The 57671-nt window shown below is 28.7% G+C and carries 58 protein-coding genes, 1 tRNA gene and 1 other RNA gene (2 of these 60 only partly in view); 32 read left to right on the top strand and 28 right to left on the bottom strand.

Features of this window, described 5'->3' with window-relative positions:
- A protein-coding gene (gene pheT / locus O5636_RS01860; protein WP_269622929.1) for a phenylalanine--tRNA ligase subunit beta crosses the window boundary here: on the bottom strand, positions 1 to 625 show its start. Its footprint begins 1847 nt before the window's first position; the window shows 625 of its 2472 coding nt (coding positions 1–625); the start codon lies at positions 623 to 625; its stop codon lies beyond the left edge, outside the window.
- 344 nt (positions 626 to 969) lie between these two features.
- On the opposite strand from pheT, the gene rpsR reads away from it, so the two are divergent.
- The 4 genes from rpsR (at position 970) to lptC (ending at position 4759) form a co-directional block, all read left to right on the top strand.
- Positions 970 to 1191: a 30S ribosomal protein S18 gene (rpsR, locus tag O5636_RS01855; RefSeq protein WP_269622928.1), complete on the top strand. Its 222-nt coding sequence runs from the start codon at positions 970 to 972 to the stop codon at positions 1189 to 1191.
- Positions 1192 to 1245: 54 nt separating this feature from the next.
- Positions 1246 to 2529 carry a ribonuclease catalytic domain-containing protein gene (locus O5636_RS01850; RefSeq protein ID WP_269622927.1) on the top strand — a complete coding sequence of 428 codons (1284 nt, stop codon included), beginning with the start codon at positions 1246 to 1248 and terminating at the stop codon, positions 2527 to 2529.
- A gap of 65 nt (positions 2530 to 2594) precedes the next feature.
- The gene (gene metG, locus O5636_RS01845; RefSeq protein ID WP_269622926.1) at positions 2595 to 4121 is read left to right on the top strand and encodes a methionine--tRNA ligase; all 1527 of its coding nucleotides are present in this window, start codon (positions 2595 to 2597) and stop codon (positions 4119 to 4121) included.
- Entirely contained in the window at positions 4121 to 4759 is a 639-nt protein-coding gene (lptC, locus tag O5636_RS01840) for an LPS export ABC transporter periplasmic protein LptC (protein WP_269622925.1), read from the top strand. The genes metG and lptC overlap by 1 nt, the downstream gene beginning before the upstream one ends.
- Here lptC and O5636_RS01835 read toward each other — a convergent pair.
- Positions 4752 to 5387: a cofactor assembly of complex C subunit B gene (locus tag O5636_RS01835; protein ID WP_269622924.1), complete on the bottom strand. Its 636-nt coding sequence runs from the start codon at positions 5385 to 5387 to the stop codon at positions 4752 to 4754. The two genes, lptC and O5636_RS01835, sit on opposite strands and share 8 nt — an antisense overlap.
- A gap of 146 nt (positions 5388 to 5533) precedes the next feature.
- Between O5636_RS01835 and O5636_RS01830 the strand changes: the two genes are divergently transcribed.
- From O5636_RS01830 to O5636_RS01815, 4 genes are all read left to right on the top strand, one after another.
- Positions 5534 to 5848: a hypothetical protein gene (locus O5636_RS01830; RefSeq protein WP_269622923.1), complete on the top strand. Its 315-nt coding sequence runs from the start codon at positions 5534 to 5536 to the stop codon at positions 5846 to 5848.
- A gap of 16 nt (positions 5849 to 5864) precedes the next feature.
- Positions 5865 to 6413: a bifunctional adenosylcobinamide kinase/adenosylcobinamide-phosphate guanylyltransferase gene (locus O5636_RS01825; protein ID WP_269622922.1), complete on the top strand. Its 549-nt coding sequence runs from the start codon at positions 5865 to 5867 to the stop codon at positions 6411 to 6413.
- 2 nt (positions 6414 to 6415) lie between these two features.
- Entirely contained in the window at positions 6416 to 6895 is a 480-nt protein-coding gene (locus O5636_RS01820) for a tRNA (cytidine(34)-2'-O)-methyltransferase (protein WP_269622921.1), read from the top strand.
- A 173-nt stretch (positions 6896 to 7068) separates the two neighbouring features.
- Positions 7069 to 8682 (top strand): DNRLRE domain-containing protein, encoded by a 1614-nt coding sequence (locus tag O5636_RS01815; protein ID WP_269622920.1) that lies wholly within the window; start codon positions 7069 to 7071, stop codon positions 8680 to 8682.
- 28 nt (positions 8683 to 8710) lie between these two features.
- Here O5636_RS01815 and O5636_RS01810 read toward each other — a convergent pair whose 3' ends face one another.
- From O5636_RS01810 to O5636_RS01795, 4 genes are all read right to left on the bottom strand, one after another.
- On the bottom strand, positions 8711 to 9397 hold the full coding sequence (locus O5636_RS01810) for a VTC domain-containing protein (RefSeq protein ID WP_269622919.1): 687 nt from the start codon (positions 9395 to 9397) through the stop codon (positions 8711 to 8713).
- Positions 9384 to 12047, bottom strand: coding sequence for a right-handed parallel beta-helix repeat-containing protein (locus O5636_RS01805; RefSeq protein WP_269622918.1), 2664 nt, complete (start codon positions 12045 to 12047; stop codon positions 9384 to 9386). The genes O5636_RS01810 and O5636_RS01805 overlap by 14 nt, the downstream gene beginning before the upstream one ends.
- Positions 12048 to 12067: 20 nt before the next feature.
- Positions 12068 to 12748, bottom strand: coding sequence for a DUF4956 domain-containing protein (locus O5636_RS01800; protein WP_269622917.1), 681 nt, complete (start codon positions 12746 to 12748; stop codon positions 12068 to 12070).
- Between the two features lie 392 nt (positions 12749 to 13140).
- Positions 13141 to 13338, bottom strand: coding sequence for a hypothetical protein (locus O5636_RS01795; protein ID WP_269622916.1), 198 nt, complete (start codon positions 13336 to 13338; stop codon positions 13141 to 13143).
- A gap of 189 nt (positions 13339 to 13527) precedes the next feature.
- Here O5636_RS01795 and O5636_RS01790 point away from each other — a divergent pair.
- Both O5636_RS01790 and O5636_RS01785 read left to right on the top strand, forming a co-directional pair.
- Positions 13528 to 13601: transfer RNA gene (locus O5636_RS01790), tRNA-Met, on the top strand.
- Positions 13602 to 14010: 409 nt separating this feature from the next.
- A complete protein-coding gene (locus O5636_RS01785; RefSeq protein WP_269622915.1) occupies positions 14011 to 14604 on the top strand; it encodes a peroxiredoxin in 594 nt (197 codons plus the stop codon).
- A gap of 856 nt (positions 14605 to 15460) precedes the next feature.
- On the opposite strand, the gene O5636_RS01780 is transcribed toward O5636_RS01785, so the two are convergent.
- A complete protein-coding gene (locus tag O5636_RS01780) occupies positions 15461 to 17221 on the bottom strand; it encodes an ATP-dependent metallopeptidase FtsH/Yme1/Tma family protein (RefSeq protein ID WP_269622914.1) in 1761 nt (586 codons plus the stop codon).
- A 161-nt stretch (positions 17222 to 17382) separates the two neighbouring features.
- On the opposite strand from O5636_RS01780, the gene rpmF reads away from it, so the two are divergent.
- Positions 17383 to 17559: a 50S ribosomal protein L32 gene (gene rpmF, locus O5636_RS01775; protein WP_269622913.1), complete on the top strand. Its 177-nt coding sequence runs from the start codon at positions 17383 to 17385 to the stop codon at positions 17557 to 17559.
- Between the two features lie 13 nt (positions 17560 to 17572).
- On the opposite strand, the gene O5636_RS09735 is transcribed toward rpmF, so the two are convergent.
- Positions 17573 to 17758 (bottom strand): DUF565 domain-containing protein, encoded by a 186-nt coding sequence (locus O5636_RS09735; RefSeq protein WP_420063782.1) that lies wholly within the window; start codon positions 17756 to 17758, stop codon positions 17573 to 17575.
- A 146-nt stretch (positions 17759 to 17904) separates the two neighbouring features.
- The gene (locus O5636_RS01770; protein ID WP_269622912.1) at positions 17905 to 18660 is read right to left on the bottom strand and encodes an HAD-IA family hydrolase; all 756 of its coding nucleotides are present in this window, start codon (positions 18658 to 18660) and stop codon (positions 17905 to 17907) included.
- Between the two features lie 60 nt (positions 18661 to 18720).
- Between O5636_RS01770 and recJ the strand changes: the two genes are divergently transcribed.
- Positions 18721 to 20592, top strand: coding sequence for a single-stranded-DNA-specific exonuclease RecJ (recJ, locus tag O5636_RS01765; RefSeq protein ID WP_269622911.1), 1872 nt, complete (start codon positions 18721 to 18723; stop codon positions 20590 to 20592).
- Between the two features lie 67 nt (positions 20593 to 20659).
- Here the strand turns inward: recJ and psb30 are convergent, their stop codons facing one another.
- Positions 20660 to 20791, bottom strand: coding sequence for a photosystem II reaction center protein Ycf12/Psb30 (gene psb30 / locus O5636_RS01760; protein WP_269622910.1), 132 nt, complete (start codon positions 20789 to 20791; stop codon positions 20660 to 20662).
- Positions 20792 to 20842: 51 nt separating this feature from the next.
- Here psb30 and O5636_RS01755 point away from each other — a divergent pair, with 51 nt between their 5' ends.
- From O5636_RS01755 to acsF, 8 genes are all read left to right on the top strand, one after another.
- Positions 20843 to 21199, top strand: a complete 357-nt coding sequence (locus tag O5636_RS01755) for a YkgJ family cysteine cluster protein (protein WP_269622909.1) — start codon at positions 20843 to 20845, stop codon at positions 21197 to 21199.
- 3 nt (positions 21200 to 21202) lie between these two features.
- Positions 21203 to 21556, top strand: a complete 354-nt coding sequence (locus tag O5636_RS01750; RefSeq protein WP_269622908.1) for a TMEM165/GDT1 family protein — start codon at positions 21203 to 21205, stop codon at positions 21554 to 21556.
- A gap of 2 nt (positions 21557 to 21558) precedes the next feature.
- Positions 21559 to 21861 carry a TMEM165/GDT1 family protein gene (locus O5636_RS01745; protein ID WP_269622907.1) on the top strand — a complete coding sequence of 101 codons (303 nt, stop codon included), beginning with the start codon at positions 21559 to 21561 and terminating at the stop codon, positions 21859 to 21861.
- Between the two features lie 185 nt (positions 21862 to 22046).
- Complete coding sequence (locus tag O5636_RS01740; protein ID WP_269622906.1) at positions 22047 to 24269, top strand: RNB domain-containing ribonuclease; 2223 nt, start codon at positions 22047 to 22049, stop codon at positions 24267 to 24269.
- Positions 24270 to 24284: 15 nt separating this feature from the next.
- Entirely contained in the window at positions 24285 to 24890 is a 606-nt protein-coding gene (locus tag O5636_RS01735; protein ID WP_269622905.1) for a flavin prenyltransferase UbiX, read from the top strand.
- The gene (locus tag O5636_RS01730) at positions 24887 to 25396 is read left to right on the top strand and encodes a hypothetical protein (protein ID WP_269622904.1); all 510 of its coding nucleotides are present in this window, start codon (positions 24887 to 24889) and stop codon (positions 25394 to 25396) included. Before O5636_RS01735 ends, O5636_RS01730 begins: the two co-directional genes overlap by 4 nt.
- Positions 25397 to 25463: 67 nt before the next feature.
- The gene (locus O5636_RS01725; protein ID WP_269622903.1) at positions 25464 to 25916 is read left to right on the top strand and encodes a DUF2996 domain-containing protein; all 453 of its coding nucleotides are present in this window, start codon (positions 25464 to 25466) and stop codon (positions 25914 to 25916) included.
- A 132-nt stretch (positions 25917 to 26048) separates the two neighbouring features.
- Positions 26049 to 27092 carry a magnesium-protoporphyrin IX monomethyl ester (oxidative) cyclase gene (gene acsF, locus O5636_RS01720; RefSeq protein WP_269622902.1) on the top strand — a complete coding sequence of 348 codons (1044 nt, stop codon included), beginning with the start codon at positions 26049 to 26051 and terminating at the stop codon, positions 27090 to 27092.
- 5 nt (positions 27093 to 27097) lie between these two features.
- On the opposite strand, the gene O5636_RS01715 is transcribed toward acsF, so the two are convergent.
- Together O5636_RS01715 and O5636_RS01710 are read right to left on the bottom strand one after the other, a co-directional pair.
- On the bottom strand, positions 27098 to 27469 hold the full coding sequence (locus tag O5636_RS01715) for a 2Fe-2S iron-sulfur cluster-binding protein (RefSeq protein WP_269622901.1): 372 nt from the start codon (positions 27467 to 27469) through the stop codon (positions 27098 to 27100).
- A gap of 2 nt (positions 27470 to 27471) precedes the next feature.
- Positions 27472 to 27804 carry a hypothetical protein gene (locus tag O5636_RS01710; protein ID WP_269622900.1) on the bottom strand — a complete coding sequence of 111 codons (333 nt, stop codon included), beginning with the start codon at positions 27802 to 27804 and terminating at the stop codon, positions 27472 to 27474.
- Positions 27805 to 27925: 121 nt separating this feature from the next.
- Between O5636_RS01710 and O5636_RS01705 the strand changes: the two genes are divergently transcribed.
- Genes O5636_RS01705 through fmt form a run of 3 tightly spaced genes read left to right on the top strand, consistent with a single transcriptional unit; the run spans position 27926 to position 31766 of the window.
- Positions 27926 to 29377, top strand: a complete 1452-nt coding sequence (locus O5636_RS01705) for a TldD/PmbA family protein (protein WP_269622899.1) — start codon at positions 27926 to 27928, stop codon at positions 29375 to 29377.
- Positions 29377 to 30750, top strand: a complete 1374-nt coding sequence (locus O5636_RS01700) for a TldD/PmbA family protein (RefSeq protein WP_269622898.1) — start codon at positions 29377 to 29379, stop codon at positions 30748 to 30750. The genes O5636_RS01705 and O5636_RS01700 overlap by 1 nt, the downstream gene beginning before the upstream one ends.
- The gene (fmt, locus tag O5636_RS01695; RefSeq protein ID WP_269622897.1) at positions 30747 to 31766 is read left to right on the top strand and encodes a methionyl-tRNA formyltransferase; all 1020 of its coding nucleotides are present in this window, start codon (positions 30747 to 30749) and stop codon (positions 31764 to 31766) included. The genes O5636_RS01700 and fmt overlap by 4 nt, the downstream gene beginning before the upstream one ends.
- Before the next feature lie 3 nt (positions 31767 to 31769).
- Here fmt and O5636_RS01690 read toward each other — a convergent pair whose 3' ends face one another.
- Positions 31770 to 32474, bottom strand: coding sequence for a TerC family protein (locus O5636_RS01690; protein ID WP_269622896.1), 705 nt, complete (start codon positions 32472 to 32474; stop codon positions 31770 to 31772).
- A gap of 91 nt (positions 32475 to 32565) precedes the next feature.
- Here O5636_RS01690 and O5636_RS01685 point away from each other — a divergent pair, with 91 nt between their 5' ends.
- The gene (locus O5636_RS01685) at positions 32566 to 33270 is read left to right on the top strand and encodes a hypothetical protein (RefSeq protein ID WP_269622895.1); all 705 of its coding nucleotides are present in this window, start codon (positions 32566 to 32568) and stop codon (positions 33268 to 33270) included.
- 39 nt (positions 33271 to 33309) lie between these two features.
- Positions 33310 to 36795, top strand: a complete 3486-nt coding sequence (gene mfd, locus O5636_RS01680) for a transcription-repair coupling factor (protein ID WP_269622894.1) — start codon at positions 33310 to 33312, stop codon at positions 36793 to 36795.
- A gap of 702 nt (positions 36796 to 37497) precedes the next feature.
- Here mfd and O5636_RS01675 read toward each other — a convergent pair.
- Entirely contained in the window at positions 37498 to 37737 is a 240-nt protein-coding gene (locus O5636_RS01675; protein WP_269622893.1) for a hypothetical protein, read from the bottom strand.
- A gap of 181 nt (positions 37738 to 37918) precedes the next feature.
- On the opposite strand from O5636_RS01675, the gene O5636_RS01670 reads away from it, so the two are divergent.
- On the top strand, positions 37919 to 38080 hold the full coding sequence (locus O5636_RS01670; protein WP_269622892.1) for a hypothetical protein: 162 nt from the start codon (positions 37919 to 37921) through the stop codon (positions 38078 to 38080).
- Positions 38081 to 38666: 586 nt separating this feature from the next.
- Complete coding sequence (locus tag O5636_RS01665) at positions 38667 to 38906, top strand: cytochrome b6f subunit family protein (protein ID WP_269622891.1); 240 nt, start codon at positions 38667 to 38669, stop codon at positions 38904 to 38906.
- A gap of 374 nt (positions 38907 to 39280) precedes the next feature.
- On the opposite strand, the gene O5636_RS01660 is transcribed toward O5636_RS01665, so the two are convergent.
- Positions 39281 to 39721: a DoxX family protein gene (locus O5636_RS01660; protein ID WP_269622890.1), complete on the bottom strand. Its 441-nt coding sequence runs from the start codon at positions 39719 to 39721 to the stop codon at positions 39281 to 39283.
- A 246-nt stretch (positions 39722 to 39967) separates the two neighbouring features.
- Here O5636_RS01660 and O5636_RS01655 point away from each other — a divergent pair, with 246 nt between their 5' ends.
- The 3 genes from O5636_RS01655 to O5636_RS01645 all read left to right on the top strand — a co-directional run bounded on the left by O5636_RS01655 (position 39968) and on the right by O5636_RS01645 (position 43200).
- The gene (locus O5636_RS01655; protein WP_269622889.1) at positions 39968 to 40183 is read left to right on the top strand and encodes a TIGR02450 family Trp-rich protein; all 216 of its coding nucleotides are present in this window, start codon (positions 39968 to 39970) and stop codon (positions 40181 to 40183) included.
- A gap of 216 nt (positions 40184 to 40399) precedes the next feature.
- The gene (locus tag O5636_RS01650) at positions 40400 to 41581 is read left to right on the top strand and encodes a polysaccharide biosynthesis/export family protein (protein ID WP_269622888.1); all 1182 of its coding nucleotides are present in this window, start codon (positions 40400 to 40402) and stop codon (positions 41579 to 41581) included.
- A gap of 14 nt (positions 41582 to 41595) precedes the next feature.
- Positions 41596 to 43200 carry a GumC family protein gene (locus O5636_RS01645; protein WP_269622887.1) on the top strand — a complete coding sequence of 535 codons (1605 nt, stop codon included), beginning with the start codon at positions 41596 to 41598 and terminating at the stop codon, positions 43198 to 43200.
- A 307-nt stretch (positions 43201 to 43507) separates the two neighbouring features.
- Here the strand turns inward: O5636_RS01645 and O5636_RS01640 are convergent, their stop codons facing one another.
- The 12 genes from O5636_RS01640 to O5636_RS01590 form a co-directional block, all read right to left on the bottom strand.
- Positions 43508 to 44623: a hypothetical protein gene (locus O5636_RS01640; RefSeq protein WP_269622886.1), complete on the bottom strand. Its 1116-nt coding sequence runs from the start codon at positions 44621 to 44623 to the stop codon at positions 43508 to 43510.
- Positions 44624 to 45440: 817 nt separating this feature from the next.
- A complete protein-coding gene (locus O5636_RS09730; RefSeq protein ID WP_420063780.1) occupies positions 45441 to 45818 on the bottom strand; it encodes a GtrA family protein in 378 nt (125 codons plus the stop codon).
- Between the two features lie 40 nt (positions 45819 to 45858).
- On the bottom strand, positions 45859 to 47391 hold the full coding sequence (locus tag O5636_RS01635; RefSeq protein ID WP_269622885.1) for a sugar phosphate nucleotidyltransferase: 1533 nt from the start codon (positions 47389 to 47391) through the stop codon (positions 45859 to 45861).
- A complete protein-coding gene (locus O5636_RS01630; RefSeq protein WP_269622884.1) occupies positions 47384 to 48304 on the bottom strand; it encodes a sugar phosphate isomerase/epimerase family protein in 921 nt (306 codons plus the stop codon). Before O5636_RS01630 ends, O5636_RS01635 begins: the two co-directional genes overlap by 8 nt.
- Positions 48301 to 48990 (bottom strand): ribulose-phosphate 3-epimerase, encoded by a 690-nt coding sequence (locus tag O5636_RS01625; RefSeq protein WP_269622883.1) that lies wholly within the window; start codon positions 48988 to 48990, stop codon positions 48301 to 48303. The genes O5636_RS01630 and O5636_RS01625 overlap by 4 nt, the downstream gene beginning before the upstream one ends.
- Positions 48987 to 50015 carry an alcohol dehydrogenase catalytic domain-containing protein gene (locus O5636_RS01620; RefSeq protein WP_269622882.1) on the bottom strand — a complete coding sequence of 343 codons (1029 nt, stop codon included), beginning with the start codon at positions 50013 to 50015 and terminating at the stop codon, positions 48987 to 48989. Before O5636_RS01620 ends, O5636_RS01625 begins: the two co-directional genes overlap by 4 nt.
- Entirely contained in the window at positions 50015 to 50863 is an 849-nt protein-coding gene (locus tag O5636_RS01615) for a hypothetical protein (protein ID WP_269622881.1), read from the bottom strand. Before O5636_RS01615 ends, O5636_RS01620 begins: the two co-directional genes overlap by 1 nt.
- Before the next feature lie 112 nt (positions 50864 to 50975).
- Entirely contained in the window at positions 50976 to 51590 is a 615-nt protein-coding gene (locus tag O5636_RS01610; protein WP_269622880.1) for a hypothetical protein, read from the bottom strand.
- Complete coding sequence (locus tag O5636_RS01605; protein WP_269622879.1) at positions 51587 to 52342, bottom strand: glycosyltransferase; 756 nt, start codon at positions 52340 to 52342, stop codon at positions 51587 to 51589. Before O5636_RS01605 ends, O5636_RS01610 begins: the two co-directional genes overlap by 4 nt.
- A gap of 2 nt (positions 52343 to 52344) precedes the next feature.
- Positions 52345 to 53364: an alcohol dehydrogenase catalytic domain-containing protein gene (locus O5636_RS01600; RefSeq protein WP_269622878.1), complete on the bottom strand. Its 1020-nt coding sequence runs from the start codon at positions 53362 to 53364 to the stop codon at positions 52345 to 52347.
- A gap of 286 nt (positions 53365 to 53650) precedes the next feature.
- A non-coding RNA gene (ssrS, locus tag O5636_RS01595) (6S RNA) lies at positions 53651 to 53828 on the bottom strand.
- A gap of 15 nt (positions 53829 to 53843) precedes the next feature.
- Entirely contained in the window at positions 53844 to 55031 is a 1188-nt protein-coding gene (locus O5636_RS01590) for a 5-(carboxyamino)imidazole ribonucleotide synthase (RefSeq protein ID WP_269622877.1), read from the bottom strand.
- A gap of 80 nt (positions 55032 to 55111) precedes the next feature.
- Here O5636_RS01590 and aroB point away from each other — a divergent pair, with 80 nt between their 5' ends.
- Positions 55112 to 56224: a 3-dehydroquinate synthase gene (aroB, locus tag O5636_RS01585; RefSeq protein ID WP_269622876.1), complete on the top strand. Its 1113-nt coding sequence runs from the start codon at positions 55112 to 55114 to the stop codon at positions 56222 to 56224.
- Here aroB and O5636_RS01580 read toward each other — a convergent pair.
- Positions 56221 to 57429: a class I SAM-dependent methyltransferase gene (locus O5636_RS01580; RefSeq protein ID WP_269622875.1), complete on the bottom strand. Its 1209-nt coding sequence runs from the start codon at positions 57427 to 57429 to the stop codon at positions 56221 to 56223. The genes aroB and O5636_RS01580 overlap by 4 nt on opposite strands.
- Positions 57430 to 57459: 30 nt before the next feature.
- Between O5636_RS01580 and O5636_RS01575 the strand changes: the two genes are divergently transcribed.
- Positions 57460 to 57671, top strand: partial view of a TPM domain-containing protein gene (locus O5636_RS01575; protein WP_269622874.1) — the 5' end (the start) only. 595 nt of this gene lie beyond the right edge of the window; only the first 212 of its 807 coding nucleotides appear in the window; it begins with the start codon at positions 57460 to 57462; its stop codon lies off the right edge, out of view.

Below are 57671 nucleotides of genomic sequence, written 5' to 3'. Positions count from 1 at the left end.
TAGATTCGAACAATTTATATTTAATTGAATTTGATATTTTAGGTAGATTAAGTTTACTTCTCTTTATTGCTGATACTTCTCTAGCTATCCCTACCATTGACATTCCATCTGGTCTATTAGCTGTAATAGCCAAATCAAGAATAATATCCCTTAGGTTTAGTGCTGTTGATGCTGGTGTCCCAACCTTTGGGATTTTGACATCCATCTCTTCCAAAATTGCAATTCCCTCAGAATTATTTGAAATCCCTAGTTCTGCTAAAGAGCAAATCATACCCTCACTAATAACATCTCTTAATTTTGTTGTTTTTATATTCAATCCTATTGATTTTAAAAAACTGCCTTCAGTAGCTACCAATACATGAGTGGAATGCCTAACGTTTCTTGCACCGCAAACAATTTGAAGTGAATTTTCATTACCTATCTGTACTTTGCAAACATTTAATTTATCAGCATTTGGATGTGAGGATATTTCTTCTACAAATCCAACAATGACCCCATCAAGATCGGATGCTAAATCGAGTACATCCTCAACCTCAAAGCCTGACATTGAAAGGGATTCAGCTAGATCTGTTATGTCAGATGGGATCTCTACTAATTCTCTTAGCCAATTAATTGAAACCTTCATATCGTTTGATGATTATCCATAGATCCTACTTATTCAAAGCTTTAGTTTAAAAAATACAGCTCAGCTTGTAGGATAGTAGCTTAATATTACTTATCGCATAAGCCATGTCACGTCCTTATGGCAAATAAAAAGGGCGTCCGGTTCGTATCCACTCAATTGCAGCGATTACCGGTCCAAACCAGCCAATTGGTCTATAGGCACCTATAAAAGTGCATCTTATAGAGCAAAATCATTAAAAAACAAGCTGGAAACTTGAAACCTTAAGTTTCTCTTGTATTAAAATGATCTCTCCTTAATTAAGGAGAACAAATAAACCAATTACCTTTTAAAAAGGAATTTAACTTATGCCTAACTCATTATTTAAAAAGAAATTATCACCTATTAAACCAGGTGATCCAATAGATTATAAGGATGTTGAAACACTAAAAAAATTCATAACTGAAAGAGGAAAGATTCTTCCAAGAAGACTAACAGGACTAACAGCGAAACAACAAAGAGACATTACTACTGCTGTTAAGAGAGCTAGAATAATTGCCTTACTACCTTTTGTAAATCCAGAAGGATAGATAAATTAGTATTGATAATTAAAATGAGTAAAGGATCTAATAGAACAAATATAAATGATTAATAATATAGAATATATAGACAATACTATAGATATAAAGAATGGCATTAATATCCAATCATCAAAAGATTATAAAGATTTTATTGATCTCTCAGAATTAAAAACTTACACTATAGATGATAAAGATTCATTAGAAATAGATGATGCTATATCTTTAGATATTAATGGTTCTAATAATATCCTATGGATACATATCGCTTGTCCTAGCTTTTATATTAAATTAAATTCAAAACTAGATAATAATGCATTATTGAAATCATCTACAACTTACCTAATAGATAAAAATATATATTTATTTCCCGAAGAAATTATTAAATCTCAATTGAGTATTGAACACGGCAGAAAGAATCCAACACTTAGTCTAAAGATACTATTCAATAAAAAGAAAGATATCATTTCAGCAGAATTTTTTAAAGCTTTGATTGAACCAAATTATAAATTAACGTATGAAGAAGCAGATGAAATTCTAGATTATCAACCAAAACAGGAAAAAGAACTATTGCTAATAAATGAATTTCTAAAGTCACAACATAAAAAGAGAATTACCAATGGAGCAATAGAATTAGAAGAATCACAAGGTAAAATCATTGAAAAAAATAGTCAATTATTCCTAAAAATAATAGATAGGACAGTATCAAGGAAGTTAGTAGCGGAAGCAATGATATTATACGGTTCATTGTTTGCTAAAATTAGTAAGGAAAAAAACATACTAATTCCTTATAGAAATCAATTGGAGAGAGAAAATTATAATAAAGATAATAATGTATATTATGAAAACAAATATGTAATGAATTATCTAGTAAAGAAATCCCTAAGCAAATCAACAATAGACATAAGACCAATAAAACACCATAGTTTAGGTTTATCTGAATATACACAAGTAACATCTCCAATTAGAAGATATATAGATTTTATTACCCAATACCAGTTTATTTGCAATTTAAACGGTAATATTGGTTTGAGTAAAGATGAATTACAATTAAGAATTAATCAGTATATAACGGCTCAAAAAAATATCATTTCTGCGGCTAGAGAATCCAAGAATTATAATTTATTATGCTGGTTTAAAAAACAAAGTATAAATGAATTTGAAGTTACATTCTTAAGTTGGTTAAAGTACGAAGATTCAATAGCACTCTTTCATTTTAATGATGTATATATTGATCTAGCCTGTAAATATTACCCACCAAGTGAAATTGTTATTAGCCAAAATATACTTGTTTCAATAGATTATCTAAACAGTAAGCCAAACCTTATATATATAAAAAAAGTAAATTAATTACAACACTAGTCAATTTTCTTGATTATAATAAAATTAGAACTCATTTCATTAAGCTATATAAGATGCATATAACAATTACCACGCCTTTATATTATGTAAATGATAAACCACATTTAGGTAGTACTTATACAACGATAGCTTGTGATGCATTTGCTAGATATCATAGATTAATTGGCAATAAAGTTGAATTTATTACTGGAGTAGATGAACATGGACAAAAAATTCAAAGAACAGCTGAATCGAAAAATATTAAACCAATAGAACACTGTGATTCTATTTCAAAAGAATATCAGGACCTTTGGAGCCAATGGTTTATTTCCAATGATCATTTTGTAAGGACGACATCTCACCAACATATAGATTTAGTAGAAAGATTTTTCAAAAAGGTAAATGATAATGGCGACATACGAATTGGTAATCAGAAAGGATGGTATTGTGTAGGTTGCGAAGAATATAAAGAAGTAAAGGCTAATAATAATTCACCTGAATGCCCTATTCATCTAACAATGTTAGAGTGGAGAGATGAAGAAAACCTTTTCTTTTGTTTATCAAAATATCAAAAAGAAATTGAAAAGTTAGTATCTGATTCCTCATTTATACAGCCTTCAACAAGAAGAAACGAGATTATAAACTTTGTTTCTAAAGGCCTAAAAGATTTCTCAATATCAAGAATTAACGTCAAATGGGGTATCCCAGTGCCTGGGTACAAAGGACATACATTTTACGTATGGTTTGATGCATTATTAGGTTATATTAGTGCCCTCAGTGACAATCAACAAAATATTATTCTAGAAAAAGGTAAATTAAAAGGGTGGCCAAATGCTATTCACGTTATCGGGAAGGATATATTGAGATTTCATGCTGTATATTGGCCAGCTATGTTAATGTCTGCTGGTTTGGATATTCCTCAAAAAGTATTTGGACATGGTTTTCTGACAAGAGAAGGATTAAAAATGGGTAAATCATTAGGTAATGTATTAGATCCAAAAGAATTATTGGATAAATACGGAGATGAGCCACTCAGATGGTTTTTATTAAGTGATATAAAATTTGGACAAGATGGAGATTTTCAGCAAAAAAGGTTTATAGAGTTAGTTAATAATGACCTTGCAAATACAATAGGAAACTTACTCAATAGAACTTTAAATATGTCTAGAAAGTGGTTTAATAATTCTATACCAACAGATATTGATTATAATAATGATAATGAATTAAAAGTATTAGCTAAATCTATTATAAATGATTCACTAGTTTATTATGAAAATCTATCCTTTAAGGAAGTATGTCAACTTTTGATTAAGTTATCATCAGCTTCTAATTTGTATTTAAATGATAAGCAGCCATGGAAACTTATAAAAGATAATAATAGAATTGGTGAAGTAAGTCAATATATTTATAATGTTTTAGAAAGTTGTAGAATTATAGCTCTCTTAATAAATCCCATCCTTCCAAAAATAAGCCAAGAGATACTACGTCAACTTGGTTATAAAAATATACTAAATGAATGGAAGGATGAATTAAAATGGGGTAGGCTAAAAGAAGGTACTAAACTTCCAATTCCAAAGCCAATATTAAACAGAATTGAATAATGATAATTTCCAGATTATATTCAGCTCTGATAATAACCGTAGTTTTACTATCAGGTTGTAGTAAGTCTACTACTATAAAATCAAATAATAATTCTTCATATGATTTAAAGGAGTTTAACGTTCAACAATATAATAATAACGGTAAAAAGGAATTTGAACTAACAAGTCAATCAGCATATATTGAGCCAAATAACCAAACAGCAAAAGCTAATAAAACAATACTAATATTTTATCAAGATAATATACCTTCTTATAAGATTAATTCTGATAAATCTACCATAATAAATAATGGAGACAATATAAACTTTACAGGTAATGTAATCTTTAAATCAATAAACAATGGAGATATTGATGTTAGAGGAAGATCTATAGAATGGGATAAGAAAAAATTCAATGCAATAGTTAAAGGAAATATTGTAGCTATAGTAAATGATTCTCTAATAAAATCTAGTGAGGCAATTTATAACCATAAAAAAGATCAAATTAAATTTATTAATATACAGGAATATTCATATAAAAATAGAAATACATTAATAAATATAATTTCTAACCATGTAATATGGGATGGATCTTTAAACAGGTTGGTTTTTACATCTACTACTAAACCTGTAATAACAAAGATAAAATTATTTAATTAGTATATAAGTTTGAAAGTTTTTGGTAGATCTTTTTACTCCATCCCTCTATCCAAATTTCATCTGATTTTGTAAAGCATCTATCAGTCCATCCACCAACAATTAACCAACCATGATTATCTAATGGATTAACAATTACGGAAGGTAGATTAGGTACTATTGGATCAAACTCTGATCTACCTGGAAAGAACTTCATGTTAACTAAAGAAATATATTTAGATTTCCTAGATGATTCTATACAAATATTACCAGGTCTAAATTCATTTGAGGTTATAAGACCTCTCCTTAGAATTATTGTTTTATTGTAGTATATTAATATCGTAGAGGCAGCTGTTGCAGATAGAATTAACTGACTACCCCATGCTAATTCTAATCTTAAATCTTCATCTATTTCTTTAGTTAAATAGAACCCTTCTTCTGCTATTAAATCTTCTTTAATAAGGTTGTCCTGTGTATTATTATTTGTCTGTAGAAGAAAACCAATTAATAATATACTAACTGAGGTTAATGCTGCTATAACTTGAGATCTTTGAATTGCTGGTGTTATTTCTGTGATAGTAAATGAATTGATAAATATAAGAGTTATCATTAAAAAGCCTATTATTAAGGCGAATCTAGAAGAAAAATTCATAAATTATACAAGTGTCATTTTGATATAGGGATAGCCTATGTAGAGATTCTAGCTTTATTCACTTTACTCATTATGCTATTTTACTTAATAAATATAGACAAAAAAACAAGTAAATGCCAATATATTGATTAATCTCCTATAAAAACGTGATTAAAAAAGCTTCTTTACTTATATGCACACTAGTAATTTTATTTTCAAATATAATTTTTGTACCAAAATTATATGCTTTAGATTACCACTCACTTTATCATAATATAAAAACCAATGACTTTTCATATCTTATAACTCTTAACTATGAAGCAAAAGATCCTACAACATTAAATAATCCCGTAATAGATCCTAACTTCAATGTTATGAGAAAAAAAGAATTAAATAAGGGATTGGCAATTCCTCTTGTAGTTGGAATTCTCTTATTAGCAGTTGCAGCTCCATTAGGAGCTTGGTGGTTCTTTTCAAAGTAATATAATTAATAGCTAAGTGATTTATAATTCTAAGGTTAATCTAATACTTATTTCCGGTCCTGTAAAAAGTGGTAAAAGTAAATGGGCAGAAAAAATAATTTCTCAAAACAAAGATATCACTTATATAGCAACTCATATCAATGATAATAGTAAGGAATGGAAGATTAGATTAGAGCAACATAAGAAAAGACGGCCTAAAGAATGGCATACTATAGAAACACCAGATATTATAAAAGTAATTAGTGATATCGATAATTCTCAAGCAATATTAATAGATTCCCTGGGTGGAATTGTATCTTACTATATCCACTGTGAACAAAACGAATGGAATATAATTAAGAAGAATATTATTTTATCACTAAAAAAATATAAAGGATTTTCAGTAATAGTATCCGAAGAAACAGGATGGTCTGTATCACCTCATACAAAAATTGGAAATAGATTTAGAGATAGACTAGGAGAATTGACCCAAGAAATTGATTCTATTTCAACAGATAGTTGGTTAGTGGTTCATGGTAGAGCTATAAATCTAAATACTAATAGCTTAAATATAAATACCTATTAAAGATGATTCACAATATCAGAATAGGACTTTTTGAACCTCGTATACCACAAAATACTGGAAATATTGGTAGAACATGCCTTGCATTTAATTTTCCTCTAGATTTAATTTATCCCTTGGGTTTTTCATTAGATAATTCATACTTAAAGAGAGCTGGTCTAGATTATTGGAAAAATGTAAATTTAACTACACATAAAAATTTTACAAATTATCAAGAATATGTAAAAAATTCTCGTATTATAGCTTTCAGCAAAGATGGTGATATTAATCTTGATTCATTGATATTCAAAAAAGATGATTGTTTATTATTTGGTAGAGAAGATAATGGTCTACCCAATTCAGTAAAGAGTAAATGTAATCTTGTAGCTACAATACAAATGCCTTCAAAGTATCATTCAATACGTAATAAATCTGGGGTTAGAAGCCTTAATTTATCAGTAGCATGTGGAATCGCGGCATACTATGCAATGAGATCATGTTCGTAATATTATCTAAAGTAAATATACATATTAATCTATTTTGAACAAACATTATTTCAAATGAATTCTATATTAATTTACCATGAATTAATATATTTCTATATATATAAAACAAAAATATTGACTTATTTCATACAGGCAATAGATTATAAATATAAATACTAAATTAAAATAATTAAATGAAGCGAGGATTAATTAAGTCATTATTTATAACATTGTCTCTATATACTTTTAATATATCAACACCCATAAAAGCAGATGAATTCTCTATTATTTTAATTCCAGATACACAATCATATACAAAGAAGAAAGAAAATATAACTTATTTTGAAAATCAAATAAAATGGATAGTTCAAAACAAAGAAAAGTTAAATATAGTATTCATTTCTCATGTAGGAGACGTAATAGACAATCCACCAAATAAATTAGAAGAACTAATTAAAATTGATAATGTCTGTCCTAAATTTTTATTCAAATATATCACAAATAATAATATTAGATGGAAAAGAGCCCTAAATTCTTTACGTCATTTAGAAGTTAACAATGCACCAATACCATATTCTGTAGTACCAGGTAATATGGATTATGATTGTTGGAATAATAAAAAATATAATGAGAACTTTAAAAAATATTTTGGAGCTCAAAGATATTTAAAAAGAAATTGGTTTTTAGGATATGACACTAATCAAAGTAGTTTTGCTCAAAGGTTTAATGCTAATGGTGAGCCCTTTATTCATATCGGATTAGAGTGGTTACCTTCTGATAAATCAATAGAATTTGCACAGAACATTATGTTAGATAATCCTAAAATACCAGTTATATTAACTACTCACCAATATTTAAAATCTAAGAAAAAAGTATCTATAGATAAGGTAGGGAATACGCCTCATGATACAGGTAATAATAGCCCTAAGGAATTGTTTAAGAAGCTTATAGAACCATTCCCTCAAATCTTTATGGTGTTATCAGGTCATTATCAAGGAGATGCTTTATTAAAGACGCAGACTATTTTAAACAGAGATGTAATACAAATATTAGCTGACTATCAATTTGATCCTAATGGCGGAAATGGCTGGCTTAAAATACTTAATATAAATACCTCTAAAAATATCTTAAATGTAAAAAGCTATTCTCCTAATTATATTTATTCATCAAATAATATACCTAATAGATATCTTGATAAATTTGGTAATTATACTACAGAATTACATATAAAGAAAAATATAGAATTTTTAAAAAAACATCAGCTTATACACTATAGGGAAGGTCAAATACTTAGAAATAATATATATAAAGGAAATATTGTAAAAACAATAAATTATAAGAATAATAATGCTTTAAAATCCAATAAAGATATTTTATTATCAAATACACAAACAAATGAAGATTATGCCCTAATTAAATTTAATGGAATTCATACAAATCCTAAATTTCAAATTCCAAAAAACGTAAATATAGTTAAAGCAATACTTACATTAACAATAGAAGGAGATTCAAAAGCAAAGGGTAGTTATGGATTATATGAAATTAATGACAACTGGAAAAATATAATTAAATCGAATCATAAACGAGATAAAATTGATACTTCAAAATTACTAGTTATAGATAAATACATAAATAATATTAATGGCACTAAAAGTATAGATGTTACAGATAGTATAAAAAGATGGCAGAAAGGCGCCCCTAATTATGGATGGTTATTAAGGGCAAATGATAATTCTAATCTAATAATTAGATCTGAGAAATGGAAAGCCATAACAGAACGTCCAATGATTACAGTTATCTATAAATAATATCAAATTAATTAAAATTTCCTATAACTTATATTAAACCTAAACAGGTTAATCCATTAATATATTTTGAACATGATGTAAGTCTATATGGAAAATTCTGAGATATTAGAGATGCATCATTAGAATCTTTAGCATTATATTTAATTTCTATTATACGGTTACTATCTGGAATAGAACCTATTAAAGGTATTTTTCTATTCTGTAGGTCATAATTAAACAAATTATATTCAATATCCTTATCAAAAGTAACTCTATATGCAGAACAATTAGATAAATAATAGCGTCTATTATAAGAAACTATGATTAAAGGTTTAATTATATAAAGTAAGTTAGTAAGGTTATTAGGGATATTTGAATCAATAGCAAGAAATGAAAGATTAAATTGATTCTTAAATAGAGATTCTATGTTAATATCAATATTTATCTTATGACCTACTAGACCTCTTTTAGATTTAATTTCAAGTTTAGGTTTCTCTAAATCAGTTTTAGAGCCATAGTATCTAATTCTAAACTTATCTCTATAACCTATACCATCAATATTTAAGTTTGCTAAATATAAAGAATCAGTATCATAATAAATAGAATTAATTCTCCTTTCTGAATAAATCTCTGAAATACCTGAAGGTATAATTGTTTGTAAAATATCAAGAGATTCTAAATTAGAATTATCAACAAATTTCTTTTCGTGTCTATAAACTATATTATTTAGATCCATTAATATCCTCCTTTATATAAAGTTGATTATAGACGTTAATACTGTTAGGTATAAAGATATTATATTTAGAGGAAATTGTTGAACCAGGTTCTAATAAATATTTAGAATGACAGGTGGAACTATTTGATAACAATTTAATTGACGCTGGTCCATATTCTGGTTTCTTTTTATATGCTGTCAGGCAAAATTCAACATTATTAATAGATATATTTGAGATTTTTACATTAGAGAGATCCTTACTGGCAATTCCTATAAATGAGTCAGAAACTTTAATATTATTAGCTATAACATTACCCTCTTCGCCAACACTTATTGCCTTGTCGCCTGAGGAGATAATGCTGATATTATTTAGAGTAACATCTGCACCAGAAATATCTATTGAATCATTACCAGTATTTGAAAAGCTTGAGTTAGATATAGTACCATTAGAAAAATCAATATCTATAGCATCTGATGCTGAGCCTATAAATTTAGTATTATTAATTAGAAAAGGAGAGCGTACTAGGTTAAGAGAATCTTCAGAAGATGCCTGTGAAAAAGTAGAATCCTCTATTGTAACTGGAGAATTGTAAAATGTTAAACCTCCTGTGATGTTTATAGAAGCAATGGATGGTTCAGATAAACTATTAAAAAATGAATGTGTTATAACCGATCGAGAATTAGCATTAATTACAATTAATCCTTTTCCTGTCGAATCATTATTGATATAAATAGGAAGATCTCTAGATCCTTGTAAAAATAGTGGTCCCTGAATTAAAATTAGTGCATTATTTTTAAGGGTAATGGAGACACCTTTAAGTATCTTAAGTTTATAGTTAGTAGGCATAATTAAAGGTTTATCAATAACCACACTAGTACCAATAGTAATCTCCTTAGCTTTCTTATCTACCTTTAAAAATTCGAAATCCTTAATATTAGTACGTCTTCTTACTAAATAATTAGTGGGTGTAGTTTGATTTGAAAATGGTAATGTCTTAAGTGAAATTGTTTGAATAGACGTTGAGCCGATAAGATTATATTTAATATTAATTAAATTATTAGATAATGAATTAGCAGAAGGATAATTAGAATTTTTAGAAATAAATTTAATATTTCTAGAGCGTAGTCTATTAAATCTATCTAATGGTTCTAAAATTTCTTGTGCTGATGGATAATAATGAATTCCATTATATTCTAATGATTTAATATTTAGTGGAAGTGTAGTTTTGTTATATAACTCAAGATCTAAAATATTATTACCGTTTATAGGACTATTTAAAACTAAGCCAATAGGTTTATCGGGTGTTAATCTTGTTAGTATATATTTTCTATTTTTATATAGTTCAGAATTAAGAAACTTTACATGAGGGTAGGATCTGTGAATTTTAGTTAATGTAACTTTTAAATCTTTATTAATATAATCTAAAAAATTCTCTAGGTATCCAGGTGAAGTTAATCTTTGTAAGTTAGAGATATATTCTTTTACAAATAATGGATCATTAAATATATTTAATGTATTTAAATCAGACGATAGAATTCTTTGTTGTGTTCTTATAGGATATTGTGCGTCATAGCCAATTGGTAGTAATCTAGCAATAATAGGATTAAAATAAAACCTCATATCATACCATGTATTAGCTTTTCCAGCTTGTAATAGATCTAATAACGCGAAATATTTTGCTGTTAATTCAAGATCAAATACATCTGAAGATTTATATTTATTTTTAAGAAAATCATTAAATAAGTCCTTAGCAAGATTATATTGTGATATTTGTTGAGGATTTGTTGAAATTTTATTTTGATTAAATGTATCTATATCTGAGTTGTTTTGGTTTACTGTAAAATAGTTGAAACGACTATTATCAATTTCTAGCATCCTTTGTCTCTCATTTCTAAGATCCTGGTCTGAAAGTTTTATTATAGGACCTTCTCTAAACTTACTATTTTCAATTACTGCTTTACCAAAATGTTCCTCTATTGCATATACACCTAAATATTTACCATTAAGATAAAATGGTTTAAAGTCATATCTTAAATATGGAAGATTTTCATATTTAAGTAACTTATGAAATACATACTCATTAATATAGTTTCTTGTTCTGGGATGCTGAAGTGAAAACTCATACATACCTTCGAATGAAGTGTCTTTTTTTGTTTGGATTCTAAATGACCATTTATCTCCTAAAAGGTGATCTGTCCAATCACCTTTTAATCTTAATTCAATTGGATAATTAGTACCTTTATAACTAATTGAGCCATTGACCTGATCATCATCTGATCTAATTAAAATTCCATCTTTAATAGCCTTATTTCTAATATTTTTAATTTTATTAAGGTTCTTGATACTAATATTTAATCTAATGTCATTCTGCTTAATTATAAATGACTTTATATAATTAGTTCCAATAGATAATAGATTTCCACCAAATAAATATGTTTCATTACCAAGATAACCTATTCTGGTATCAATCTTATTTAAGGTTTTACTTATAATATTTGATATATTTGGATTAGATGGTTTACCAAAATCTAATGGAATCAGGATTATACCTATAGAAGTAAAACCTATTAACGTCTTAAGGAAAATAGATTTCCTATTTATTTTTGATAAATAATCTAAGATCCTAAGAGATCTAGTATTATTTTTAATTTTTTTTTCAAAAACTAACATAAGTTAAATTATATGGAGGACTAATAATTGCTATCTACAATAGTAAAACTAGCATTAGGAAATGCTGCAGATACTTCTTTAGTTATAGAATCTATATCAATAAATCTATTGGGTAAGATAGAAAGTGTCATTGTAGTAAACCTGTCTTTAGTGGAATTATTAACTGACAGATTATTAAAGTTAACTCTTAAGCAGTTTGTAGACAGAATTGAAATTAATGTATTAATTTCATCTGGATTAATACCGTTGACAGAGATTCTTATTAAATTTTGTATTTTTTTTCTTCCAGATAACCAATTATAAAAATAAACAAAAAATGACGTGAGTAATAAGCCAATGATTGCTGCCGAGTATTGATCCGCTCCTGTAGCTAAGCCAATACCTATACAAAGAAATATATATGTTAATTCCTCTGGTTCCTTTACTGGAGTTCTAAATCTTACAATTGATAAAGCCCCGACTAAACCTAGCGACAATGCTAATGATGACTTTACTACTGCAATTATTATTGTTGTTCCAATACTGAGAATAGGAAATACTCTAGCTAATGTTTCTGGATTTGATAAAGAATGCGATTGCGATTTATATAACTTTGAAAGCAAATAAGAGAGAGAGAATGATAAAAGAATAGAAAAAGCAAATGAACTACTAGATAGTTGAGTGGAATCAAAGGAAAAATTTGTAAGGATATTATTGTTCAAAGTTAAAATTTAAATTAATACTAGAATCTATTCTACTACATTATTGCTTAATTAATAATCACTAACCCTCTGAAAGTCATTTTAATTGGGATACGCTTCAAAAGCACTGCTATGAAAGCACTTTATGAACATCGAAAAAACGAATGATTTATAATAAGTGTAACAACTACTCCTTTAAAAAAGACCAGCCATAGTAATCCATAATGAGTTAAGCCAAGCTTCTTTTGATACCAAGTGATTAATTGTTTATGTTTTATTATTAAATTCATAGAAATATTAAATTTACAATGTCATAGTAACAATAAGTTATTAATCTACATAGTAATATAAACATTAGTATTATTATTTATTCCAAATACCTCCTTTACAATAACTAGCGGCTAATGAATAGTTTAGTTTTTAAATAGAATTTCCTCTACTGAATTATTATATGACTTTGATTCATTATTCATTGATTTAACTTGTAAAGAAATTGCAACTAATGCGATAGTAGAAATGAGCATAGAAGTTGCTTTGAGTAATGAATAAATATAAATAAATTTTTTCTTATATTTTAATTTATTTTTAAATTTTTTCTTTTCTTTAGCCATTTAATTATTCAGTAATTGAAGCTATACTATTATTATTCTAGCTTTTTAAATGATTATTGTAAAAAATGAAATATGGTTACCAAGACTTTTTCTTGTGTTCATTAGCAATGTCAGTAAATCCTTTATTAATAGAGTGCGGGATTTATTTTAATTCCACAATAGCTTACAATAGTGTGGCTTCTATAGCTTGTCAGTGTAGCTCAGCTGGTTAGAGCACAGCATTCATAACGCTGAGGTCGAGAGTTCAAGTCTCTCCACTGACATTTTAAATCCTGATAAAGCTATATATATAATAACTTCTTGATATAAATTCTTAAACGATATTATATTGAATATATTATGTATACTTGAATATTATTTTTCATAGATTATAATTTTTCTTATTCCTATTAGAGTTATTTATATGATCTGATAAGTTGGCTTTAGCTTTAGTTTTATCTATACTTGGTAGAGGATGATTAATTAATTCGTTTTTTAAGAAAGATAATAATTTGTTATGGGATGTTGAATTATATTTTTTTAATATAGAAAAATGCCATTTAGTATTTTTCATAAATGAACCAGTGCATTTCGTTTATGTGATCACATTATTGCTATAAACATGGTAAATTGACAAAGGTTTGTAACGATACAAGCTAAAATCAATTACTTGATCCCATTTACTTATTGACCATGACAGAAGGATGTTTGAGAGTTGGCCAGTTGGCACCAGATTTCTCTGCAGAAGCAGTGATCGATCAAGAATTTGAGAAAATCTCTTTATCACAATACAAAGGGAAGTGGGTTGTTTTATTTTTCTACCCTCTGGACTTTACTTTTGTATGCCCTACTGAAATAACAGCATTTAGTGATCGTTATTCTGATTTCTCTTCAAAAAATACAGAAATTCTTGGTGTATCAGTAGATAGCAAGCATTGCCATCTAGCCTGGATTCAAACTCCTCGGAATCGAGGAGGAATAGGAGATATAAATTATCCATTAGTATCAGATTTAAAAAGAGAAATATCAACCTCTTATAATGTTCTTAATGATGATGGGGAAGCAGATAGAGGATTATTTCTAATCAATCCAGAAGGTATAATCATGCACTCTACTGTTAACAAGGCACCTGTTGGCAGAAATGTAGATGAAACACTAAGAATACTTCAAGGTTATCAGTATGTTGCATCCAATCCTGATCAAGTCTGTCCAGCCAACTGGACACCTGGTGATAAAACCATGCTAGAAGATCCAAAAGGTAGTAAAGAATATTTTGCTAGTCTTTAATTAACTAGATAAAAACTGGTCTAACATATTTATCTTGTTAGACCAATTAAACAAGAAAGGCTAGCAATTATGATATACCCTAAATTAAAAATATGATTTTTTAGATAGGAAGTTAATAGCTCACATCTCCAATCAGAAAAACGATTATAAGATATTAAATAATTTAAAATTGCATTTAACATTATTAATATAAAATTCATTAATATAATGAAAATTGGCAGCATAAGAGAATAATTTGATATCTTAATAGTATCTATATAATCAAGACTATTTACCTTATCAATTCCAATTCTCACTAGTATATTATAAAGATTAAAAGATACTAATATAGCACTTATTGAATATGATATATATACCGACTTTCTAAACACACATATTAGAAAAATTATTATAAAAACAGAAAAGTATTTCAAAGAAACTAAATGTATAACTAGGTTATTAAGATCAAATAAATTTTTTAAGGTAAAAGAATTATTTAAAATATGGTATGAGTTAATAAAAAACGATATATTGATAACATAAAGAAAAGATAAAACTGCTAAAATTGAATAAGTATAGTTTTTAGTAGAAATTAAAGGAGGTTGGAAATCAATATCATTATATAGGGGAGTATCAAGTTTCCTCCATTGATTAAGCCATATAATGCTAAGAAATATTGGCGTAATGGTTAGAATAAAAATTAAGAAGTCAAATTTTTCGAAAGAATATTGATAAGAAGAATCTATAGAATTAATATTTGCAATAATTATATTATAAAATACTCTTCCTATAATATAGGGTAAAGAAAATAATAAGAAATAAAAGATTGATTTCCTTATTAAGATATTAAGTGCCTTACTTGTAGTAGGAATAAAGTTCATGATTGCTTATTTTCAACAGATAATAATGCCATGTCAGAAAACCTTTTGACACTCATCGTTTCATCTTCCAATAATGCGTCTGCTAATAGATCAATTTTATATTGAAACGGATCTAACAATTCTAATGCTTGATTTAATGAACTTTTTAATAAGGAAATTACTTTTTGATCTAACAAATTATAAGTTTTATTGGCATTAATAGATTTACTCCTTAAGAGATCGATACCTAAATCTATATTAGCGGTTCGTTTGCTTACTGATATAAAAGAAAGGTCTTGAAAACCATATTTGGTTATCATTTGTCTTGCTAAATAAGTTGCTTTTTCTATATCTTTTACGGATAATTGTGTAACTTCTGATTTACCTAGCATCAATAATTCAGTTGCTCTACCTGCCATTGCAAGAATTATACTAGAAAGGTAATATTTCTGAGTATGAAGTGAAATATCACTATCTAAAGGGATAAATTGACTATATCCACCTAAATTATTACCTCTACGAAGAATTGATATTTTATTTAATTTATCTGTATGAGGAAGTAGTAAAGAAACTAAAGCTCTTCCAATTTCATAATAAGCAATAATTCTCTTATGACTATAACTACTAAATGATGAATGAGATAAACCTAAAGTAATTCTTTCAAAAGCTAAGTCTAAATAATAATTTGAAATTTTTTTCTTATTGTCTCTCGCTGTAAGTATAGCTGCTTCATTTAAAAGGTTTCCTAATTCTGCACCAGAGAAACCTACTGTTTTAGAAGCTAATTCTTTAAGATTAACATTATCTAATAATGGTTTAGTTCTAGCCTGCAAAGATAGAATTGATAATCGACCATGAATATCAGGTAAAGTTACTTCAATACACCTGTCAAAACGACCTGGTCTTGTCAAAGCACTATCTAAAACGTCATATCTATTGGTGGCTGCTATAACTATTAAGCCTGAGTTAGTATTAATTCCATCCATTTGGGTAAGTAATTGATTCAGAGTTTGCTCTCTCTCATCATTTCCACCTCCTATTCCATACCCTCTCTTTCTTCCTATAGAATCAATTTCATCTATAAAAATAATTGAAGGAGTTTTTTCCCTTGCCTTTAAAAACAAACTTCTAACACGACTAGCACCTATTCCAACAAACAATTCTACAAATTCAGAACCTGAAGTTGAAAAGAATGGACATTCAGCTTCTCCTGCAATAGCTTGAGCTAATAATGTTTTGCCTGTACCTGGAGGACCAACCAAAAGAATTCCTTTAGGAATTGACGCACCTAACTTGTTATATATCTCTGGTTCTTTTAAAAAAGATACAACTTCTTTAACTTCCTCGACAGCCTCTAAATTACCAGCAAAATCTTCAAATCTAGTATCAATTGTTGAAGAATCATGAATTCTAGAATTACCTGAGACAAAAGAAAGGTTCTTATTTGCAATGTTTAGAATTTTCCTAAAAAAAAGACTTAATATAAATATAAATACTAATATAATTGAATAGTTAACTATAAAATTCGACATGGCCTCCTCTTTTCTTACATCTTTAACAATTAAAGGTGTAGCAGTAGTTTTAGCTATACTTAAAATAGTCTGATCCCTTGAGAATGTTGATACTAGAACTGAATTACCATTCTTAAAATTAGCTAAAACTTGGTTTCTAGATGGAATTAGTATTAGAGATTCAATATTGCCAGAGCTAATTTCATTAATAAGCTCACTATAGCTAATTACTTTATTATTTTCTTTTTGGAAAAAGCTATTGCGCACTGGCCTTAAAATTCTCCACTGAATTTAATATTATTATCAAAATAATAAATGTTTTAATTGCCTTATACAAGTTTATACTAGCTATTAAAACAAATTATGTTCTTTGCAATTTGACTTTTGGGGTAATCAGCATGGATAATTAGATTGGATGATATTTCTAAATGGCTGTACCTAAGAAAAAGACTTCTAAAGGAAAGAGAAATCAGCGGCATGCTGTTTGGAAAGCTAAGGCAGGACAAGCAGCACAAAAGGCATTATCACTAGGTAAATCAATCCTAAGTGGAAGAGCTCAAGGTTTTGTATACCCTTTAGATGAAAATGAAGATGAAGAAAACTAGGTTTGAATAAAGCCTATGAACCTAACTTAAATGCCTCTAGAACAATTGCATAAATAATTCCAATTCTAAAGTTATCAATAACATTCAAGTAGAGATCTAATTTGCCATTAAACATATAGTTTCGAACTCTTACGAGAAATTCTATAAATAAAATTAATAAGATAACAACAATTATTCTCTGACTTATTACTTGAAGCATATATGAATTAAAAGTACTAGAAACATAAAAACCAATTAGTAAAGAAATTAAGCCCAAACTCCTTTTTTTCCAGGAGCCTACTATGATCCTAGAAAAAGTAGAATATAAATAATCAACAAAATTAGAAAAACTTGTCTTATAATATTTCATTTGGAGCAAATATCATTTAAAGCTTTTAAACAATTATAATTAACCACATCTTCTGAAGTGTGTCCATAGAAAACCTTAAACTTATTATTGAAATCTCCTAAACTATCTACAACTAAATCTGCTTTTGACATTTTAGATGGTAAATAATTTAACCAAGGAGACAATGTAATTACACATTTCAGACCTGCCGATTTAGCTGCAGCTAGTCCAATTGAAGAATCCTCTATAACTATAGAATTTTCTTTGCTTGAATTACTTAGACTTAGAGCTAGTAAATATGCTTCAGGATGAGGCTTATGCAATTGAACATCATCTGAAGTTATAATACCATCTAATCTTATATTATTATTTTTTAAATAAGTAGCGATAAGAATATCAACAGATTTTCTGGTAGAAGTAGTAACAATCCATTGACTTACATTTCTAGCTGTTAATTCAGTCATTAATCTAATCACTCCCTTCCTTAAGGGTAAATTACCTTTTTTCATAATTTCTTGATAATATTCACTCTTCTTACTATGAATTCTATCTACTAAATTATCATTAATTGGTAGTGCTAACTTATTACAATAATACTTAATTCTATTTTTACCACCACCTATCTCTAATAAATCTACATAGATCTTTTCATCCCAAAACCAATTAAGAGAATTATCCTTAAAAGCTTTGTTGAAAGCAATTCTATGCCCTGAGATCTCAGTTTCAGCTATTGTTCCATCCAAGTCCCAAAAAACAGACTTTAATAAATGCATATTAAAATAGCATAAATATTTAAATATAATATACTATATAAAATTGACTGAGGTAATTAATTGCTTAGCAAATGGAATATACCAGATTCAATAGATATCAGTTCTATTGATAATATAAAACTGTCTAATGTAATTATAGAAATACTTTATAGAAGAGGTTTAAGAACTAATGATAAAATAGAAAAATACTTAAATCCTACAAAGCCTCCTAGGGCCATAAGAGATTTTCCACAACTTAATAAAGCAGTAGAACGGATTCTTATAGCAAAAGAAAGAAAAGAAATAATTGCAATATGTGGAGACTATGATGCTGATGGAATGACAAGCACAACATTACTTATTGATGTATTAACAAAGCTTCAAATAGAAACATTGCCAATAATTCCATCTAGAAAGGATGAGGGATATGGTCTTAATAAAAATATTATAAATAAATTAAAACAAAAAGGAATATCGTTACTAATAACAGTAGATAATGGTGTTTCAGCAATTGAAGCCCTAGATCTTGCTCATGCTAAAGGAATAAATGTTATAGTTACAGATCATCATAAAATTAAGGATAAAATAAACAATTTATATGCTCTTATACATCCTGAAACAACTCCAAGGGATTCACAATATAAATCTTTAGCCGGCGTAGGTATTGCATATATATTAGCGGAAGAAGTTGCGACAAGATTGAATAAAGAAGAAACCTTAAAGTTATCCCAAGATTTATTTTGTATTGGAACAATTGCTGATATGGCAAATCTTAATGGAGCAAATAGATATTGGTTAAAGAAATGGATCAATAATATTTCCAATACTGAATCTATGGGACTAAAAGGAATATTAACTAATTCAAAAATTATACAGAAGAAAATAAATTCACATGATATAAGTTTTAAAATTGCCCCTAGAATCAATTCTATAGGGAGAATTGACGATCCCAACTTTATAATTGAATTGCTTCTAGAAAAAGACGAATCAGCGATTAATGACAAGATAAAATATTGTGAGGATATAAATGATAATAGAAAAAAAATTACATGTGCTATAGAAATAGAGGCTCTAAACTTGATTGAGAAAAGTAAATCAATAGAGAATTTCATTCTTTTAGCAAACAGCAATTGGCATAATGGCGTAATAGGAATTGTTGCTTCAAAAATATCTCAAAAATACTCAAAGCCAACAGCTATATTAACTAGTGATGGAAATGGTGTGATGAGAGGATCTGCAAGAGCCCCAAAAGGATACAATTTAATGAATATATTAGGTGAATGTTCTAATCTACTAATCAAATATGGAGGTCATTCCGCAGCAGCAGGATTTACTGTAAAAGCTAACAATTTAATGACACTTCAAGAAAAGCTATCAACTAGTAAAGAACTACTAGATAATAAAAATAAATGCCAATCTTTAAATCCTGAGGCATTTATCAATTTTAATCAAATTGATGATACCTTACTAAATGACATAGAACGACTAGAACCATTTGGTATAGGTAATCCTAAACCATTATTCTGTACAAAAAATTGCTTAGTTAAATTTATAAAATATGGATACTTTGGCGAATTAATATTAACTCTTGAGCAAGCACAAATTCAATATAATTGTATTTTATGGGAAGCAAAAGATATTTTAATCAAGTTAAATGACTGTATTGATATCTTATTTAATTTGAAAATTATAAACAATAAAAGATCAAGAAGAGCTTCTATAGAGATCCTTTCATATAAATATTATAGCGAAGGAGAGACGTTTATATTAAATGACAAAGTCTATAAGTGTTCTAATAACCAAGATGGTTCTATATTAATAGTAAACTCAAAAGGGAAAAAAATTAATTATAATATTAATAATAATAAGGCATATATTGACAACAAACTAATTAATAATGATTATATTGATCTAATTATATTAAATAGCAAAATATTATTAGGTATCAAATAATCCTATTTATTTTCATTATATTATCGAATATTACTATTCAATAATTTAATCTAGAGAAATTTTAGTGTTATGCGCCTCTTCTATAGAAGACTAAAGCTATAATAGCTGGTCCTGCTAAAGCTACTGCAGCAAGAGGTAATAGGTTTCCCATTGATCGATTTTTTACTTCACTTATAATAAACTCACACGTAGCATCCATAGGCTTTTTGTAATCTCATTGTTGCATGTGTAAATAATTAAACTCCTTTACATGACAAAAGAATCAGCAAAATGGGGATGCATCAAAAATTGTGGGGCTTGCTGCAAACTAGCTCCTGAGGATAGGAATGAAGCTCTAAACGCATTATCAGTTGAACAACAAACCTTTTATTTTTCATTAGTAGGCGAAGATGGATGGTGCCGTTTTTACAATAAATCAACAAAGGCATGCCGTATATATAAAGACAGACCAGATTTTTGTCATGTCTCAAACTTAACGAAATTATTTAACATCAAGTCAAAAGATATCAATCAATTTGCTATTACTTGCTGTAAACAACAAATAAGGCATATATACGGCGGTCGGAGTAAGGTAATGAAAACCTTTAAAAAACATACTTTTTCATAATATATGACTGAGAAAGAGCAATTCTTAAACCTTTTTTCTATCAAGAATACTGATAATGAAGATTTCCTTTCAGTTATTATTAAAACATTTACTGCAGTATTTCTAGCTGAACTTGGTGATAAGACTCAAATTGCGACTCTCCTTTTAGCTGCTGAAACAGGAGATCCTAAACTTGTTTTCATAGGATCTTCATTAGCATTAATATGTACAAGTCTAATAGGTGTCTTAATAGGCTCATGGCTTGCAAATAAAATACCAGAGAATATCTTTAATAAATCTGCTGGTATTATTATGATTATATTAAGTATAGTTATTTTCATAGAAGTAAGTAATTTATTTAATTTTGGAATCATCTAACAATGACTAAATCAATAATAATATCTACATTTATAACTATTTTTCTAGCCGAATTAGGTGACAAGACTCAAATTGCAACTCTGGCAATAAGTGGAACCAGTAAAAAACCCTTAGCTGTATTCATTGGCTCCTCAACTGCGCTTATAATTGCAAGTCTTATTGGAGTATTACTAGGTGGATCATTTGCGAACTTCATACCAGAATCAATTATAAAATCACTTGCTGCAATTGGTTTTCTGGTAATAGGTATAACATTATTAATAGGTACTCCCGAACAATCTGAGATTAACCAAGATGCCAAATAAATTCCTTTCTATGCAGATTTGGATCTTTTATCAATAATAAAGAGGTACTGCAATATAATTATTGAACAATCTCTAATAACTAAAACTATCCAAAACAGGATTCTTTAATAATGATGTTTACGGTAGCCAAAATTCTAGAACTGCTACCCAATGAAGGGAGCCTAGAGATAAAGTCAATTGAAAAAATGCTTAAACTAACCAAAAAGTTAGAAAGATCTAGACTTCATATAGCAATACAAGCTCTTACTAAATTAGGGATTATTCAAACAAAAGAAGAAGAGTTCATAGAAAAAACCAATGATATCAACTATATTTCAGCAAGAATTAGAAGTAGTAGCAAGGGATTCTGTTTTGCTGTTAGAGATGACGGTGGTGAGGATATATATGTACGAGAGAAAAACCTTAATCAAGCATGGCACGGTGATAAGGTACTAGTAAAAATAAATAGAGAAGCTGTTAGAAGGAGATCTCCTGAAGGTAAGGTTCTATGTATACTTGAAAGGTCAAAACAGAATGTTCTTGCAACACTTAGAGAAGAAGAAAATATCCTATACGGAGATCCATTAGATGAAAGAATACTTTCATTAATAGAATTACCTCATATAGATAATGAATACCTAGAAAAAGAAAACCAAAACATTGTAGATATAAAAATCACCAGGTACCCTATAGCACAACTTAGGGCTACTGGCGAAGTTTCTAGAAAACTAACTTTGGATAATGGATTAGAAGGAGATTTAGAAATAATAAAGACAAAATATAATTTATTAAATGAAAGTAAAGCTCCTAATGTCGCCTTAAAACAACCTATTTTAAAACCTCGCATTAATTTACAAAGTCAGCCATGTTTATTATTAAAAAGCTGGGTATCAAAAGATTCGCCATTACTTCCAGCAATCTATACTGAACCCTATAAAGGAGGAATGAAAGTTTGGCTTCATGTACCAGCAATAAGTGAACGTATTAACTTTGGAAGTAAATTAGATGATTGGATAAAAGATCGATCAAAATCTATTTGTTTAGCTATTGAATGGAAAAATTTATTAAATGAAAAATTATATGAAGAATCCTGCTTGCAATTGAATAAAGCTAATGAAGCAGTAACAATAGAATTTATTCTAGGTAAGAATGGAGAAGTGAATTCATATCAATTCTACTTAAGTATAGTTGAACCAAAAAATGAAATTAATCCTAGTCATATTGAATCATTATTAAATAGAAAGCCAAGGAGCAGAGTAATACCAGCAAAATTAAAAGCAATAAAAGATAGTATTCAACAGTTAGAAAATATAATACATACTTCAAAATTAATAAATCAAACACTAATACAACAAGGAATGATTGAATTAAATATTTTATATCCCGATCTTAAATATTTAGATGATTTTAATGTATTTACACCTGGCGAAGATTATGAAGGATGGAATAAACCCTTAAATTTAAATGATCCACAATCAATATTGTCTCAATTTATGAAATTATCAAATATTATTTTAAAAAATCATTTTAATTCTTACCAAATTGAACATATACTTTTAGTTAGAAAAGGACAGCGAGATATACAAATTAATGAGATAATCAAATCTGCATTAGTTCTAGAATCAAATATCACAGTAAATGAAGATGGAATTGTACGTTTCGAAGATCTTATAAAAGCTATGAATATAAGTCCTAATAAAGAATTAATTGAAAAATTGATATCTAATACAATTCCAGATGCTAAATATGTTTTGTCTAGTAATTATAACAATGAAGATAAAGGTTTAATAGAAGATAATAGTAGTTATATAGAAACGCCATGGACATCCCCAGGCCAAAGTTATTCAGATATTATTAATCAATATATTCTTGTAAAGCTACTACTAGATGCTAAGTCAACAACAAAGAAAAATGTTAGAAATGAAAATTTGTTTGGTTTAAAAAATACAGATAATACATCCGAATCTTCTATATTCTCAAAATCAATTTTATCAACATTATCAAAATTAGTTAATGAAATGGTTATTAAGGATTTAAATAGTAAAAAAGATCAAGCTAAATCATTTAAATTAGGTTTAATATCAATGATTCAACTAAGAGCAGTAGAAAATGTCATAAACAAAGTTATAGAAGGAACTATTACTGGGGTTCAGAGTTATGGTTTTTTTGTAGAGATTGAACCATCGAAAGCTGAAGGATTAGTACATGTTAGTTCATTAAATGATGACTGGTATGAATACAGATCTAGACAAAACCTATTAATAGGACGTAAAAATAAGAAGACATTTCAATTAGGAGATAAAGTTATGGTAAAAGTATTAAAAATAGATTTACTAAGAAATCAAATAGATTTAGACATTAACCTTACAGCTGATAATACTTCTTCTATTGAAATAGAAGAAGCTAAAATCAGTAATACTAAAAACTAATTAATAATTATTATTATGTCTTCTCTTGTAATAGCTTTAACTGGAGCTTCATCACAAATAATAGCTGAAAGAGCAATCGATCTACTTCTTAAAAGTCATCAAAATTTAGATATAATTATCAGTAAAGGAGCATATGAGGTATGGAAATCTGAGAAAGGAATACAAATACCATTAGAAATGAAAAAACAAGCACTTTTCTGGCGAGAAAGACTTAATAATAATAGCGGTAAAATTACTTGTCATAAGTGGAATGATAATTCAGCCAACATTGCTAGTGGAAGTTATACAACAAAAGGAATGGTAATCATTCCTTGTTCTATGGGAACACTTGGAAGAATTGCCTCAGGTTGTTCTATTGATTTAATTGAACGATGTGCAGATGTTCATCTAAAAGAAGGAAGACCTCTAATAATTTCTCCTAGAGAAAGTCCTTTTAATCTTATTCATCTTAAAAATATGACTTTATTATGTGAAGCAGGAGCAAAAATAATACCCTGTATACCTTCTTGGTATTCAGACCCTAAAACTATAGACGAAATGATTGATTTTATGGCAGTCAGACTATTCGATTCATTTGATTTTGACTTGCCAAAAATAAATAGATGGAAAGGAATTAAATGAAATATCTATTAAATAAAAGTTTTATTATTATTTCATTAACTCCTATTATATTGATCTTTTTAATTTCTGCTACTAATATACAAGAAAAATCAAAACTGAAGATATTATTATGGGAGACTAAGGAATATAGTTTAGGTACGCTTTTAGCTATAGGAGGTTTAATCGGCTTTTCTCTTTCTTCTCTCAATAACATTATCCTATTATATGAAATTAATACTCATACAAGTAAAACAAAATCTAAATTAAATATTAATCAATCAACAGCAGAAAGCTACCAACATGAAGATCCTATTATTAATGAAAGTATACAGTATTTCGAAAGGGATATAAGAGAGCCAAGTCCAACAGTTTCAGTTCCATACAAAGTAATTAAAGATAAAAATTCACAATTTAAAAATGTAGATTTAGAACAAAAAGATTATACTTATACAAATAAAGTAAACAAGGATTTTAGTAATATCACCACTCAAAATGACTGGATGGATATTATCGACGAAAAATGGTAAAAATTATAAATATTAAACCTGTTCATAACATTTTAATCTTATAATAAAATCAGTTAGTTCATTTCAATTGGCCATTAATCAAGAAGAAGAATCACTACCTCTTGTACCAAGTCAAACTAATGACTTTAAAAACACAACACCTCAAAAAGAAAAGCCCAAAAAATTAGAAGAAAAGCCTTTTGAAGAATTTATTAATGATGATCTTATTCCTGATCTTCAATCTGCCCTTAACTCAAAGGGAGTTGGATCAAGTTCCATAGTTTTAAAACAAGATCAACGACCTGTAGTTGGAGGTGACTGTTGGATGATCCAAGGTTCATTAGATAATGGAAGGAAATTTTGGATTACTTTTGACAAAGCAAATATAAAATCATCGAAGAACATAGCTCTTTCAGAATCACAATCAGAACCTAGTCTTTTAGAATCTTTTCTTATTGATGAAAAGAAAATTACTCTTAAACTTATTACCTCTAGATTTATACAAAGACTTAATGGTCAGAAATGGCTAGGCAACAACTAAATTTTTCTTTCTTAGACTGAACCCATTTACCAATTAATACGTTCTAATAATTGCCAATTTAGTCACTACATGAAGTTTTTACCAAAAATGTCAGTTTAAGTCTTATTATAATCCCCTAAATTGAAGAAGGAAATGACAGCCTTAACATCTGGAGCTCCATCAACTCTTGCTAGGAACGAACTCCCTCCTCATCTTGATGAAAACCTTCTAACTCCTCGCTTTTATACAACCGAATTCGAAAAAGCAGCAAAAACTGATCTAGATATTGCAAGAAAAGATTTCGAAGCAATGTTCAAGGAGATGGAGGCTGACTACAACCTTAAGCACTTTGACAGAAAAGCATCTTTAGAAAGGCTTCAAGATCTATCAGCTGAAGACAAAGCAGTCTATGAAAGTTATTTAGTTCGTTCAGTAGTTTCAGAGTTTTCTGGTTTTTTACTCTTTAAAGAAATTTCTAACAGATTTAAAAAAGCAGGTCGTGCAGAGTTAGGACAATTCTTTACATTCCTCGCACGTGACGAAGCTCGTCACGCTGGATTTCTAGGAAGGGCATTAAAAACTGAGGGTATTAACGTTGATTTACCAAACCTACCCAAAAAAAGAGCTGCTACTTTCTTCCCACTAAGCTGGGTTCTTTATTCCTTGTATCTATCTGAGAAGATTGGATATTGGAGATATATTTTAATTAATAGGCACCTAAAAGCTAATCCTGAAAAGGTTTGTGCACCTTTATTTGATTTCTTTGAACCATGGTGTCAAGATGAAAATAGACATGGTGATTGTATAAATTTGATGATGAGATGCTGGCCTGGAATGACCAAAGGATTTAGAGGTAAAATTTTAAGTCGATTCTTTCTGTGGACTGTATTTCTTACTCATACACTTACAGTTTGTGAAAGAGGAGATTTTTATAAGCTCTTAGGAATAGATCCAGTATTGTTTGATGAAGAAGTAATTATTCAAACAAACAATACTTCTAAAAATGCATTTCCCTGGGTATACAAATTTGATGATGGTAAATTCTTGGAAATGAGAATAGAAATATTAAACGCATTTAAAGCTTGGAGAAGTGAAAAAGGTATCAAAAAACCTGTTGCAATGGCAAAATTCGTAACTTTAATATTAAAACAGTTTATTCTACCAATGGAAAAAACAAATGCTGTTCGTTATGGATAAACAAACTACATATCAAATGGATTACCAGCCTTATTTTTAATTGATCCAAGATATTTACCAAATTGAAGCTCATATACTTCATCTTCTTCTTGAGTTACTACCTCTAAAGGGCCATTAACTTTGGCTACACATAACAATCCATAACCATTATCCTGCATCTGTTTAGATAAACCAATACCATCAGATTGATCCATAGAACCAGAAATAACCTTTACTGCACAAGTCGTACAACAACCATTTCGACATGAAAAAGGCAAAGTTTCACCTTTTTCTTCGAAATAACGCAAAATGCTTTCTCCCTCAGGTATTTCGAGAGAAATAGTACGATTTTCTTGCCGAAAATGAATTGTAATGGTGTGCGTTTGGTTTGATTCCACGATTAGTCAGTAATACTAATATCTCTATGAGCTGCTGCTGGTGGAAGTTCCATCGCTGATTGTCTTAATTGATGTAAATCTAATTTCTTATTAATAATCTCACCACCAAATCTCAGTTGAAGCCATATGATGGCAGTTTTCTGATCACTAACTACAGCTTCAAAGTTAGACGTGGAGATATTAAATTTCTGAACCAAATCAGAAGAAAGATACCAAAAAGGTACATCATTACCTTGTCTATTTCTACGTTCAGAAATAGTCTCACGTAATTGGCCGTTACCACATAATTGACCAACTGGGGCAATCAATATGTATTGAGGAATTGGATCAGGCATATAAAAAAATAAACCTTTTCATATAGATAATAGGCCTATGTGATTAGGTAAGTAATGAAAGGGTATCTCAACTTAAGTATTTATCTTTAGTTATAAAGCCTATTATAAAATTGTAAGAGGTGTGTACGTGTCTTTAACTAAGAACAATTTAAACCCCAATTTTCTTGAAACTCATTCCATAGACGACACTTTCAAGAAACACCTTGAAGAACTACTTTCATACGGAATCTCTGCAGGAGCAGATTTCGTAGAAATATTCATTGAAAATATAGACAACATTTCTCTTCTTGCTGAACAAGACACAGTAACAAGTGTTAATCCTTCCATAGGTAAAGGAATTGGAATAAGAGCCTTTTTAGGGAAAAGAGATGGTTTTGTATCAACTAATGATTTTTCTGAATCCGGGTTGAAATTTGCGTTAGATCAAGCTTTAGGAATGCTGGGATTAGAAAAGATCACATTAAATAATGAGTCATTTGAAGGGTTAAACAACCTAAAAGACTTCGGAAAAAATAAAAACCAATTTCTATCAGACTGTCCATCTCTTCAAGAAAGTAGTAAAAAAATATTAGAAGCAACAAACCATCTAAGGAAGTATGGTCCAAAATTAAATGTGAGAAGAGGAAGTTATTCAAAAACCATACAAGAAGTTATTGTCGCTTCAAGTGACGGAACTTTTGCTAGAGATTTAAGATTATATCAATCTATTGGAGTAAATGTTTTAGCAGCAGACAAAAAGAATCGATCATCAATTGGAAGAAGATTAGGTTCATCATCACAACCCCGTGCTCTTATTGAATGGAACGCCGATGAAACAGCCCAAGAAATTAATGAAAGTGCAAATAAAATGCTTTATGCAAAATATGTAAATGCTGGACAAATGCCTGCAGTTCTAGCCAATAAATTTGGTGGTGTAATTTTTCATGAGGCATGCGGTCATCTACTCGAAACAACTCAGATCGAAAGAGGAACTACCCCTTTTGAACATAAACTAAACCATCAAATTGCAAATAAGGCTGTAACAGCAATAGATGAAGGCCTTAGTGAAGGAGCATTTGGATCAATTTCTATGGATGATGAAGGTATGGAAACACAAAAAACAATACTTATCAAAAATGGTGTATTAAAACAATTTCTAAGTGATAGAGCAGGAGAGTTGCGAACTGGGCATGCAAGAACCGGTAGTGGAAGAAGACAAAGCTATGCTTTCGCTGCTGCTAGTCGTATGAGAAACACATATATAGAAAAAGGTCCCTATAAAGTTAATGAATTAATTGAAAGTATTGATCAAGGAATCTATTGCAAATCAATGGGAGGAGGTAGCGTTGGAGCAACAGGACAATTTAACTTTTCTGTTGAAGAAGGTTATCTAATAAAGAATGGCAAATTAACTGAACCAGTAAAAGGAGCAACATTAATTGGAGAAGCAATAGACATTATGCCCAGAATATCAATGTGTGCAGATGATCTTGATCTTGCTGCTGGGTTCTGTGGTTCTGTCAGTGGGAATATAAATGTTACCGTCGGACAACCACATATAAAGGTTGATTCAATAACCATTGGAGGAAGATAATGAATAATAAAAGCACTCTAATTAATGAATTATTTTTAAAAGATAAGTTAAACACTTTATCAAAAGAAATTAATATTAAAAAGTGGGACTTTGGAGCTTCAGTAAATAATGACATATCAGTACAAATTGACAAAGGTGAACCAAAGCAAACTAAAGCTTCTCAAAAAAGTAATATAACAATAAGAGTATGGAATAGTGAGAATTTAGTTGGAACAACAAGTACATCAGATTTATCAGATGTAGGTCTTAGAAAAGCACTTAATAAAGCTCTAGAAGCTAGTATGTTTGGTAACAATAATGAAACTCCTGATTTCTCCAAACTATCTAAAACTGATCTTCCATTAATTAAGCGGCCAATTAGAGAATCAGTTGGGATAACAAAACTAATAAATCTATTAATAGAAGCTGAAAGTGATCTTATTAATAGCCATAATTCTATAAAAAGTGTTCCATATAATGGACTGTCAGAAAATAGATATGAACGAGTATATATTAATAGTGAGGGTGCAGTAAGACATATGTTACTAACACAAGCCAGTCTATATCTTTTTGCTAGAGCAGAAGAAAATGGTAGAAAGCCTAGAAGTTCAGGATCAATAAAGTTAGCTCATGGTGTAAATGAACTTGATATTAATAATTGTATTAAAGAAGCTGCAACAAGAACTATCGATCATTTAGATTATCATCCAATAACAACAGGAAAGTATTTAGTTTGTTTTAAACCAGAAGCTTTCCTAGATCTTATAACAGCCTTTAGTAATATATATAACGCTAGGTCCGTGATTGATGGGGTTAGTTTATCTACGAAGGAATCAATCGGTAATCAAGTGGCTAGTGAGATATTATCTCTAAGTGACAATGGACTTCATAAATCTAATATAGGAGCCTTTACCTTCGACGGAGAAGGTACTCCTACACAAGATATTATTATCATTAAAGATGGTACTCTAAAAAACTTTATACATTCAGAGGCTACAGCAAGGGAATATGGTGTTAATCCTACTGGCCATGCATCGATAGGAGCAAAAGCATCTGTTTCGCCAGACTGGCCTGTCATATCAAAAAGTGATGGAATAGTATCCCTTTGCCCAAACTTAAATTTTGAGAAATCTAAAGAAACATTTGTTTTGGTAGAGAATCTTAATGCATTACATGCAGGAATAAAAGCTAGTCAAGGATCATTTTCACTTCCATTTGATGGATGGTTAGTTAAAAATGGAATGAAGAAATCTATTGAGTCTGCAACTATAGCAGGAGACATAATTAGTCTATTAAATAATATTATTCAAATAGAAAATAAGCAATTTGAAACTCATCAAGGGGTTTCTCCTCATATTTGGATTAATGAGTTATCAATAACTGGTGATTCATGAATATAATATTCTGGGGAACACCTAAATATTGTATACCTATATTTAATTCACTAATAAATAGTAACCATAAAATCATTGCTGTTGTTACTCAACCAGATAGAAAGAGAAGTAGAGGTAAAAAGATATGTTATTCGCCAGTTAAAGAAAAAGCTATAGAAATGAATATACCTGTTTTTACACCTACTAATATAAAAAAAGACATAGAGGTACAATCTCAAATTAATGAAATGAAAGCTGATATATATGTAGTTGTGGCATTTGGACAAATATTACCTAAGAATGTACTTAAACAACCTAAATATGGTTGCTGGAACATACATGCATCTTTATTGCCTAGATGGAGAGGTGCAGCACCAATACAAAGATCAGTGATAGAAGGAGATAAAGAAACAGGAATAGCAATAATGTTAATGGAAGAAGGGCTAGATACTGGACCTATTTTATTAGAAAAGAATACAAAGATCGAACCTAAAGTTAATGCAGAAGAATTAAGCTCAATATTAAGTGAATTATCATCAGAAGCATTACTAGAATCACTAGTAATAATACAAAAGGCAAAAGATAGTAAAAGCAAATTAAAACTTACAGAACAATATAAACTTAATAGAAATCCAACATATGCAAATCTAATAGATAAATCAGAATATCTAATTAATTGGAATAGTAGCAGTTACGAAATTCAGCAAAAAGTTCTAGGACTATATCCAAACGCCTATACAATATTAGAAAATAAAAGAATAAAAATATTAGAAGCAATCGAATTAATCCAGTCAAATACCTATATAAACTTTATAAAAGAATTTAATATAAATGAAATTAGAAAGTCACATGAGTCAAAAGCTGGAGAACTAATAGGTATTTTAGGTGACGAAGGCTTAGTTATTAAAGCTAAAACTGGTTATATATTAATAAGAAAAGCAAAAGTTGAAGGAAAGAAAATTAATTCAGGCAAATCATTAATACAACAAATAATGAACAATAACAAGTTTAGAGATGTAATAAAATTTAAAGGCTAAATATTATTCATTAACAATACGTTTAGAGAATCCCCAAATAAAAACTAGGAGTAATATTATAAAAAAAGTATACTCCGGAATAAATAATTCAGGAAATATAAGCTTAATAAGTAATTTAATGGAAACAAGGCCAACAGCTATATAACCTGCATTTTCAAGATTAATAAATATCTCTAACCATCTAATAAAAAATCCTGTAGTAAACCTAAGAGCAATAACACCTACAAAAGCTCCTGTAATTACAAGTAGAATTTGATCACTAATAGCAACTGCTGCAGTTACACTATCAATAGAAAAAGCTAAATCTGTTAATGCTAATAATAATGTAACCTTAAAAAAAGAATTGGAAGTTTGTTTATCTATTATATCTTCATTATCATTTCTATCAGAGAAAACAAACTTATTAAAACAAAGTGAAAGAAGATAAATTGCTGCTATTAGTTGAATAAAAGAATATTTAATAATTATATTTGCTGCAAGAATAAGAATAATACGTAAAATCAAAGAAATAGCAATACCAATATTTAATGATTTCTTTTGTAATTCGAGATTATTTAGTTGCCTTGTAATAGACGCTAAAGCCACAGCGTTATCTGCTGACAGAACAAGCTCCAATAAGACTAACAATGGCAATAATGGTGCCAACTCTGCCCAACGATCTATTCCGTCAAGAACAGGAGTTAATATATCTAATGAGGCTGAGTCCATTAAATAAAGCACAAATTGCTTATTTCAAGTAAGCTTAATAGAGATGACAAGAAAATGTTTTTCTAAATAATAATTACAACAGGAACATCGAATGAAGTTTTTCTCTGAACTCTGTCACGTTGATTCTAACAATATTATTGTAAGAATTACTGGATATGAAAATAATGAAAAACTAGGAAGTAGCCTAGGTCAAGCCTCAAATGTAAAAGAAGCAGAGGAACTTGCTATTAATAGTTTAGTGGAAAGAATACAAACAAAAATTATAATCCCAAGTCAAAATAATAATTCTAATTATAATTCAAAAGTTATAGGAAAGAACGATCCAAAAATAAAAACTGATAATTCAATTAAGAGATCGGATTCTTTTAAAGACAAACTGAACAGTGACAATAAAAATGATGAGCCTCAAGACTGGAGCAAAGAATTATCTCAAATAGAAGTTAATCTTAAAAGAATTGGATGGTCAAAGGCTCAAGAAAATGATTTTATTGAAAAAACATTAGGTTATAAAGATAGAAATAGAATAACAGAATATCAAGAAATAATTTTATTAATTAAATTATTACAACAAATAAGAGAAGGCGAAGGTATCTCTAGTTTAAAAAGATTTATAGACAAAGATCAAATGATATTACTATCTGATAATATGATTAAAAAACTTGGGTGGGACTTGAATTATGCGAGAGAATATCTTAAAAATAATTTTAGTAAGAATAGTAGATCTGAATTAGAAAACAAAGAATTATTGAAGTTTAACCTGATGCTTATATCTAAACTAGACAATGTATCAGAGTAAAATGTGATATTATTATAATATTATAATATAATAACATTAATGGCACTTAGATCTTTAATAAATAACCTTCTAGATACTAATTTAATAGAAGAAATATACTTAAGAATTACCACTATTAAGAGATTAAAAATTTCTAAGGGTTCTAGATCAGCGAGAGCAATAATAGCATCAGTTCTAGCAAAAAAATCAAAGAAACCACTTTTAATAATACTTCCTACATTAGAAGAAGCTTCAAGGTGGTTTTCTTTAATACAACTTATGGGATGGAAAAAAACATTATTTTATCCTACAAGTGAATCATCACCATTTGAATCTATTAACGTATCAAATGAAATTATTTGGGGTCAATTAAGTGTATTAAGCGAATTGATTAGACATAAAGATATAAGTTCATTGGCAATAATAACAACAGAGAAGTCTCTTCAGCCTCACTTACCCTCAATCAATGAAGTGAACAATAACTCTATTAATATTGAAATAGGAGCTAATTTGGATTTATCTGAATTTTGTAAGAAATTATCACTTCTGGGTTATCATAAAACAAATACTATAGAGGAAGAAGGACAATGGAGTAGAAGAGGAGATATAATAGATATTTATGCAGTAAATAATGAGTTGCCTATAAGACTTGAATTATTCGGGGATCAAATAGAAAAACTTAAAGAATTCGATCCAATTACACAAAGATCACTAGATACTATAAATAATTTGTCAATTACACCAGTTAATTATAACTTTTGTCTTACAGATAATGAAATTGATTATCACCAAACGGAAAATCCATTAAAAACCAATGATATAAAAAAGTTATATAAAGCTTCTCTATTAGATTACCTTGATAAGGATACATTCTTAGTAATCGATGATGAACAACAATGTAAAGTCCACACTGATAACTGGTTGAAACATGTAGATCTAACCCTTAAAGAATATTTAAATAATGTTAATAATGAATTGAACCAAGAAGAATTAAGGTCTTTATATTATGATAATGATGCATTATATAAAATATTACAATCTTATATAGGTATTAATTACAACCCAATAACCACATCGGATAAAGATAATAATTATTTTGAACTTCCAACAAAATCAATAGCTAGCTATCCAAATCATTTTAGTAAATTAGCTGAATTAATACGTTCATACCAAAAGAAAAAATACTCTATATGGTTATATTCTGCTCAACCTAGTAGAACTTCAGCTCTTCTTGAAGAGCATGAATGTTACGTTAAGTTTATACAAAATAATTCAGATAAGTTTATCAAAGACATTATTGGAGTAAAAACTCCATTAGCACTAAAGGTTAATTCAAATGTAGATATTGAAGGTATAGACTTAGTAGCCTGGAAAGTTTTAGTAATAACAGATAAAGAAATATTTGGTCAAAATCTTATATCAACTACTGGATACATACGAAAAAGAAAAACAGCTTCTAGTAAAAAAATAAATCCTAATAAACTTTCCTCTGGAGACTATGTAGTTCATCGTAACCATGGAATAGGTAAATTTCTAAAAATAGAAAAATTTATAGTAAATAATGAGAGTAGAGATTACCTTCTAGTTCAGTATCTTGATGGAACATTAAGGGTAGCTGCTGATCAACTTAATTCACTTGGAAGATATAGATCATCTTATGGTACAAACCCTAAAATAAACAAGCTAGGAGGAACTAGTTGGCTTAAAGCAAAGGAAAAGGCTAGTAAATCAATTAATAAGGTTGCTATAGATTTAATCAAACTATATGCTGAAAGGTCTACGACAAAAGGATATGCATTTCCAGAAGATGGTCCCTGGCAACAGGAACTAGAGGATGCATTTCCCTACAAAGCTACACCAGATCAATTAAAAGCAGTTATTGATATCAAAAATGATATGGAAAAATCTATTCCTATGGATAGATTAATCTGTGGTGATGTTGGCTATGGTAAAACAGAAGTAGCTATACGCGCGTTATTTAAAGCTATAACATCAGGAAAACAAGTTGCATTACTCTCTCCTACAACTATTCTTTCACAACAACATTGGAGAACATTAACAGATAGATTTGCGCCTTATCCAATAAAAGTCTCACTCTTAAACCGATTTAAATCTAGTAAGGAAAAAAAAGATATTTATTCAAATCTAAAAGAAGGTAAAATAGATGTAATTGTAGGAACTCATTTATTGCTATCTAAAAAAATAATATACAAAGATTTAGGTTTACTTGTAATAGATGAAGAACAAAGATTTGGAGTCAACCAAAAAGAAAAAATAAAATCTTTAAAAAAGAATGTAGATGTAATAACACTTTCTGCTACTCCAATACCAAGAACCTTATATATGAGTATGTCTGGTGTGAGAGAAATGAGTCTAATTACAACTCCACCGCCACTTCGTAGATCAATAAAAACTCATCTTACTAATAAAGATCCTGAAGTTATTAGAAGTGCAATATGTCATGAAATAAGTAGGGGTGGGCAAATATTTTATGTAGTTCCTAGAATTAACGGCATAGAAGAAGTAGCGTTAAAAATCAAAGAAATGGTGCCCAATGTTAAAATAATATTGGCGCATGGTCGTATGGATGAAGGGGAACTTGAAAATGCAATGATTGCTTTTAATGCAGGAGAAGCTGATTTAATGTTATGTACTACGATTATAGAAAGTGGATTAGATATTCCAAGAGTAAATACTATATTAATTGAGGATGCTCATAGGTTTGGCTTATCACAATTATACCAATTAAGAGGAAGAGTTGGTAGAAGCGGTATACAAGCTCATGCATGGTTATTTTATCCAAATCATTCTGAAATAAATACTAATGCAATAAAAAGATTAAAAGCAATCCAAGAGTTTAGTGAACTTGGAAGTGGATATCAATTAGCTATGAGAGATATGGAAATAAGAGGAATAGGTAACATTATTGGTGTTCAGCAGAGTGGTCAAATGGAGGCAATTGGTTTTGATTTATATATGGAAATACTTCAAGAATCAATAGCAGAGATTAAAGGTCAAAAGATTCCAATTGTTGAAGAAACAACAATTGATTTACCTATAACAGCATTTATACCCTCTACATGGTTAAAAGATAATGAACAAAAGTTAATTGCATATAAAGAGGCTTCAGAATGTCAAACAAATGCAAGTTTAGTGGAATTAGCAGCATCATGGACAGATAGGTTTGGTAAATTACCAGCTTCTGTAGAAGCATTACTATTAATAATGAAATTAAAAATAATTGCTAAACAAACAGGATTTTCACGAATAAAAGTAGTTAATAAAAACTTGGTACTAGAAACCTTAATGATTGAATCTGCCTTTAAGTCACTGAAGAAAGGTTTAGATTCTCATTTACAAGGTAGAATGGTTTTTAAAAAAGGTTCTAAAACATCAGAAGTGATGGCAAGAGGATTAAATATGTATCCTATTTATAAACAAGTTGAATTTCTAATAGACTGGTTAACAAAGATGGCTACACAGATTTCAGATATTGAAAATAACATTTCTTCTAATTTACTAGATAAACTATCAGAGACAACGTAAAAATATATAGCCAAACTATAATTATAAAAAGAAGAATAATCTATAAGCCTTTTACATTTGATAATGACATTAGTTACAAGGTGGTTATTCCAAAAGATAGCTCGAGGAGTTTTAACACCTAGGGGGCTTTTCCACATTTCCACAGAATGCATATGATGCAGTGTCTAAATCATGTGAGTAGGACAAAGTCATAAGTGGATGTGTGACAACATCAGCTCGAACCTGAGACTGCTTCTACTGCAGTCAGTTTGGGCAAGAGTTATAAATTATACAAAGAGAGAATATTGGATTACATGGATTTTTATTTAATTTTTTTGTTATTAGAAGAAGATAAATGTGGAAAAGTATCTTATATCACATAAATTTCTATATTATAATTAAATATTCAACATAAGTATAATCACTTATTACAGTAGGAACTGAAGGTAAAGTGTTTGAGTTTTAAAATTTTAACGTTAAAATGAAATTTTCTATTTAATCCCAAGGTTGAGTGCTTTTAGTATCGTCTCCATTTGTAACTAAGGAATCGCGAACCCATAGGAAAACATAGTAAAAGCCAGATAGAAAAAAGAACGATAAGGCAAATACCATTAAAGTGTTTTGATCAATTTGCATTAGAAGAAAATAATAATTATATAATTAATTGATATAATTATTTTAATAAAGTATAGTATAAATATAAATAAAGGTTTTAATAAGGATTTATTCTTTAAGATTAAATCCTTTATCTAAAAGCTCCTGGTAAAGATAACGAGCTTGAAAAGTATATACCTGTTCTTCCTTATCTCCTCTTCTAATATGGAAATAATTATGGTCAAGTTGATTTCTGCTAAAACTAACTTCTATTATTCCCTTTTGCATAATCCATTCTGGGTCATTGGTATGAGTTTGATTAGGTCCTCCGTCCCAAGGGGCAACTTCTGCATATTTAACTTTTTTCATTTAAGTGTTTTTAGCTTATATTAAATATATAGCAAAATTACATATAAAGGCAATTCCAATAAAATGAGGTAAAGGTAAGTAGGCATAAGTACTTAAAGTTGATTGAAAAGCTTTCTTTTAAACACATTGGCATTGCTAAAAAGCTATTTCATAGCATATTTCAAATGTTATCTAAATTTTTATGGATACGACAGACAAGATTCAATTTGCAGAACAAAGGATAGAGGAGCTACAACTACTTATTAACCACTGGAAAATAAAAGGAAAATCTTCACAATCTTTGGAAATATGTATAATTAATGAAATGAAAACTGATTCCAAGAAATATATATCTATAAAGTAATGAAAATAAAAGTCCAGCAATATCTAAACTACATTAGAAATTTACCGATTGATAAAGTAAAAGACCATACAAAGAGTATAATAAATTTTATACTTTTTATAATTATATTAAATCTAGTATACCCTATAAGTAAAGATTATATAAACAAGAATCAATGTGTATCAATTGCTTCTAAGCAATTGAAAAAACAACTTCCTCAGTCATTTATCAATGAATCAGAATTAAGCAAAAAAGAATTATCTTATATGCTAGCTTATCAATTGTGCACACACAGAAATGACAACTCATAATATATTCAATTAATGTTATGCCTATATTTAAATATTAGTAAATTCTTAACCATTAATATTATGATAACTCTACTTGACATTGGAAATCAGATTAATAAGATAAAGAAAAAACACTATGTTTGTTAATCATCTAAGTCTTTCAAACCTTTTTAAATCAAATAAAAACAATACAATAATAGCTTCAAAAGTTGAAAAAGATGTTAATTACCATTTATTCAATAAAAACAATATTGATTACTTGACTATAAAAGCCAAAGGCACTCTGCAAATAAATAAAATATAACCTACAACTTCATATGATAAAAGATTCATCAAAATTAAAAAAAGGTCAACTTCTTAAAATAGATATTGATAGAATTGCAGATCGATTCAATAATAAACTTCTAGAGTATATAAAGAAAAACCCAACAGGTAAATTAATTGGTTATAAAATGGTTGATGGTAATCAATTTGGCCTGGTATTGGATCTAAGTATTGGTTCACCACAATGGTTTTTTGAAGAAGAATTATCCGAAATTACTCAACCTAATAAGTAATTTGTGATATTATGAATCAAAATATAATCACAAATCTAAAAAAAATTATAGATTTATTTTTAGTGATAAATATATTCATTATAATATCAGCATCGATCTTTTTTATAACAAGTATTATCTTTGAATTAAATAACAATCATAAACTATTGTCCTTATTTCAATTATTATGGAAACCATTATTTCTACCTTCACTAATATTATTTTTTACAGCTATTACAATTGAATTGATTCTAAAATCTCTTAACAAATTACATGAAAAAAACTAAATAATAATACTTATATTTACTACTAGGTATTATTATCTATTTATTTAGACTTTAATTTAATTTCTATATTTACTTATTATAAATTTAATTCCTAAACATAATTTAATACTAGCTAATTAAAGTTTTAATTTTTGATATTATATCATTTATAATTTTGTCGAACTTTATTATTGGTATTCTATGAATTAAGGGATTAGGACGTGATATAATTATAATTAATCCTCCTATTAATCCTAAATTTGTAAAAAAGATATTATATTGAAAAGGAGAGAGATGGAATATGATTGTTGTAGGAATTAAAAATAACAATAAAAAGAATGATCCTAATTTCTGTTGGCTACCAAATATAAGTAGTGTAGAACCAACTGTCATGCAAAAAATAGCAGAAATCAAAAGGAAAGGAGCTAAGTTTGGTGGGATACCATGAGCAATTAGTGATTTTAAAAATAATGGGTAACGTAGAATCTTAAGAGGAATTGGTATGATAAATGCAGTGGCAAGAAAAATTCTTCCAATTAAATCAAGAAATCGTAGTTTTGATGGTCTCATCAAGTCAGTGAAAAGAATAAACCTTTTTAGATACTAATGGTAATACCAATAGAACTTATAATTATAATAGGCATGCCGTTGATAATTATAGAAATTTCCCAAATAAAATTTGATATGCATGTATGCTTCTATAAGCAAAAAAATAATATTAATTTGCATAACCTAAAATTGTTCCTAAAATATAAATGATTAAAACTTCTCACTCTATAGATTAGGGAAGTAAATGTACCTATCAAAAGCAAGAAAATGAGGTGGCCACCAAACAAAGCCTGGACTTCAAATACACCAAGAGAAGGCCATAGACATTTTGAAGTTCTAGAATACGGGGGTAAAGGAGAAGAACGATGGGTAACTCTCTGCGCTATTATGGATAAAAGTATCACCATAGAAATACCTTGGAATGAATTAAAAATATATGCCAATTGGACAAGTGGTTGGCTGCAATTATCAGATGAAGATTAATATAATAAACCCTAATAATTTCAGATTCAAATATAGGAGCTAGGATTCAAAACCAAACCAAGATAGTTATTTGAATAATAACTAAATAAATTCCTTTATAATAATTTATTATTTACTTAGACTAGCCATATTATAAATATTTGGATCTCTTGATTAAACTTGACAACAGATAGGTTTGGCGGTTAAATAGAATGATATTTTTTAAAGTTTATAAAATTGTACCTAGTTACAAGAAAAAATATAAATAAGTTTATTAAAATAAGTATAATCTTACTTACATTATCAATCAATAGTGCTTATTCACTTGATAATGAAGAAAATAATAGTAAAACAAATAGTAACCCTATAAAGAATCATTACTCTAGTAATAAGAATAAAACTCCATATATTATAGGATCAGGAGATACTATTAGAATAGAATTAGAACATCTACCTGAATTAAGTACTAATGTTTCAGTAGGACCAGATGGCTATATATATATTCCTGAACTAAAAAATACTTATGTAGAAGGATTAACTTTAGAAGAATTAGAGAATGATTTATTAAAAAGATATTCTGTTTTTGTAAGATATCCAAAAATTTCAATCAGAATTATTGCATATAGACCTGTTAAAACTTTTATAGCTGGAGAGGTTAAAAGGCCTGGATTATATACTTTATCAGGTATAAACCAAGCTATACCAAATGAAGTTGGAACATTATCAACTAAAGGCACTGGTAAATTAGATAATATTTTAATGCCTGCAGAAGAGGCAGCTTCATTACAATTATATAAGAAATATCAAACAATAAATTTTCCAACTTTATTTGATGCAATAAGAATTTCACAAGGTATTACACCTTTTACTGATTTATCAAATATACAGATCAAAAGAAAAAATCCTATTACAAATGGTGGAGGATATATTAAAACAACTATTAATCTAATGCCGTTAATACTTGAAGGAGATCAGTCCCAGAACATAAGAATCTTTGATGGAGATATTATTAAGATAGGAAAAAGTGAAAAATCTCTAAATAAACAAATACTTGAAGCATCAGTTATTAATATCAACCCTGATTCCTTCAATGTCTTTATTAGTGGCCAAGCTGAGAAGTCTGGAAGAATAGCAATACGAAATGGAAGATCATTAAATGAGGCAATTGCTGCCTCAGGAGGTAAAAAAATATTCAGCGGAGATATAAGTTTTATTAGGTTTTATTCAAATGGTGAAATAGATAAACGAAAATTTAACCACATGCCCACAGCTAAGCCAGGCTCACCAAACAATCCCATACTGATATCTGGTGATATAATTCATATAAACAGATCACCTGTAGGGTATTTAACAGAATCTGTAAGTACAATTACAAGACCTGTAGTGGGTATATACTCATTATTAAACCTTTTTGATTAATACATAATTTTCAAATGAGCACCTTAGATAAAGAGCAATTAAATTTAATAGATACACTAGAAGATGATATAGATTATCAACAAATAATTTATTCACTATATAGAAACAAAGGTATAGTCATTGCTATAACAGGAATATCACTAGGAATTGGTTGCATACATTTATCATTACAAGATAAAGTGTGGGAGGGTACAACGCAAATAGTTATTAGGTCAACTACAAATAATGAAGGTAGTAGTGGTGCTTCAAACATAGCGGCATCAGGTATCCCTGGGGTATTTAGTGCTGTAAACACATCCTTAAAAACAGAAGTGGCAATATTAAAAAGCCCATCAGTTTTAATGCCAGTATTTAATTATGTTAAAGCTGAGAAATTTAAACTAGGAAAAGATCTGAGAGCATGGAAATTTAACAACTGGAAGGATGCTAAACTTCAAGTTAAATTAAAAAAAGATACAACTGTATTAAATGTCACATATAAAGATAAAGATAAGCAATTAATTGTTCCTGTATTAAAAAAAGTTACCGATACATATCAAAGATATTCTGGAAGATCAAGACAACAGGGTATGCGACAAGGAATCAAATATTTAGAAGAACAAATTGATATATATAAAGCTAGAGCAAATACATCAATGACTGAATATATAGACTTTTCCATGAAAAATGGCTTGGGAGGAGCGGATGGTCTTCCAATTTTTTCATCTACAGATATAAAATCGTCAGCTACTAGCTCACCTACAACTAGTAAAAGTACACCTTTTGCTCAATCTTTTAGTGCAAGCGAATTAAAAAGTCAATCATTTAATCCAATAGATGCAGAAACTATGGAGAGATATCGGGATAACTTTGAATTATTAGCTTTGCTAGAATCAGAGTTATCTATAAAGTCATCACTATTAAAGCCTAACTCGGAGATTATAAAATCATTAAAAAGAAGAATAGATTCATTAGAAAAATCCCTATCTAGGCCTACTGTAATATTAAATGAATACAGGCAGCTAAAAAGTCAAGCTGGTAGAGATCAGAATACCCTTCTAGGCCTTGAATCACAAATCTCGAATCTTAAATTACAAAGAGCTAAGCAAAATACACCATGGGAATTAATTTCTGAGCCAACAGTAGTAGAGGATCCGATAGCACCTAATGAATCAAGAATCCTCTCAATATCACTACTTATCGGCTTATTAACAGGAAGTATAATAGCTTATATAGCCGACAAAATAACAAATATAATATATAGTACACAGGAATATAAATCACTAATTCCATATCCTCTTTTAAAGACTATATTAAAAGATAAGCCAGAGACATGGAAAAAAGACATTGATTTATTAGCATCTGGGCCACTAAATTATTCTAAAGGAGAAAAGATATTATTATTAACTCTAGGAAAACTTAAAGATCAAGATTATTATATTAGATTTGAAGATAGAATAAAGGATTTATTAGATGGAATACAACTAATATCTAATAATGATACACAAATAATAAATGAAAATGTAAAGATTATTATTGTTGCTTCACCCGGAATGTGTAAAAGAAATGAATTAAAATTAATAAATGAAGATATTAAATTCAAAGCTAATAATGTAAAAGGGTGGATATCATTAGAGTAAAATTAAACTCAAATTATTTACTAAAAAAGTTAGGTCTTTCTAATTTACAAATCGAATTTACTAAAGACTCTTTAGGACTTTCTAAAGCCAAATAAGAATTACAGGTTTTAATGTATATATTATTTAGAAGTTTTGTATAAAATATTTTATCCATTAACAATATATTCTTTGTTTGAGATTTAATTAAGTTAAAAGTAGAAGGAAGTAAAACTATCTGAAAAATAGAAACTAAAAAAAGAAGACTTAAGAGTTTAACGAATTTATTGTTAATAATAAAAATTTTCATTTTTCTATTATATCAGAATTACTATTTAATAACCCAATTTTTTATAAATGAATTATCAGCATTTATTGAAACATTAGAACGAGTAGAATCTAATGAATGTTTAATTTCGGCGAGATCATTAGTTCCACAACCATTATCATCTAGAAATAAACCAAATGTTTCCCTTATAACATTGGAGTTAGTACAAATAGAGGAATCGAAATAATTATTCTCTTGGATTGTAAGTGAAACATTATTTGTTATCTTTGTCTTAGCAAGGTTCATAGTTACTATTCTTTTGGAAAGAATTGAAGTATTGGTGTTGTTATATGTAAAAAGTAATACAATAATGAGTGTAATAGGAAATAAGATTAAAGAACTATAATTAGAACTAGGAATAAATTCGTAAATAATAAGAGAAAGGCACATAAGTGAAAATATACATGCAATATAATAGGAATGAGCTGTATGACCTCCACCTAATCTGGTAGATTCTCTAATAAAGACAACTGAAAGTGCTGTTGAAATTGAGTAATACCTAGATAAATTCCCAAAGATATTGACATATGGGTTAATAGAACACTTAACAAGATATGTACCCAAAAAGAAACAGGGTAGAATTGAAATAAACCAAATATAAATAAATACAATTATATTATGATGAGAAAAAAGAGGTAAATTAGTTAATAATTGGATCTTGTGGTCATCCTGTAATATCCAACCAGTAAATGGATTGTTAAAAGTAGAGTTTAGGCATTGAGAATTAATGTCTAATATAAAACAGAATGGATTTGATATTGCTAATGAGCCATGGTTACTTTTAGGTATAATCCAACTTAAAAAAGAAATAATGACAATTAATAAAGGTAGGAGGAAAGTTTGAAATAGACTTTTAATTGATGTACTATTAAAAAATCTACGATAATAATGTAGTAATAGGAAAATAAATGAAAAGAAAAATGTTGGGAATGTTGAGGCCTTGGAAATAAGAAGAGAAGTTAAAAGAAAAATAAAAAGAGTAACATTGTCTTTTGATATCTTAGTAATAGAAAAATTATTATTTATCTTATAAGTATCTAATAATAATGATGTTAAAGCAAAGAGACAAAATAATATTGTATAATTAGATATACCAAGTGAATAGTCAATTTCTGGCATTAAAATAGAAAATGGAATAAATAGAAGAAGAATATATATAATTAAATTAGTAAAATCTAAACGAAGATTCCTACTAAAGATAGAAGAGATATAAGTATAAAAGAAATTAAAAAATGAAAGTAAAACAAGAGCATACTTTACTGTAAAAGAATAATATATATTTATTGGGTTTACAAGAAAAAGAAAGGGAGAAAGAATGCTACCAGCCATTAAATGATTCGCACTTAATAAATTGGGATATGCAGTTGGAACCCTTATAGAACCTAAGTAGTCAATGGTAAAAATATCATTTAACCATGAATAATATAAAACATCATGTCCTTCAAACCTCCAATTACTAGGAATAATTTTAAAAGAAAAATAAAATGAGAGAGTTAATGCTAAGAGAAGAGATATAATTAACTTATTATTTTTAAAACTAATATTATTAAAATTATAAAGAAGGTATTCGGCTAATTTTACTTTAAGAAGATGTATACTAGAGCCAGAAATAATATAAATTTTATAAAAAGATATTATAATAGTTGTTAAGAATATAGAAAATAAATACCATTTAATAATCCAGGCTTGGGTATAAGCAAAAAGAGGTATAGGTGATGATATAATGTATAGTGTTATAAAGGTATGGTGATAAGTAATTTTTGACCATAATGCATAAGAAGCAATTATGATTAAAATAATTCCTACTAAAATTGAGAGTGCTATCAAGAACTTATTGGTATTTTATAAATTCTACTACAAAACAATAAATAAGCTAGAAGAATTGAATGGAAAATAGATATTGTCTTTAAAAAACTCAACAACGAAGAAAATGGAACTATGATTTATTAAAAACATAATATTTTTGGAAATAATAGTTTAGTAGAAAAACCAATGATGTTGTTATGAACCAAGACAAGTGTATATTAACGATAAAATCATTTATCAATCCTAAAACTATTGAGAATATCAAAAGAAGTGATAATTGCAAAAATACAAATTTTCTTATTGCCCTAATATAGCTACTTGAATATAAGAATGTAAACTTAGAGTTTAAAGTAAATGAAATAAATGCTCCAAAACCGAATCCTAAAGCACCTGCTATAGATGTTTTCCAATTAAAGAAACTAAAGCAAATATAAACTACAGCAAAATTAATTACATTATTAATTAAACCTACAGTTAAGAATCTAAATAATTTATTAAATTCATTCATAAAGTCTTATTGTTTTATTTTAATTTATTTAATTAATTAATTATTCTAAATTTGATATTTTATCAAAATAATTAAACCAATATTGTGCAAGAAATAACTCCTTAGGTGTACCCAAAGACAACCAGTAATCTACTTCAAATGCAAATACTCTAAGAGTAGAAAGATATGAACCAATATTTTTAGCTATATATTGCTCTCCTTCTTGGTTATTATTATCGCTTAATATTGATAAAATAGATTTATCCTTAAACCAAAATGTACCTATTAAGAGATTATTAATATAGGAGGAATTAATGTCTATTTCTTCTTTTTCTATAATGTTGGTAACACGAGAGTTCTTATCTAGATTTAGAAATCCATAATTATTAGTTGATTCATTAGAAAAATATTTCCATTTTGTTGTTAGAATAATTATATCTGGGTTGTTTTGATTAATAAATTTATAAAATCTAGATATATCAATATGAAATTTATAATCTGCTGAAGAGACAAAGAATGACGATTCTATAGAATAATTATTAACTAACATATTAAGTGTTAATAATTGTCCATTAGGTGTATCATCAAGAAAGAGTTTTGAAGATGAATCTAATAAATTATCATCGAAATATATTTCTTGTGTTTTAAGAGCTGCTAAAAATTTATAATTATTATTAAGAGAAGAAAAGCTTTGTTCTATTAGTTTATATCCTTGAAAATCAAGGAATATCTTATCGACAAGATAACCATATTTTTTAAACCTACTACCTTTACCAGCTGCTGTTATAAGATGAGGTTCTTTAACATAGGCTATATCATGGTTTCTATAACATAAATATAAGTTTCTCCAGTGGGAATATTCTTCATAATCTCTTGGTGTTCCCAAACAAATAAAATTCTCTACTTCAAGACAAACAACTTTATAGAATTGTTTAATGGCAATATTCAAACAAAGTGATGTATATGCTTCTTTTTGCCCCCATGAACCTGGATTGTCTAATAATTTAGTTGCTATTTTTTTAAATATATTAAATGTTGGGAAAGCATATATCCCAGTAGAGCAGGGTTCTTGAATTCTATCATTAGTAAAGGACTCCTTTTCTTTAAGCGCAATCATATTATTTAATTGATCTACCTTCATATAAGCAAATGTTGTAGTGCCTAAAGAAGCAGGGTGAAAACCACTAAAGTAGGGAGCTACAATATTATTATCTGATAACAAATTAGTAAGTCTATTCATATCCATTCGAACTAAAAAATCACAATAGTGAACTACTATTGGTATATCATCATCTATATCTACACAATTTAATACTGAGTAAGTTGGTCCTAAGGAATGTTTTTTGATTTTTTGAATTTTTACATTAATATGTTTGGATAGTATCTGACTTATAATTTTATTATTCTGATTTAATTGTTCTTCAGTACATATTATATATATATCAAAATTAGAGCTATCAAACTGAAGAATAATGTTTTCTAATATACAATTCTTATTGAGTGGAAGAAAAGCCTTATGAGTATTATATCCGTGTTTTTGAAATCTTGTTGATTGACCAGCTATAGGAATAGCAACTGCTATCTTTTTATTCATATTCTACACTTAAATCATCAAGAGCTGACTTCCAATAATTCAAAGACTCTTGAATATCCATTACGATATTGGAATCATCAGGCTCTCTTTCACGAGCATTAAGTTCGAGGATTAACTCGAAATTTCGATGTTTTTGCTTATCAATTTTATCTAATAATAACTTTATTACTTTATTTGCTTTTACTAAACCAGTTTTATTGAATACAGTAGTAAAAGGACTATTTTTTCTCTTATCCTTGCTTATTTGTTTAAGGTGAAGTTGACTTGAAAAATTAGCATATTTTTCTATAAGGCCATAGGGTTCATAATCTTCATTGTTTGATGATGATAAATCTCCATGATCTGGATCTAAACAAAGGTTAATGGGAAGTCCTTCTCTAGAGAGTTCTCTCAATAACCAATCGATATCTTTTTGTGTATGCCCTTGTTCTCTTTCTATGCTCATATGCTCCCAGGTTAATTCTTCTATACCAAACTTAGAAACTTCATTATATAACTTATTCCAATAAGTTACGCAAATATCCCTATAGAAATTGCGATTGGTTTTATTGTCAGGTACAGAAAGTATACCTATATGACTACCTAAGCGCTTTACACCTATTTTAGAAGCATAGTCAGCATATCGAACAAACCAATTCAGCCAATAATTTCTAACATCCTCATCAGGATGGCAAAAATGGTTTACTCGAGTAAAGGCACCTGTAAATGCGGAATAGATTGTGAAGCCATAATCATTTTTTAATTTATTAATTTCATCTACTTGCTTGCTTAATATTTTATCTGGATAGGAAGGATTAAAAAGATCTGCCGTTATTTGAATATTTTTAACTCCAAGTTGATTTATTACTTCACACCATTGTCTTGGGGAAGGATATCTATTAACTAAAAAACCTGTGTTTACTGATAGTTTCATTTGGAATCCTTAGTTGATAAATTAATAAGCATTTGTTCAAGACTATCAATATTTTTAATAATGTCTCCATAGAAAAGACCACTTTTTCCTAATACAAATTCTCTTGCTCCACTTTTAAACATGCTGGGTATAGTATTTAAATTAACATTGCCATCAGCTATTATAGATATTCTTTCTTGTCCAGTTTCTGATAATATTGTAGAAAGATCTCTTATCTTTGATATAGCCTGCTTAACTAAAGGCTGACTATGATAACCTGGATTTACAGTTAATATTAGAATTCTGTCAATATCATCCAAAATATAATCTAATGATGCTAATGGAGTTGCTGGTGATAAAGCAACACCTGGTGAAAGGCCTAATTCTCTAAGTTTAGAAACATCTCTATGTAAATTCTTAGAACATTCAACATGAACACAAACTCTGTCTCCTTCCTTAAATCCTAAGCTGTTATACAGTCTAGAGGGTTCTTCTACCATTAGATGATAGTCACCTCTTTTTGGAAATTCTTCTCTAATTGTATTAATAATACTACTACCCATAGTAAAATCAGGGGCAAATGATCCATCTAAAATGTCCCAATGAAAAAAATCAACTCTGTTTGATATTTGAATAAGTTCTTCACCAACTTTATTCCAGTTGATGCACATTATCGAAGGTAGGAGCTTAAATTTGTTTATTTTCATGGCTTAATCAGGATTTTAATACTTTCACCTCTAGAGGCTATTTCAAAGGCTTCATTAATATTATCCAATGGAAACCTATCAGTAATTAGACTAAGAAAGAAAGCACTATCTTTAGTAATCATTTTAATCGCCTCTGAATGTTGTCGAGGTGTTGAACCATGACTACCAGTTAAAGTCATTTCTTTATAATGAAGATCGTTTGTAATAAGTTCAATACTTGGTGCAGGATTAGGAAGCCCTCCAAAGAAGTTGATACTTCCTCCATTATCTAATAGGGAAATGCCTAACTGATGAGTATCAAAAACACTACAGGCAGTAAAGACATAATCATATGATCTTTTATATTTATTTATTTTAGAAATAAAATCATTATAATTATAAGTATTATCGGAAATATTTAGCCCTTTTATAAAATCCCTTTTGTAATCTGAAATCTCAACATAATCAATTCTTGCTGCTTTTTTTAATTTTTTACATAAATAACCCAACATAATTCCTATAGGTCCGCCACCAATTATCATTATTCTAGAATGAGTCTTAACATTAAGCTTTTCAACGCCATTTATTGCACAAGCCAAAGGCTCTCCTAACGCAGCTGCTTCTATATCTAATTCATCTGGAATTTTAACTACTGGTCCAAAGTCAAAAACTCTTCTATCTATATTTATATATTCAGCAAAGCCACCTTGAAGCTGATAACCGATAGCAAGATTATCATTACATAGGTTAGGTGTACCATTTATGCATTTATGACATTTACCACAAGGTATATCAGCACCAAGGCTCAATCGGTCTCCTTTTTTAAAACCATCAACATTAGATTCTGAAACAATACCCGAAATTTCATGTCCAATTATTGCTGGATAGGTAAGTCGCTCATTTCCTTTATTAAATATCCTTATGTCAGATCCGCAAATAGCACAACTATCTACCTTCAGTCTAACAATATCATCATCATCAATACAATGATTATGCTCATTTATATCAAAGGTCTTTATTCTTTTTAGAAAAGCGGCTCTAGGCATTATCCTGATGTAAAAACATACAATAAATATAGTACTATTAATATTATAAGTGATAAATCTATAAACCTTTGAAAGAATATTCTATTAATGCGTAATATACCTATTTCAAATTTTTTGTTTATAGTATAATAACTTATAATTAATAAATCTATAAGAGGTAGAAGGCAAATAGCTGAAATACAATCAAACGTAAATATGGATACAGGAGCTGGAAGATTGTATAAATTAATTAGAACTGTAGATATTGCACAACCTACATATATTGAATATTGAGGTAAATATAATTGAATACGTTGTTTACTTAACAAACCTTTGTTTAAAAGAGTAAACAAAGCTATTAACCATATAAAAAATAATCTAAGAATATGATCAGAAGAAATTGGTTCTATGGATAAATCATCGAAGGGAAATTTAAGTAATGTGAAACATGTAATAATTCCAATAAGAATATGAAAAAAATCACGGCTCTTAAAAGATTTATAATCGATAAAAGAAAAAAATGTTAATGAATTTGATTCAAATTTACTATTTCTTTTTGAAAGATGAATTAGTATTGAAATAAATAAACCTAAAATAATAGGAATACTAGAATAATTTGGATATATTAATGAAAGTGGAGTTGCCAGACCTATCGTTAATAAACTAATCTCAATTAAGATAGATGAACTTATAGAAGATCTACTTACCTTCTCTATAATATATAAAAGGGATATTAAAAATAAGCCTGATCTATTACCTAAGAACCAACCATTAAATAAAGACTGAAACCCAGTGAGTGAAAATTTAAGTTGTGTAGATAGATTATTTCCTATAAAAGATAGAAATGAAATTTCATATAAACTTGTCATGAAAAATAGAATTATTAATAATGCAAGTTGCCAATTGAGTCTTTTCTTTAAATGTATATAACACCTAAAGATATATATTATACTTAGACTTGAAATAATAAATGTCATAGGTCTAAATCCATTTCTGATAGTTCTTAGTACATATATAATTAGTTCCACTCAATGAATTTTTAATAGAATTTATCTTATTATCGAATTTTCTTGTGTCTATTAGGCTAGGGGAACGTAAAGATGGATAATGTAGTTCTGGAGAAACAAAACAAAGATTAAAATTATTATTTTGAGCATTTTCAATGTCAGATTCAGTCATCCAAAATGAACCATCAAAGGTATCAACCCACAAATAACTACTGATATCACTACATTTTTTGTAATTTAGCATTTCATACTGAGAAACTCTCAAGCATATATTACTCCTATAATTCTGTCCCATCTTATAAGCTACAGGAAATGAAAGATCAAACATAAAATATTTATCTAAAGAAACCTTATTAGCAATTCTTATAATTTCATCTTCAATGCCCTCTTCCTTAACGTTAATAGCAAGTACACGATTTCTATTGGACCATAAATAATCCTCAAAATCATCTCCATTGTGGAAAGAATCATGAGCTATGACCAATTTTTGATTATAAGCATGTACATCAAATTCCAATCCAATATCTTTAGGAATTTTCTCACTATCTTCTATTGATAGAATCCTATGTGCAATAGGGTGTAAACTCATTTTGTTAATGATATGTTATTAGAAAATAAATGTCTAATTTTCCATTTAAATATATATTTTAACATGTTAATAGAATAAATTATCTTAGCATCTATAGATTCATTAGCTCCTTCTCCTTGTTCCCTTTCTAAAAAATGTACATTGAATCTCGAGATTTTTACTCCTAAGTCTATAATATATAATAAGATTGCAATATCAAACTTACCATCTTCAGGAAGTTTGTTAATTATCTTATTCATTAGATCTACAGATATTGATGTTGGTTGAGAGTTTGGCGAAATTGCTTGTCTATAGCCTAATATAAATAATATTAAATTTAAGACAAATGTAAATAAATAAGAAATGGTTCCATCTTTTCTAGATAACCTTTTCCCTTTTATTAAATAGAAACCATTAGTTTGAATCTTAAGTAAATTACTAGCTAATAAGATATCATTTAAAGGAGTCTGACCATCTCCATGGGTCCAACAAAATACTTTATATGAATTATTTATAACAATATTCTTAAAGGCATATTTAATTCCAGAGCCATAGCCTTCATTAATATTCTTTCTAATAAACATTATATTCTTAGCTTCAAGTTTATTTATGCTAAGTTGACATATTCTATCTTGAGTATCATCTATAGAACCATTATCAAGTAAATACCAATCTATATCTGAAGAATTTAATGAAAGAATCTCTTTAATCAAACTATCAATACGATTAGCTTCATTAAAACAAGGAATGACACATGCAATATTATTTTCCACAATTAATCTATATGAATAATAGCCTTATTAAAATTAGGCAATATTTTTCTATCTACCCTTCTTCGATTTATTTTGGATAATAATTCAGGAGAGTTTTCTAGCATAGATTCATGGGTTATAAGTGATTTTAATGATAACTTTCCTTTAGAGATTAATCTTATACCTTCATTCCAATCACATAAACTAATATCATCAGGTCTGAATCTACTATTCCAAGAACCTAGTAATGTTAACTCTCTTCTCATTGCAGTTGAAATTTCTTTTGAGTTTATTGATGTTGAATCCGAAGGATTACCTAAAAATATAACTTTACCTCCTTGATTAGTTTGTTCTATGCAATTATTAATAGCATTTGGTGATCCACAACAATCGATAGAAATATCATATAATTCGGTTTTTATTTTATTAATAGAATCTATAAAAATAACGTTATCAGGAAAGAAAACTTTTTTGTAATTATTTCTATCTACACAAGTAACACTACAACATTTATCTAACAAAATTTGACATATTATTTGAGATAAAAAACCACCTCCGACTAGCAAAACATTTGTATTTTTTTCAATTTTTCTACATAAATTTACACAGACTGCTACAGGCTCTATTAAAGAACCGGATAAATCATCAAAATCCTCTGGAAGCTTAATTAAGTTCCAATAATCTATATTTATTGTTTTCTGCATGCCACCATTTTCTCTTGAGCCATAATATGAATAATTACTGCATTTGTTATATTCTTTTCTGGTACAGGCAAGACAATTAAAACATGGTTTAAGTGGGAAAACAGCACATTTATCTCCTTTGATTAATTTATTAGAATTACTTTCTAAAATTTCAACCATAAATTCATGACCTATCGTTAATGGGTAAAAATAGGCTTTCCCATCAAAACATCTAGGAATATCACTTGAACAAACACCTACTATTTTTGGAGCAACAAGTGCACAGTTTTCGAGGTTTTTTTGTTGAGGATTTGGGTTCTTACGGTAAACCAGTTTGCCATTAGCCTCAAGAATAAGCATTTTTATCTAAAAGCTATCTCTATAATAATCCAAAGCTGTGATTAATCTGTAAAAATATTAAGGAAAAAATATAAGTAAGTAAAATTTAAGTTCATTCCTAGCTTATTCTTAATTAGTATGAAATTTAACTAATAGTTCCTCTTATAAACATGAATCATTCTATAAAATAAAACTATATAATTATTCAGATTCTTATAAAAAGGAATATATAACACGACTTCAAAATAGATTCTTACATTTTACCCTGTTATTTAAATATTAATTACTAAGTCTATAAATAAATAAAAATTGAACCGTTTTGCCGTGTGACCTAAGAGATCGACCTGGATTAACCAGAAGAGGAGGCAAAGCTAGGTTCCATTTCCAGTTAAACTGGTTTACTTCCCCATAACGACAGTCTCCTCAGATCGAAAGAGAGTCAGATCAGAGCACTTAAAAAGCCATCACCAACAAAACAGTTCCAGAATAAAGAAGTTAAGTTAGGAGTTTATCTCATTGGGCCATATAGACCTGATCTTTTGAACCGCATTTATCGCTTCTTGTTTCCTTGCTATGCAATCTTTAGCCTTTAAAAGCATTGTTACATGTCCTAGCTTTCTACCAGGAGCATTATTTTGTTTATCATACCAGTGTATATTTAGTCCAGATATTTCACTAAGTTGATTTAATCTATTATCTATAGAATTATTAGGGTTATTATTATCTGAATATCCTAAAAGGTTAACCATAATAGCACCAGGCGATATTAAGTCTGTTGAAGGGACTGGTAGTCCAGCGGCTATGAGAATTTGATGTTCAAATTGGCTACTCTTACAACCTTCAATAGTAAAATGTGCTGAGTTATGAGTTCTTGGAGCTATTTCATTTACTAATAATCCAGATTCTCCCCAGAAGAACTCTATTGCCAACACTCCCACATAATTAAGCTCTCTAACCAAAGATACTCCAAGGTTATAAGCAAGTGCTTTAACTGCATGATTTACATCAGCAGGTGCTAAGACCCAATCACATATTTGACGATCTTGTATGGTTTCAGTTAAAGGGAATGATTTAACAACTCCGTCAGTAGATCTTGAAATAACTAATGATAATTCTTTAATATAACTTACCCATTGTTCTAAAAACCAATTCTCATGATTTACTTCTAATAAGAGTTTCTTAAGATCATTATAGTCGTTTATAATCTTAGTACCTTTTCCATCGTAACCTCCAATAGATGATTTAGCCATAAGAGGAAAAGTCCATTTATCAGGCAATATAAAGTCGTCTAATTTAAGTGTTGACAAAGAAATCCATTTTGGTCCAGGTATATGTAATCTATCAATAAGTTTTCTTTGTGAAAGTTTATTTACAAGCGGAGATATAGCTGAAAGATTTGGGACAAAGAACACTCCATCTTCTTCCAAAAGCGATAATCCTTCAATATCTAGCCATTCATTTTCAAAGGTAATAGAGTTGCAATGATCTGATAACTGCCTAGTTCCTTTAATATCCTGAGTATGTGAAAGTACAAGATCATAAGCATAATTCCCAGCAGGGTCCTTTGAAGAGCCTGTTTGTACAATTACATTGACTCCATGTTTCTTACCTGCCTTTGCCAACATTTGCGCAAGCTGGCCTCCACCTATTACTCCTACAGTAGGACAATCGTTTTTTTTCTGATCCAATGAAATTCTCCTATCAATTGAGCTTAAATAAAAGAAACCAACTAAAGTTGGAAACCTTATAAAATTAATTTATTAATATTGTGTATCAAGACATCAACCGAATCAAAGTCAATCTAACAAATACCCCATATGACGTTGTTATAAGTGCAGGAGGTATTAAAACCATTGGAGAAGAACTGCTGAGAATTGGTATACGTCCAAAAACTAAAATATTAATTGTTTCAAATCCTGATGTAGCCAAGCCATATAGCTCTGCTCTAATAAAAAGTCTTGAGCAATCAAACTTAAAGTCTAATCTTTTAATAATCGAAGCAGGTGAACAACATAAAACACCTCAAACAATCGCCAAAATTCATAACGCAGCATATGAGCATGAAATTGAAAGAGATTCATTAATTATTGCCCTAGGGGGAGGAGTTATTGGAGATATGGCTGGATTTGCTGCTGCAACATGGCTTAGAGGAATCGCATTTGTACAAGTGCCTACAACCTTACTGGCCATGGTAGATGCCTCAATAGGAGGAAAAACAGGAGTCAACCACAAATTCGGGAAAAACTTAATTGGTGCATTTCATCAACCTAAATTAGTACTAATTGATATAAATACGTTACAGACATTGCCTAATAGAGAGTTTTCTGCTGGCATGGCTGAGGTTATAAAATATGGCGTTATAGGTGATAAAGAACTTTTTAAGAAATTAGAACTAATTTCGAGCTTAAGATGCTTAGGTGATATCAATGAAAAACAGTTGTTAGAGATAATCACGAAATCAGTAAAAATCAAATCTAAAATAGTTGTAGAGGATGAATTAGAAAAAGGCTTAAGAGCAATATTAAATTATGGCCACACATTTGGCCATGTCATAGAGAATCTATTTGGTTATGGCACTTGGTTGCATGGTGAAGCTGTAGCATTAGGAATGATTCTTATAGGAGAACTTTCATTAAAAAGAAATCAGTGGGAATCGTCACAAGTGGAAAGACAAAAACTATTAATAGAGAAAGCTGGCTTACCTATAGAATACCCAAAACTAGATATAGAAAAAGTTATTAGAGTATTAAAATCAGACAAGAAAGTTAAAGATGGATGCGTAAGATTTATAATGCCAGTTAAAATTGGAACTGTATATATAGAAACAAATATTACCTATATAGAGATAGAAGAGTTTCTAAGAGAAATAAATAGTATTTAATTAATTGGTTCCTTAAGAAATTTATTAGTAATATTTTTATTTGTTATATATTGAGATGATTTTGTAAATACTATCCATCTAAATTCTCCTAAGCAAGATGGATCAACTAATCTTAATAGACTCTCTCTCTTATTCAGTGCTATATTCAAGTCTTTTGTTTGTAATTTCGTTAAATTAAAAAGTTTTTCTGCTAGTCCTAATGTTAAAAGAGCTAGCCCCTGTCTTGTTTCTCCTTGAAAATGAAATAAATTTTTCTTTGCGGCTATATATAATGTTTCAAGGCATAAATGTGCTGTTATATCTCTATTTCCTGCCTGTGCCAAAATATTAGTATTTGCCTTTTGCTTATAATATGATATCAATGTTCCATTACTTCTAAATAAAGAATAATATCTTGATGCTTCAATAGCATAATCTATAATTAAAAGTTGTCCTTCTTTTAAGGCCTTTGAAGCAATATTAAACCATGAGTCTAATTTTAAATGTATTTCAGTTGTCCAATAATCTGGTGCATTTTCAGGAGGTATAGAAATCATATATTCTTTTTTAATTTCCTCCAAAAATATTTTAGTGGAATTTTCTATAGGTAATAAAATGAAATCTAGGAAGTAATCATTCTTTTCCTGAATAACTCTTACACCTTGCAAATGTAACTGATTATTAAGAGTTATAAGGCGCTCTACAGGTAATGCATCTAAAAGTTCATGAGCTAGCATAATCCCAGTAACAGGTTCTTTAGATAATTCTTCTAAAGTTGTCCACCTAATTGGAATACTATCTATACTTTCTAATCTCTTTATCTGTCGATTTTTCATACCATTATTAATTTCGACAAGAACATATTCAACATTAGAATTAAGATTAAAAAACGTTTCCTTTAATGCGTTGATGAGATAAAAAGCAAGATCACCTTCTCCTGGACCCACATCAATAATAGAAAGTTTTGATCTATTTTTATTAACTAAATCAATTTGCTTAAGCCAATCTGTAATTTGTACAGCTAATAATTGCCCAAAATCGGGGCCTAAGGATGGAGAAGTAACAAAATCACCTTTAACTCCAATGCTTAGTTTCCCAGAGGAATAAGCACCATGATTAGGATCATTAAGGGCCAAATCCATAAATTTTGAAAAACTTATTGAACCTCCTGCCTCTTGAATAAGATGAGCTAACCAATCTGGACAATTCACAAGAGTACGATTCATAAGGGAGAATAACGTTAATTACTAATGAAAATGTCATCAAAAAACTTTCTAACTTTAATTTTAGGAATTATTGGCACACTATTAATCTCCTTTTTTATAACCATACCTGCTTTTGGCTATGACAATGCAGAATTATTACCAACACACAAGACGCCTGTTATTGACTTGGCAAAATCTTTAAATGAGAGTCAACGCATAAAGCTAGAAGAATCATTAAATCAATATGAGGAGGAGACAGGCTG

It is taken from the genome of Prochlorococcus marinus str. MIT 0918 (genome assembly GCF_027359415.1).
In the GTDB taxonomy this organism is placed as follows: domain Bacteria; phylum Cyanobacteriota; class Cyanobacteriia; order PCC-6307; family Cyanobiaceae; genus Prochlorococcus_E; species Prochlorococcus_E marinus_C.
This window is presented reverse-complemented; position numbering and strand designations above follow the sequence as displayed.

Bases quoted from the DNA above. Each gene is read 5' to 3' on its own strand.
- O5636_RS01670 (WP_269622892.1), top strand. From the start codon at position 37,919: ATGGATACGACAGACAAGATTCAATTTGCAGAACAAAGGATAGAGGAG.
- O5636_RS01580 (WP_269622875.1), bottom strand. From the start codon at position 57,429: ATGAATCGTACTCTTGTGAATTGTCCAGATTGGTTAGCTCATCTTATT.
- O5636_RS01735 (WP_269622905.1), top strand. From the start codon at position 24,285: ATGTCTTCTCTTGTAATAGCTTTAACTGGAGCTTCATCACAAATAATA.
- O5636_RS01770 (WP_269622912.1), bottom strand. From the start codon at position 18,660: ATGCATTTATTAAAGTCTGTTTTTTGGGACTTGGATGGAACAATAGCT.
- psb30 (WP_269622910.1), bottom strand. From the start codon at position 20,791: ATGGATGCTACGTGTGAGTTTATTATAAGTGAAGTAAAAAATCGATCA.
- O5636_RS01655 (WP_269622889.1), top strand. From the start codon at position 39,968: ATGAGGTGGCCACCAAACAAAGCCTGGACTTCAAATACACCAAGAGAA.
- O5636_RS01710 (WP_269622900.1), bottom strand. From the start codon at position 27,804: ATGCCTGATCCAATTCCTCAATACATATTGATTGCCCCAGTTGGTCAA.
- O5636_RS01640 (WP_269622886.1), bottom strand. From the start codon at position 44,623: ATGCCAGAAATTGACTATTCACTTGGTATATCTAATTATACAATATTA.
- lptC (WP_269622925.1), top strand. From the start codon at position 4,121: ATGATAATTTCCAGATTATATTCAGCTCTGATAATAACCGTAGTTTTA.
- O5636_RS01610 (WP_269622880.1), bottom strand. From the start codon at position 51,590: ATGAGTTTACACCCTATTGCACATAGGATTCTATCAATAGAAGATAGT.
- O5636_RS01795 (WP_269622916.1), bottom strand. From the start codon at position 13,338: ATGGCTAAAGAAAAGAAAAAATTTAAAAATAAATTAAAATATAAGAAA.
- O5636_RS01740 (WP_269622906.1), top strand. From the start codon at position 22,047: ATGCTTAAACTAACCAAAAAGTTAGAAAGATCTAGACTTCATATAGCA.
- acsF (WP_269622902.1), top strand. From the start codon at position 26,049: ATGACAGCCTTAACATCTGGAGCTCCATCAACTCTTGCTAGGAACGAA.
- O5636_RS09735 (WP_420063782.1), bottom strand. From the start codon at position 17,758: ATGCTTCAAGTAATAAGTCAGAGAATAATTGTTGTTATCTTATTAATT.
- rpmF (WP_269622913.1), top strand. From the start codon at position 17,383: ATGGCTGTACCTAAGAAAAAGACTTCTAAAGGAAAGAGAAATCAGCGG.
- fmt (WP_269622897.1), top strand. From the start codon at position 30,747: ATGAATATAATATTCTGGGGAACACCTAAATATTGTATACCTATATTT.
- O5636_RS01785 (WP_269622915.1), top strand. From the start codon at position 14,011: ATGACAGAAGGATGTTTGAGAGTTGGCCAGTTGGCACCAGATTTCTCT.
- O5636_RS01730 (WP_269622904.1), top strand. From the start codon at position 24,887: ATGAAATATCTATTAAATAAAAGTTTTATTATTATTTCATTAACTCCT.
- O5636_RS01750 (WP_269622908.1), top strand. From the start codon at position 21,203: ATGACTGAGAAAGAGCAATTCTTAAACCTTTTTTCTATCAAGAATACT.
- O5636_RS01745 (WP_269622907.1), top strand. From the start codon at position 21,559: ATGACTAAATCAATAATAATATCTACATTTATAACTATTTTTCTAGCC.
- O5636_RS01675 (WP_269622893.1), bottom strand. From the start codon at position 37,737: ATGAAAAAAGTTAAATATGCAGAAGTTGCCCCTTGGGACGGAGGACCT.
- O5636_RS01820 (WP_269622921.1), top strand. From the start codon at position 6,416: ATGATTCACAATATCAGAATAGGACTTTTTGAACCTCGTATACCACAA.
- O5636_RS01645 (WP_269622887.1), top strand. From the start codon at position 41,596: ATGAGCACCTTAGATAAAGAGCAATTAAATTTAATAGATACACTAGAA.
- rpsR (WP_269622928.1), top strand. From the start codon at position 970: ATGCCTAACTCATTATTTAAAAAGAAATTATCACCTATTAAACCAGGT.
- O5636_RS01755 (WP_269622909.1), top strand. From the start codon at position 20,843: ATGACAAAAGAATCAGCAAAATGGGGATGCATCAAAAATTGTGGGGCT.
- O5636_RS01690 (WP_269622896.1), bottom strand. From the start codon at position 32,474: ATGGACTCAGCCTCATTAGATATATTAACTCCTGTTCTTGACGGAATA.
- O5636_RS01810 (WP_269622919.1), bottom strand. From the start codon at position 9,397: ATGGATCTAAATAATATAGTTTATAGACACGAAAAGAAATTTGTTGAT.
- O5636_RS01685 (WP_269622895.1), top strand. From the start codon at position 32,566: ATGAAGTTTTTCTCTGAACTCTGTCACGTTGATTCTAACAATATTATT.
- O5636_RS01630 (WP_269622884.1), bottom strand. From the start codon at position 48,304: ATGAAACTATCAGTAAACACAGGTTTTTTAGTTAATAGATATCCTTCC.
- O5636_RS01635 (WP_269622885.1), bottom strand. From the start codon at position 47,391: ATGAATAAAAAGATAGCAGTTGCTATTCCTATAGCTGGTCAATCAACA.
- metG (WP_269622926.1), top strand. From the start codon at position 2,595: ATGCATATAACAATTACCACGCCTTTATATTATGTAAATGATAAACCA.
- mfd (WP_269622894.1), top strand. From the start codon at position 33,310: ATGGCACTTAGATCTTTAATAAATAACCTTCTAGATACTAATTTAATA.
- O5636_RS01835 (WP_269622924.1), bottom strand. From the start codon at position 5,387: ATGAATTTTTCTTCTAGATTCGCCTTAATAATAGGCTTTTTAATGATA.
- O5636_RS01625 (WP_269622883.1), bottom strand. From the start codon at position 48,990: ATGAAAATAAACAAATTTAAGCTCCTACCTTCGATAATGTGCATCAAC.
- O5636_RS01615 (WP_269622881.1), bottom strand. From the start codon at position 50,863: ATGACAAGTTTATATGAAATTTCATTTCTATCTTTTATAGGAAATAAT.
- O5636_RS01850 (WP_269622927.1), top strand. From the start codon at position 1,246: ATGATTAATAATATAGAATATATAGACAATACTATAGATATAAAGAAT.
- O5636_RS01700 (WP_269622898.1), top strand. From the start codon at position 29,377: ATGAATAATAAAAGCACTCTAATTAATGAATTATTTTTAAAAGATAAG.
- O5636_RS09730 (WP_420063780.1), bottom strand. From the start codon at position 45,818: ATGAATGAATTTAATAAATTATTTAGATTCTTAACTGTAGGTTTAATT.
- O5636_RS01805 (WP_269622918.1), bottom strand. From the start codon at position 12,047: ATGTTAGTTTTTGAAAAAAAAATTAAAAATAATACTAGATCTCTTAGG.
- O5636_RS01665 (WP_269622891.1), top strand. From the start codon at position 38,667: ATGATAAAAGATTCATCAAAATTAAAAAAAGGTCAACTTCTTAAAATA.
- O5636_RS01660 (WP_269622890.1), bottom strand. From the start codon at position 39,721: ATGAGACCATCAAAACTACGATTTCTTGATTTAATTGGAAGAATTTTT.
- O5636_RS01815 (WP_269622920.1), top strand. From the start codon at position 7,069: ATGAAGCGAGGATTAATTAAGTCATTATTTATAACATTGTCTCTATAT.
- O5636_RS01600 (WP_269622878.1), bottom strand. From the start codon at position 53,364: ATGCTTATTCTTGAGGCTAATGGCAAACTGGTTTACCGTAAGAACCCA.
- O5636_RS01620 (WP_269622882.1), bottom strand. From the start codon at position 50,015: ATGCCTAGAGCCGCTTTTCTAAAAAGAATAAAGACCTTTGATATAAAT.